Source organism: Nonlabens ulvanivorans, assembly GCF_000732625.1.
In the GTDB taxonomy this organism is placed as follows: Bacteria; Bacteroidota; Bacteroidia; order Flavobacteriales; family Flavobacteriaceae; genus Nonlabens; species Nonlabens ulvanivorans.
The window spans coordinates 116928-165815 of the sequence record NZ_JPJI01000012.1 but is presented as its reverse complement, the minus strand read 5'-3'; the positions used below and the strand labels follow the sequence as shown (position 1 = coordinate 165815).

52 protein-coding genes and 3 tRNA genes (1 of these 55 cut by a window edge) are annotated in these 48888 nt (G+C 34.3%); 26 read left to right on the top strand and 29 right to left on the bottom strand.

Translation table 11 applies throughout. From position 1 onward, the window contains the following. A partial coding sequence (locus tag IL45_RS02160; RefSeq protein WP_036579692.1) for a PfkB family carbohydrate kinase occupies positions 1–249 on the bottom strand: 249 nt, incomplete at its 3' end. Positions 250–465: 216 nt separating this feature from the next. Here IL45_RS02160 and IL45_RS02155 point away from each other — a divergent pair. Then, on the top strand, positions 466–924 hold the full coding sequence (locus IL45_RS02155) for a hypothetical protein (protein WP_036579689.1): 459 nt from the start codon (positions 466–468) through the stop codon (positions 922–924). Positions 925–984: 60 nt separating this feature from the next. Here IL45_RS02155 and IL45_RS02150 read toward each other — a convergent pair whose 3' ends face one another. Beyond that, positions 985–1947 carry a sodium-dependent bicarbonate transport family permease gene (locus tag IL45_RS02150; RefSeq protein ID WP_036579686.1) on the bottom strand — a complete coding sequence of 321 codons (963 nt, stop codon included), beginning with the start codon at positions 1945–1947 and terminating at the stop codon, positions 985–987. Positions 1948–1969: 22 nt separating this feature from the next. After that, positions 1970–2245 (bottom strand): hypothetical protein, encoded by a 276-nt coding sequence (locus IL45_RS02145; protein WP_051788614.1) that lies wholly within the window; start codon positions 2243–2245, stop codon positions 1970–1972. Between the two features lie 110 nt (positions 2246–2355). Here IL45_RS02145 and IL45_RS02140 point away from each other — a divergent pair, with 110 nt between their 5' ends. Then, complete coding sequence (locus tag IL45_RS02140) at positions 2356–3291, top strand: LysR substrate-binding domain-containing protein (protein ID WP_036579684.1); 936 nt, start codon at positions 2356–2358, stop codon at positions 3289–3291. A 3-nt stretch (positions 3292–3294) separates the two neighbouring features. On the opposite strand, the gene IL45_RS02135 is transcribed toward IL45_RS02140, so the two are convergent. Together IL45_RS02135 and IL45_RS02130 are read right to left on the bottom strand one after the other, a co-directional pair. Continuing rightward, a complete protein-coding gene (locus IL45_RS02135) occupies positions 3295–4848 on the bottom strand; it encodes an NAD(P)/FAD-dependent oxidoreductase (protein ID WP_036579681.1) in 1554 nt (517 codons plus the stop codon). A gap of 164 nt (positions 4849–5012) precedes the next feature. Further along, the gene (locus IL45_RS02130; RefSeq protein ID WP_036579679.1) at positions 5013–5981 is read right to left on the bottom strand and encodes an NAD(P)H-dependent flavin oxidoreductase; all 969 of its coding nucleotides are present in this window, start codon (positions 5979–5981) and stop codon (positions 5013–5015) included. A 170-nt stretch (positions 5982–6151) separates the two neighbouring features. Between IL45_RS02130 and IL45_RS02125 the strand changes: the two genes are divergently transcribed. Both IL45_RS02125 and IL45_RS02120 read left to right on the top strand, forming a co-directional pair. After that, positions 6152–8518: a TonB-dependent receptor gene (locus IL45_RS02125; RefSeq protein WP_036579676.1), complete on the top strand. Its 2367-nt coding sequence runs from the start codon at positions 6152–6154 to the stop codon at positions 8516–8518. Positions 8519–8522: 4 nt separating this feature from the next. Then, positions 8523–9332: a DUF4249 domain-containing protein gene (locus IL45_RS02120; protein WP_036579762.1), complete on the top strand. Its 810-nt coding sequence runs from the start codon at positions 8523–8525 to the stop codon at positions 9330–9332. An 11-nt stretch (positions 9333–9343) separates the two neighbouring features. Here IL45_RS02120 and IL45_RS02115 read toward each other — a convergent pair whose 3' ends face one another. Both IL45_RS02115 and IL45_RS02110 read right to left on the bottom strand, forming a co-directional pair. Then, positions 9344–9838, bottom strand: a complete 495-nt coding sequence (locus IL45_RS02115) for a thioredoxin family protein (protein ID WP_036579674.1) — start codon at positions 9836–9838, stop codon at positions 9344–9346. Positions 9839–9905: 67 nt separating this feature from the next. Beyond that, complete coding sequence (locus IL45_RS02110) at positions 9906–10532, bottom strand: NAD(P)H-dependent oxidoreductase (protein ID WP_036579672.1); 627 nt, start codon at positions 10530–10532, stop codon at positions 9906–9908. A 144-nt stretch (positions 10533–10676) separates the two neighbouring features. Between IL45_RS02110 and IL45_RS02105 the strand changes: the two genes are divergently transcribed. From IL45_RS02105 to IL45_RS02095, 4 genes are all read left to right on the top strand, one after another. Beyond that, complete coding sequence (locus IL45_RS02105; protein WP_036579670.1) at positions 10677–11063, top strand: acyl-CoA thioesterase; 387 nt, start codon at positions 10677–10679, stop codon at positions 11061–11063. Then, the gene (locus tag IL45_RS02100; RefSeq protein ID WP_036579669.1) at positions 11064–11729 is read left to right on the top strand and encodes a SanA/YdcF family protein; all 666 of its coding nucleotides are present in this window, start codon (positions 11064–11066) and stop codon (positions 11727–11729) included. 109 nt (positions 11730–11838) lie between these two features. Further along, on the top strand, positions 11839–11982 hold the full coding sequence (locus tag IL45_RS15225) for a hypothetical protein (protein WP_170062964.1): 144 nt from the start codon (positions 11839–11841) through the stop codon (positions 11980–11982). 112 nt (positions 11983–12094) lie between these two features. Further along, positions 12095–12179: transfer RNA gene (locus IL45_RS02095), tRNA-Ser, on the top strand. Between the two features lie 89 nt (positions 12180–12268). On the opposite strand, the gene IL45_RS02090 is transcribed toward IL45_RS02095, so the two are convergent. The 8 genes from IL45_RS02090 to IL45_RS02055 form a co-directional block, all read right to left on the bottom strand. Further along, positions 12269–12916, bottom strand: a complete 648-nt coding sequence (locus tag IL45_RS02090) for a hypothetical protein (RefSeq protein WP_036579666.1) — start codon at positions 12914–12916, stop codon at positions 12269–12271. A gap of 56 nt (positions 12917–12972) precedes the next feature. Further along, positions 12973–13824: a universal stress protein gene (locus IL45_RS02085; RefSeq protein WP_036579665.1), complete on the bottom strand. Its 852-nt coding sequence runs from the start codon at positions 13822–13824 to the stop codon at positions 12973–12975. 64 nt (positions 13825–13888) lie between these two features. Beyond that, positions 13889–14737: a universal stress protein gene (locus tag IL45_RS02080; protein ID WP_036579662.1), complete on the bottom strand. Its 849-nt coding sequence runs from the start codon at positions 14735–14737 to the stop codon at positions 13889–13891. A 64-nt stretch (positions 14738–14801) separates the two neighbouring features. Further along, positions 14802–15644 carry a universal stress protein gene (locus IL45_RS02075; RefSeq protein ID WP_036579659.1) on the bottom strand — a complete coding sequence of 281 codons (843 nt, stop codon included), beginning with the start codon at positions 15642–15644 and terminating at the stop codon, positions 14802–14804. 11 nt (positions 15645–15655) lie between these two features. Then, entirely contained in the window at positions 15656–16453 is a 798-nt protein-coding gene (locus IL45_RS02070) for a universal stress protein (RefSeq protein WP_036579658.1), read from the bottom strand. A gap of 73 nt (positions 16454–16526) precedes the next feature. Continuing rightward, positions 16527–17333, bottom strand: coding sequence for a universal stress protein (locus IL45_RS02065; RefSeq protein WP_036579656.1), 807 nt, complete (start codon positions 17331–17333; stop codon positions 16527–16529). Between the two features lie 75 nt (positions 17334–17408). Continuing rightward, positions 17409–18458, bottom strand: coding sequence for a response regulator (locus IL45_RS02060; RefSeq protein WP_036579653.1), 1050 nt, complete (start codon positions 18456–18458; stop codon positions 17409–17411). 7 nt (positions 18459–18465) lie between these two features. Next, positions 18466–19692 (bottom strand): PAS domain-containing sensor histidine kinase, encoded by a 1227-nt coding sequence (locus IL45_RS02055; RefSeq protein ID WP_036579651.1) that lies wholly within the window; start codon positions 19690–19692, stop codon positions 18466–18468. A gap of 175 nt (positions 19693–19867) precedes the next feature. On the opposite strand from IL45_RS02055, the gene IL45_RS02050 reads away from it, so the two are divergent. From IL45_RS02050 to deoD, 7 genes are read left to right on the top strand one after another with little or no spacing between them, the layout of a single operon-like run. Continuing rightward, positions 19868–20275: a hypothetical protein gene (locus IL45_RS02050; RefSeq protein ID WP_036579649.1), complete on the top strand. Its 408-nt coding sequence runs from the start codon at positions 19868–19870 to the stop codon at positions 20273–20275. Positions 20276–20285: 10 nt separating this feature from the next. Then, the gene (locus IL45_RS02045) at positions 20286–21164 is read left to right on the top strand and encodes a DnaJ C-terminal domain-containing protein (protein ID WP_036579647.1); all 879 of its coding nucleotides are present in this window, start codon (positions 20286–20288) and stop codon (positions 21162–21164) included. Next, positions 21164–21454, top strand: a complete 291-nt coding sequence (locus IL45_RS02040) for a chaperone modulator CbpM (RefSeq protein WP_036579645.1) — start codon at positions 21164–21166, stop codon at positions 21452–21454. The genes IL45_RS02045 and IL45_RS02040 overlap by 1 nt, the downstream gene beginning before the upstream one ends. Next, the gene (locus tag IL45_RS02035; RefSeq protein ID WP_036579643.1) at positions 21454–21918 is read left to right on the top strand and encodes a DinB family protein; all 465 of its coding nucleotides are present in this window, start codon (positions 21454–21456) and stop codon (positions 21916–21918) included. The genes IL45_RS02040 and IL45_RS02035 overlap by 1 nt, the downstream gene beginning before the upstream one ends. A gap of 3 nt (positions 21919–21921) precedes the next feature. Further along, the gene (locus IL45_RS02030) at positions 21922–22842 is read left to right on the top strand and encodes a mechanosensitive ion channel family protein (protein ID WP_036579761.1); all 921 of its coding nucleotides are present in this window, start codon (positions 21922–21924) and stop codon (positions 22840–22842) included. A 13-nt stretch (positions 22843–22855) separates the two neighbouring features. Next, a complete protein-coding gene (deoC, locus tag IL45_RS02025) occupies positions 22856–23500 on the top strand; it encodes a deoxyribose-phosphate aldolase (RefSeq protein ID WP_036579640.1) in 645 nt (214 codons plus the stop codon). An 18-nt stretch (positions 23501–23518) separates the two neighbouring features. Next, on the top strand, positions 23519–24217 hold the full coding sequence (gene deoD, locus IL45_RS02020; RefSeq protein WP_036579637.1) for a purine-nucleoside phosphorylase: 699 nt from the start codon (positions 23519–23521) through the stop codon (positions 24215–24217). A 4-nt stretch (positions 24218–24221) separates the two neighbouring features. Here the strand turns inward: deoD and IL45_RS02015 are convergent, their stop codons facing one another. The 3 genes from IL45_RS02015 to IL45_RS02005 all read right to left on the bottom strand — a co-directional run bounded on the left by IL45_RS02015 (position 24222) and on the right by IL45_RS02005 (position 28187). Next, positions 24222–24959 (bottom strand): sulfite exporter TauE/SafE family protein, encoded by a 738-nt coding sequence (locus tag IL45_RS02015; protein ID WP_036579634.1) that lies wholly within the window; start codon positions 24957–24959, stop codon positions 24222–24224. Continuing rightward, complete coding sequence (locus tag IL45_RS02010) at positions 24960–25808, bottom strand: universal stress protein (protein WP_036579631.1); 849 nt, start codon at positions 25806–25808, stop codon at positions 24960–24962. It abuts the gene before it with no gap. A gap of 108 nt (positions 25809–25916) precedes the next feature. Continuing rightward, on the bottom strand, positions 25917–28187 hold the full coding sequence (locus tag IL45_RS02005) for a hypothetical protein (protein ID WP_036579628.1): 2271 nt from the start codon (positions 28185–28187) through the stop codon (positions 25917–25919). A gap of 214 nt (positions 28188–28401) precedes the next feature. Between IL45_RS02005 and mqo the strand changes: the two genes are divergently transcribed. Beyond that, the gene (mqo, locus tag IL45_RS02000; protein ID WP_036579626.1) at positions 28402–29871 is read left to right on the top strand and encodes a malate dehydrogenase (quinone); all 1470 of its coding nucleotides are present in this window, start codon (positions 28402–28404) and stop codon (positions 29869–29871) included. Positions 29872–30539: 668 nt separating this feature from the next. Here the strand turns inward: mqo and IL45_RS01990 are convergent. The 8 genes from IL45_RS01990 to tgt all read right to left on the bottom strand — a co-directional run bounded on the left by IL45_RS01990 (position 30540) and on the right by tgt (position 39475). After that, positions 30540–31088 carry an REP-associated tyrosine transposase gene (locus tag IL45_RS01990; RefSeq protein ID WP_051788613.1) on the bottom strand — a complete coding sequence of 183 codons (549 nt, stop codon included), beginning with the start codon at positions 31086–31088 and terminating at the stop codon, positions 30540–30542. A gap of 408 nt (positions 31089–31496) precedes the next feature. Then, positions 31497–31889: a DUF3997 domain-containing protein gene (locus IL45_RS01985; protein WP_160165380.1), complete on the bottom strand. Its 393-nt coding sequence runs from the start codon at positions 31887–31889 to the stop codon at positions 31497–31499. A gap of 64 nt (positions 31890–31953) precedes the next feature. Next, entirely contained in the window at positions 31954–33168 is a 1215-nt protein-coding gene (locus IL45_RS01980) for an asparagine synthetase B (RefSeq protein WP_193742966.1), read from the bottom strand. A gap of 208 nt (positions 33169–33376) precedes the next feature. Then, positions 33377–34927 (bottom strand): replicative DNA helicase, encoded by a 1551-nt coding sequence (gene dnaB, locus IL45_RS01975; protein WP_036579617.1) that lies wholly within the window; start codon positions 34925–34927, stop codon positions 33377–33379. A 337-nt stretch (positions 34928–35264) separates the two neighbouring features. Continuing rightward, on the bottom strand, positions 35265–36218 hold the full coding sequence (locus IL45_RS01970) for an acetyl-CoA carboxylase carboxyltransferase subunit alpha (RefSeq protein ID WP_036579613.1): 954 nt from the start codon (positions 36216–36218) through the stop codon (positions 35265–35267). 167 nt (positions 36219–36385) lie between these two features. Further along, a complete protein-coding gene (locus IL45_RS01965) occupies positions 36386–37285 on the bottom strand; it encodes a DMT family transporter (RefSeq protein WP_036579611.1) in 900 nt (299 codons plus the stop codon). Further along, positions 37272–38345 (bottom strand): LptF/LptG family permease, encoded by a 1074-nt coding sequence (locus tag IL45_RS01960; RefSeq protein WP_036579610.1) that lies wholly within the window; start codon positions 38343–38345, stop codon positions 37272–37274. The genes IL45_RS01965 and IL45_RS01960 overlap by 14 nt, the downstream gene beginning before the upstream one ends. After that, on the bottom strand, positions 38345–39475 hold the full coding sequence (tgt, locus tag IL45_RS01955; protein ID WP_036579607.1) for a tRNA guanosine(34) transglycosylase Tgt: 1131 nt from the start codon (positions 39473–39475) through the stop codon (positions 38345–38347). Before tgt ends, IL45_RS01960 begins: the two co-directional genes overlap by 1 nt. A gap of 285 nt (positions 39476–39760) precedes the next feature. On the opposite strand from tgt, the gene IL45_RS01950 reads away from it, so the two are divergent. Next, the gene (locus IL45_RS01950) at positions 39761–40606 is read left to right on the top strand and encodes a transketolase (RefSeq protein ID WP_036579605.1); all 846 of its coding nucleotides are present in this window, start codon (positions 39761–39763) and stop codon (positions 40604–40606) included. A 31-nt stretch (positions 40607–40637) separates the two neighbouring features. Then, positions 40638–41591, top strand: coding sequence for a transketolase family protein (locus IL45_RS01945; protein ID WP_036579602.1), 954 nt, complete (start codon positions 40638–40640; stop codon positions 41589–41591). An 81-nt stretch (positions 41592–41672) separates the two neighbouring features. Here the strand turns inward: IL45_RS01945 and IL45_RS01940 are convergent, their stop codons facing one another. Together IL45_RS01940 and IL45_RS01935 are read right to left on the bottom strand one after the other, a co-directional pair. Then, a complete protein-coding gene (locus IL45_RS01940; RefSeq protein WP_036579599.1) occupies positions 41673–42308 on the bottom strand; it encodes a hypothetical protein in 636 nt (211 codons plus the stop codon). 163 nt (positions 42309–42471) lie between these two features. After that, positions 42472–43431, bottom strand: coding sequence for an FKBP-type peptidyl-prolyl cis-trans isomerase (locus IL45_RS01935; protein ID WP_200875665.1), 960 nt, complete (start codon positions 43429–43431; stop codon positions 42472–42474). 76 nt (positions 43432–43507) lie between these two features. On the opposite strand from IL45_RS01935, the gene IL45_RS01930 reads away from it, so the two are divergent. Genes IL45_RS01930 through IL45_RS01920 form a run of 3 tightly spaced genes read left to right on the top strand, consistent with a single transcriptional unit; the run spans position 43508 to position 44963 of the window. Continuing rightward, complete coding sequence (locus tag IL45_RS01930) at positions 43508–43888, top strand: RNA-binding S4 domain-containing protein (RefSeq protein ID WP_036579595.1); 381 nt, start codon at positions 43508–43510, stop codon at positions 43886–43888. Further along, entirely contained in the window at positions 43885–44469 is a 585-nt protein-coding gene (locus IL45_RS01925; protein ID WP_036579593.1) for a methyltransferase, read from the top strand. Before IL45_RS01930 ends, IL45_RS01925 begins: the two co-directional genes overlap by 4 nt. Continuing rightward, the gene (locus IL45_RS01920; protein ID WP_036579590.1) at positions 44469–44963 is read left to right on the top strand and encodes a phosphoribosyltransferase family protein; all 495 of its coding nucleotides are present in this window, start codon (positions 44469–44471) and stop codon (positions 44961–44963) included. The genes IL45_RS01925 and IL45_RS01920 overlap by 1 nt, the downstream gene beginning before the upstream one ends. Here IL45_RS01920 and IL45_RS01915 read toward each other — a convergent pair. After that, complete coding sequence (locus tag IL45_RS01915) at positions 44955–45473, bottom strand: shikimate kinase (RefSeq protein WP_036579588.1); 519 nt, start codon at positions 45471–45473, stop codon at positions 44955–44957. The two genes, IL45_RS01920 and IL45_RS01915, sit on opposite strands and share 9 nt — an antisense overlap. 117 nt (positions 45474–45590) lie before the next feature. Here IL45_RS01915 and IL45_RS01910 point away from each other — a divergent pair. The 5 genes from IL45_RS01910 to IL45_RS01890 form a co-directional block, all read left to right on the top strand. Beyond that, a tRNA-Lys gene (locus IL45_RS01910) sits at positions 45591–45663 on the top strand. 52 nt (positions 45664–45715) lie between these two features. Next, a tRNA-Leu gene (locus tag IL45_RS01905) sits at positions 45716–45798 on the top strand. A 167-nt stretch (positions 45799–45965) separates the two neighbouring features. Beyond that, positions 45966–46880, top strand: coding sequence for a MerR family transcriptional regulator (locus tag IL45_RS01900; protein WP_036579586.1), 915 nt, complete (start codon positions 45966–45968; stop codon positions 46878–46880). Beyond that, the gene (locus tag IL45_RS01895; protein ID WP_036579585.1) at positions 46877–48337 is read left to right on the top strand and encodes a phytoene desaturase family protein; all 1461 of its coding nucleotides are present in this window, start codon (positions 46877–46879) and stop codon (positions 48335–48337) included. Before IL45_RS01900 ends, IL45_RS01895 begins: the two co-directional genes overlap by 4 nt. A 2-nt stretch (positions 48338–48339) precedes the next feature. After that, positions 48340–48888 carry the 5' portion of a phytoene/squalene synthase family protein gene (locus IL45_RS01890; RefSeq protein ID WP_036579582.1) on the top strand. It continues 291 nt past the right edge of the window, so only the first 549 of its 840 coding nucleotides appear in the window; it begins with the start codon at positions 48340–48342; the stop codon falls past the right edge of the window.

Here is a 48888-nt window from a genome sequence, read left to right as displayed (position 1 = left end):
TTTGCGCACGATGCCTTCATCGCTCACGCCATTAAGTTTTAAAAAACGCTCTACACGTTCTCCTAAATTATGATCTGGCAAGGCCGTTATATGTGTACTATCCAAACCAAAATGCGCTAAAGAAACTCCAACATTTGCCTCTGAACCACCAAAAGTGACATCAAAATTAACTGTTTGAAATAATCTTTTATAATCTGGAACCGTAAGTCTCATCAAGACTTCTCCTATAGTAACTACCTTTTGCTTCATAATAATATAATGATAAACTTAATGAGGACAAACTTAAGTCTATACTAGTTATAATCTATACAATAGAACTATCGTTTACCCTTTTCAGAATGATATTGCCACCATAAACATACATAAACAGTGGCATTTTTGAAATTTTCAATAAAATAATACTAATGAATTATATTAGTAAGGTGAATGAAGAACATCCTACTTAATTTATATACTAAGTAAACTATGAGTATTAAAAACAGACTTGAAAGCAGCATCACTAAATTATATAAAGCTTTTCATGATGGAACCTTGCATCCAGAATGTGCATGTCATTGTGCAGTAGGTAATATTTGCGATAATAAGGATTTCTGGAAACATCTATCTGATGATCACGGTTCTGTAAAGCTTAATTATGTAGGCTTAGTCAATGAGAAACTAGGAAAACGTTTTAATGGTTACTTACCTTCGGAACTATTGCGTATTGAACACGCTTTTTTACAAGGTTGCGGCTATCAATTACCATTAAGACATCATCATTTTAAACCTAAGGACCCAAAAAGCCAAGTGATTCAGTTTGAAGGGTTGTGTGCCGCCATTACCATATTATGTAAATTAGAAGGTATCGACGATATATCAGATTATTCCAAACTTTTTGAGACTGATAACCATCAACCTATACACTCACTAGATCTAGTGTTTTAAAAACAAATCAAATAAGTAAAGAGATTAAAAAATCTCAATCTCTTTACTTATTTTGATAGGTTAAAATGACTGTATTACATTAAGGTATAATGGCATTCCCAAAGTAATGTTGAAAGGAAACGTTATAGCAAGTGCCATCGGTATATAAAGACTAGGATTAGCTTTAGGTGCAGCTAATTTCATAGCGGCTGGTACCGCAATGTACGATGCGCTAGCTGCTAGAATAGAAAACAATAATCGGTCTCCTGTTTCTGTTACAAAAAGCCCACTTACTACCGCCACGATAATCCCATTAACAATAGGTATAATAATTGCAAAAGCAACCGCAAACCATCCTTTCTTTAAAAAGGTTGACAATTTTCTTCCACTGGTGATTCCCATATCTAATAAGAATACTGCAAGAAATCCTTTAAACAAATCGGTTGTAAAGGGTTTAATTCCTTCGGCTTGAGCCTCACTTGCACACAGGCCTATTACTAAACTACCTATTATTAGGATTACACTACCATTAGTGAGTGCATGATGCAACACCGTTTTTGTAGAGACCTTATCTGATTTATCTTTATTAAATAGAGAAATTAATAAAAGGCCTACCATAATGGAAGGAGCTTCCATAAGTGCCATTACAGCAACCATATGCCCACTGAAATCCATTTGTTCCATCTCTAAAAAAGAGATAGCCGTAACAAAAGTAACTGCACTTACAGATCCATATGCTGCTGCAATTGCTCCAGAATTATAGACATTCATCTTACGACGCAAAATGAAATAAGCATAAATAGGAACAACAATAGCAAGTAAAACACCGAATAATAAAGACCAGACAATTTCCATATCAAATTCGCTATGTGACAATTCTTGTCCACCTTTAAATCCTATCGCTAACAGTAAATAAAGAGAAATAAATTTTGAGGAATTCTCGGGAATTTTAAGATCACTCTTAAGTTGAACCGCTATAATCCCTAAAAAGAAAAATAATAAAGCTGGGTTACTTAGGTTATCAATTAATAGATGTAAATCCATAATTATATTCTTAGAGAATTAATTAGTTTTTATTGATTTTAATCTCACTTTTGATTGATAAAGTTTCACTTCCTTTAATCATAGGTCCAAGAAAAGATATCGCCTTATCCTTTTCTGATTGTAAAGCTGCAATACGCTCGTTTTCAAATGTGCATGGATCTGCGTGATCTCTTTCTGTTTTTGCCAGTCGTTGTAATTTGTGAAAATTCATCTTCTTGTCTAGAACTGAAGTAATAATTTCCATAGCGTCTGATGCTGTAAAATTTCCGTCGATTAAGTCAATTTGTAATTCTTGCATTATAAAATATTTAAAGGTTAAATCACTTTTAATAAAAGCTGCTGCAAAGTTGAATTATCTTTTATATAAATTTATATTTATAATTTTTATCATATACATAAGTAATATTTATGCATTATACACTTCACCAACTAGAGATATTCTTTAAAATTTCCCAATTAAAAAGTATTACTAAAGCTGCCGAAGAATTAAACCTTACTCAACCTGCAGTTTCTATACAACTCAAAAAATTTCAAGATCAATTCCCATTACCGCTTACAGAATATTTAGGTCGTAAAATCCACATTACCGAATTTGGAAAAGAAATTGCTGATACCGCAGAGAATATCCTTGAGCAAGTAGCTACGATTACATATAAATCTGCAGCTTATGAAGGTAAAGTCGCTGGCAAACTTAACATATCAGTAGTGTCTACAGGTAAATATGTAATGCCTTATTTTCTCTCAGATTTTTTGAAAAAATATCCAGGGATTGACTTAACAATGAATGTTACTAATAAAAGTGAAGTAATCAAAAGTATTGAGGACAATACAGTTGATTTTGCCATGGTATCTGTACTTCCTGATCATTTGAAGATTAGCCGTATTGAGCTTATGCGTAATGAACTTTTTTTATTAGGAAAAGACAACCCTAGTAAGTCCGGCATGCAGATGAGTACTCAAGAATTTAAAAAGTTGAAACTTATCTATAGAGAAAAAGGATCTGCCACCAGACAGGCTATGGAAAGCTTCTTAGACCAACAAAAATTCACAAATCATAAAAAAATTGAACTAGTTTCTAACGAAGCTGTAAAACAAGCTGTTATAGCAGGACTAGGTTATTCTATAATGCCTATTATAGGAATTAAAAACGAACTCAAAAACAAAGAAGTACAAATTATACCTATTAAAAACCTACCAATAATAACTAACTGGAATTTGATCTGGTTATCATCAAAAAAACAGTCTCCGGCAGCACTTGCCTTAGCTCAATATGTTAAAGAAAACAAAATAGAAATTATTAAAAAACACTTCAGTTGGATGGAAAGTAAATCATTCCTCCCATAATTATTAGTTGTATTTTTCAATGATACGATCCATACAGTTAATTCCATCGATCGCCGCACTTATAATACCGCCGGCATATCCAGCACCTTCAGCACATGGATATATGCCTTTAATTTCAATATGCTCAAGGGAAAAATCATCCCTTGGTATTTTAACTGGTGATGATGTCCTACTTTCAGGCGCATGCAATACAGCTTCGGTAGTTAAATATCCTTTCATCTTATGACCAAAAGCTACAAAAGCTTTTCTTAATCTACTCGCCAGCATATCTGGCAAGACTTCATTTAAATCGACAGCCGTTAAACCTGGTTGATAAGATGTTTTAGGAAAATCAGTAGAAACCTTACCAACTATAAAATCGGTCATGCGTTGTGCTGGAACCTTTTGTGTTTTACCAGCAGCGACCCAGCAATCATATTCTACTTTCTTTTGAAATTCCAGACAGACAAAAGGATCGTTCTCTTTATAATTAGGTAAATCTTGAGGTGATACACTAACAACAATTCCACTATTAGAATATGGATTATTGCGTTTACTAGGACTCCAACCATTAGTAACAACCTCTTCAATATCAGTAGCACATGGCGCAATAATACCACCAGGACACATACAAAAAGAATACACACCTAATCCATCGACCTGTTCTACTAAACTATAACTGGCTGGCGGCAAATATGGATTTTGATCATCGCCATGATATTGGATCTGATCTATTAAGGATTGTGAGTGCTCAATACGCACACCTATTGCAAACGGCTTTGCTTCTACTTTAATACCACGATTATGTAATAAGTAAAAAATATCTCTAGCACTATGTCCAGTTGCTAGTATCACATGATTATAATCATACCAGACACTATCATTTATCTGAATTGAGGTAACCTGTCCGTTCTCATGTTTTATATCTGTGAGCTTCTCATTAAACCTCACTTCGCCACCTGCCTCTATAATAGCCTCGCGCATTGCGGTAATTATTTGTGGCAACTTATTAGTTCCTATATGTGGATGAGCATCAACTAAAATATCTGGTGTTGCACCAAAATCAACAAACCACTCCATCGCTTTCAATACATTACCACGTTTTTTAGATCGGGTATAAAGCTTTCCATCACTGTAAGTTCCTGCGCCGCCTTCACCAAAACAATAATTAGACTCTGGATTAACGATATGCTCTTTATTTATAGCTGCTAGATCTCGACGTCTAGAACGCACATCTTTACCTCTTTCATAAATAACAGGCTTTAAGCCACCTTCTATTGCTCGCAATGCGGCATATAATCCAGCAGGTCCAGCCCCTATAATGGCTACCGAAGGCTTATTACTTATATCACTTATTTTATATGGCTCGCGTACAGGTTTCTCGTCTCCATTCAACCATAATTCAATCTGTAGATTATAAAGGACACGGCGTTGTCTAGCATCAATGCTGCGCTTTCTAATGGACCATTGAGAGACATCATTCATAGAAAAATCAACCTTTTGGAAGACCTTTTCCAGTATGTGATCTTCATCCTCTAGATGATGTGGTAAAACTTGAATCTGAACCAGTGTACTCATAGGTGGCAAAGGTAATAGGTCTTTGAATAATATGCTTTAATTATACGTTCTTGTAGGATGATGTGGTTGACGCTTTCGCGAAAGCGAAATTTTAAACATCCTTATGATGTAAAAAGCCTCTTATCTTAACAATAAAAGGCTTTTAAAAAGAATTATAATCTCTATTAAGAGTATCGTTCTAGATTTTTCTTTTGCATCCCTATGGCATCTTTGAATTCAGTCTTCATACGATTAATCAAATCTGTAGCAGGTACGGTATCGTTAATTGTAGCAGATCCTTGTCCGGCACTCCATATAGTTTTCCAGGCTTTTGCCTCTGTATCCATTTCTTTACCAAAATCTATTTTACCAGTGGCTTTAAGTTGCTCTTCAGTAATACCTGCTGCATTTAAACTAGCTCCTAAAAAATTAGCACTTACACCAGATATAGCAGCTGTATAAACAATATCACTTGATCCAGCATCTATGATCATATCTCGATACTCATCTGTTGCTTTTGACTCATCTGTATTAATAAAACGGGTACCCATGTAAGCATAATCTGCACCCATTTGTAAGGCACTAGCCACATCTTGTCCACTACTCATCGCACCAGACAGTAAGATAGTTCCTTTAAAGAAACTGCGCACTTCTCTTATAAATGGCATAGGATTTAAAGTTCCTGCATGACCACCTGCACCAGCACAAACCAATATCAGTCCGTCCACACCAGCCTCTGCAGCTTTTTCTGCATGACGCTTTTTAATAACATCGTGAAACACTAAACCACCGTAAGAGTGCACCGCATCTACTAGATCCTTTACAGCACCTAAAGAGGTAATTATTAAAGGTACCTTATGCTTCATGCACACCATTAAATCTGCCTGTACACGAGGATTACTGCCATGAACAATGAGGTTAACTCCAAAAGGAGCCGCTTTCTTACCTGTTTCTTTCTCCCATTGATCGAGTTCTGTTTTAATTTGTACTACCCATTCTTCAAAACCTTCTGTCGTACGCTGATTTAGTGCGGGAAAAGTTCCTACGATACCATTTTTACAACAGGCTATTACTAGTTCAGGACCAGAGATTAAGAACATAGGTGCTGCTACTACCGGCAGCTTTATATTTTGAGAAAAGTCAGTATTATTCATTACTTGGGTTTACCACAAATTTACGATTATAGCACAAAATCACCGCATAAGAACTTAAATTAATATTGCAGTTAAGATGTCGTTAATTAAAGTCTTACAAGATGGTTTCCATTTAAATTTGTAACAAATTAATCTATTGTCCGTTACTTAGACAGACTAGAATATTTCTTATGATTAAACGATTATTAATTGCAATAATTTTATTGAATTTCGCTTTCGCGAAAGCGCAATCAGAAAAATTCACCCTATCAGGTACCATCAGTGAGGTAAGCAACGGCGAGACCATGATAGGTGTCAATATATTAATCCCAGAATTGAGCGCAGGAACCTCGAGTAATGAATATGGGTTTTATTCTATCACGCTACCGGCAGGAACTTATCAAGTAGTTTACAGTTTTATAGGTTATAAAAATATTTTAAAGGAAGTCGTTTTAAATAGTGATACACAAATCAATATTGAGATGGCAGACTCTGACGAGCAGCTAGACGCTATAGTTATTAAGGCTGATGTAGAAAGATTGAGTACTAAATCGCCACAAATGAGTACGAATGCACTTTCTATAGAAACTATTAAAAAAATACCTGTTGTACTGGGCGAGACAGATATTGTAAAGTCATTAGTTCTTTTACCTGGAGTGACTAATGCTGGCGAAGGTGCCTCTGGATTTAATGTACGTGGTGGTGCCGCAGATCAAAATTTAGTTTTACTAGATGAGGCAACATTATATGGTAGTGATCACTTGTTTGGCTTCTTTTCTGTTTTCAATCCAGATGCTATAAAAGACTTAAAATTATATAAAGGAGGAATACCTGCACGCTATGGTGGACGTGTATCTAGTGTACTAGACATCTATCAACGTGATGGTAATAAGAATAAACTGAGTGCCACTGGTGGTGTAGGTCTAGTGGCTAGTAGATTATTGCTTGAAGGTCCTATTGAGAAAGGCAAATCATCGTTTCTTATCGGTGGTCGCAGTAGTTATGCCCATCTATTCTTACCTTTATTTGATATAGATAACGTGGCTTACTTTTATGATTTAAATGCAAAATTAAGCTTCACATTAAACGACAATAATAGACTTTATGTGTCCTCTTACTTTGGTAGAGATGTATTTAAGGTGAACAATCTGTTCGGTAACACCTTTGGAAACTCTTTTGTTAACGCGAGATGGAATCATACCTTTAATAATAAATGGTTTGCAAATACGTCTTTGATTTATTCAGATTATAATTATGGCCTTGAATTAGATTTTGTAGAATTTGAATTCAGTAGTGGAATTACCAATCTTAATGCAAAATATGATTTGACACATTATGTCAATGATAAAACTAAAATGAGGTATGGGATTAATTCTATCTATTATGAATTTGATCCAGGACTTATCACACCTACAACAGCCACAAGCCCTATAAATGAGAGACAACTTACAAAAAAGTATGCTTGGGAAAATGGAGTTTATGTTGATGGAGAGTTTGAAATAACAGACAATATCAATATTAATGCTGGTTTAAGATTAAGCACCTTTAATCGTCTAGGTCAGAACAATATTAATATATATGAAAACAATCAACCTATAGTCTTTAATGAAGAATTACAAATCTATGAATCTGTAGACCCTATAGAAACTACAAATGCTAGTAGAGGCACGACTTTAAAAACATTTGCAAATCTTGAACCTCGATTCTCTATTGCCTACTCTTTAGATAACAATACTAGCTTTAAAGCGAGCTACCAGCGCATTAATCAATATATACATCTTATTTCTAATACTAATGCTCCTACTCCATTTGATCTCTATGCTCCTAGCGGCACTTTTATTGAACCGCAAAAAGGAGATCAAATTGCTGCTGGATTTTTTAAGAACATAGGTAACTATTCTTTAGAGACAGAAGTTTTTTATAAAACAGTTGATAATCGACTGGATTATATAGATGGTGCAGATCTTATAGCTAATGATGCCGTAGAACAAATATTATTAAAAGGTGAGGCTAGAGCTTACGGTCTAGAGCTTCTCTTTAGAAAAAACAAAGGTAAATTACAAGGTTGGATTGCTTATACTTTATCACGTAGTGAACAACGCACACCAGGCCGCACACCTGAAGAAACTGGAATTAATAATGGTGAATGGTACAACGCTGCCTGGGATAAAACACATGATTTAACCATAACGGGTAACTATGAATTAAATAACAAGTGGAGCTTTGGCGCTAATTTTACTCTACAAACAGGACAACCTATCACTTATCCTAATGGGCAATATGAATTCGATGGATTATTTATACCTACCTATGAGGCACGTAACAGCAGTCGACTGCCTATCGTGCATCGACTAGATTTAAGTGCTACATACATTCCTAAACCAGACAAAACAAAAGGATGGCAAGGCAGCTGGGTTTTCAGTATTTATAATGCTTATAATAGAAGAAATGCAGCCAGCATAAGCTTTGCACAAAATGAAGATACTAATCGCAATGAAGCAACGAGACTATCAATTTTTGGATTAGTACCTGCTATTACTTACAATTTCAAATTTTAAGATGATGAAAAAGATATTTACCTTATTAGTAGTTTCCATCTGCATAATTTCTTGTGAAGATGTTATTGAACTAGATCTCAATAATGCAGCGCCTAGATTAGTGATAGATGCAGCTCTTGAATTGCAAGAAGATGGATTTACTGAAGCTACTGTTCTACTAACTCGTAGTAGCGCATTTTATCAAGAAGAAATTCTTTTTGTAGACGATGCTAGTGTGATTGTTACTGATCCTTCTGGAACTGATCATACTTTCATATTGACTAATCCAGGATTATATAAAAATGTAACTTTAAATATACAAGATGGTGAATCTTACGTTTTAACCGTTATTGATGGAGATGACATCTACACGGCAACACAAGAGTTTATTAGCACCGTTCCATATTCTAGAGTAGAGCAGTCAGAAATTACAGGTTTTGGTGATTTTACTGAGATAACAGGCTTTTTTAACGATCCACCAGGTGAAGAAAACTATTATTTATTTGAATATATCGATGCGTATAATACTGAAGTTGACATATCAGATGATGAATTCTCTGACGGAAATGAAGCTCTGACAGCGTTTTTCATGGAAGATTTACCAACCGGCACTATAATTACCTTAACCATAAAAGGTATTGACCGCAGAGGTTTTACATTTTACGACACGCTTATTCAACAAACTGCAGATGGTGGCGGTGGTCCATTTGATACACAACCAGCAACCGTAAGAGGAAATATTATTAATACAGTAAACCCTGAAAATTTTCCTTACGGATATTTCAGGGTTTCAGAAAAATTTGAAATAGAATATACTGTTGTTGAGAATCCTTAAATAGGCATCTCTTAAAGGCCGAAAAGCCTCTCATTATTATCCATAAATTCCCAATAATATTGTGGATCTGGGAAGCTATAACGTTCCATTCTATTGCGTTCACGTCCATTATGATCTAAAGCAAGTAAGGTTGGGAATTTACTAACTCTCAACTTTTTTTGCATTTCCTTATTTATTTTCTTTTGCTCTAACGAGATTATATCATCACGATAAGGAATATCAAGCATTACAACTATATAATCCTCTGAAGCTTCAGCAAATTGGGGTGTATTAAAAAAATCCTTTTTAAGCTTTACACAAGGTTTGCACCAGTCGCTACCAGTAAAATAAACGAGCATAGGCTTTTTTTGCTTTTTTGCAGCAGCTTTAGCTGTTTTAAAATCTGTAAACCAGTTAATTTCTACTTCTTCAATAGATTCTACATCTTGAACATTTTCTTCAAAAGACTCTTGAGCATTCACTAATCCAGTAAAAAGAAGAATCAATAAAAAGGAATACATTTTCATAGTAACTAGGTTTATAGTATCAAAAATAATAAGATTATTTACACTAGGTCAACAATCTTGCCATAATCTAAACGTATTGTACCATTTCTTGTTGTGGGCGTCTTACTTTTTCCATTTTAGAAAACACGTCATCCTTTGCACGGTGTCCTACTGGCAGCAGTAATACAGATTTAAGACCTTGTTTTTGAAGATCTAGTAATTCATCGATTTGCTCTGGTAAAAAACCTTCCATAGGACATGAGTCTATACGTTCTTGCGCACAAACAGTCATTAAATTGCCTAATGCTATATAAGCTTGGTTTTTAGACCACTGTTCTACTTCAACCTTTTGTTTTTCTGAAAAAGATTGGGTGAGTTGATTCTTAAACGGTTTTAAAACTTCATCTGGTGTACTGCGTATCTTTTTTACAAGTTCAAAATATTCATTTACATATTCAACATCAACATGTTTAGTACATAAAACTAACACAGCACTACAATCAGCAACTTGTTTCTGACCAAAAGCTTTTTCAACCATCGCGTTTTTTATTTCTTGATTCTGTACTACAATCATTCTACAAGGCTGTAAACCATAAGAAGTTGCAGTTAAGTTAAATGCTTGAACTAATGTATCTATCTGATCCGTAGTTAATGTCTTTTGACAATCAAACTTCTTTGTGGCATAGCGCCATTGTAAATTATCTATACTTTTCATAGGTTGGAAACGTTATCTTTGTAAGGTAGTCGAGTTATTATATATTCGCTTTCGCGAAAGCGAAAAATCAAAGTTCAAAATAACTATAAACAAAGGTAAGACCTTCAATCTCTTAGCTCGTTAATTATTCAATAAAGGAAATTTATGACCGACACAGAAAAACGTATTAATGACTCTGAAACGAGAATTTTCAAAGCCGTTTTTCCAAATACTACAAATCACTACGACACTCTTTTTGGTGGAACTGCTTTACACATGATGGATGAAGCATCATTTATATGTGCTACTCGTTTTTCTAGAAAGAAAGTTGTTACCATAAGTACCGATCAAATTGACTTTAAAAAACCTATTCCTCAAGGCTCCATTGTTGAACTTGTAGCGCGTATAAGCCGCGTGGGTAATACTAGTTGTACTGTTGAGGTAAGCATGTTTATGGAGGATATGTATAGTTATAAACGTGAAAAAGTGGTTACAGGAAACTTTACCTTTGTCGCCATAGATGATGATAAGAATCCAACTCCTATTTGCTAAATGCGTAAATTTCTAAATCTTACCGTTTTTACAATTTTAGGGATAGTCCTACTTGTAATTATCTTACAGTTTCATGTAAACAGATCTAGTCGTGATTTGATTTTTGAAAACGCAAATGATTTAGAGCCTACTTATGTAGGCTTAGTACTAGGCGCTAGTGTACGACCTGATAAAAGTCTCTCTCCTATTCTACAAGACCGCGTTGACAAAGCATTTGAATTATATCACAATGGTATAATCAAAAAGTTTTTATTAAGCGGTGATCATGGGCAAAAAGAGTACGATGAGGTGAATGCTATGAGACGTTATTTAAACGATAAAGGTGTACCTAATGAGGATATATTTTTGGATCATGCCGGTTTTGACACTTACGACAGCATGTTTAGAGCACGAGAGGTATTTCAAGTAGAAAAAGCAATTGTGATAACTCAAAAATTTCATTTACCACGCGCCATATATGTAGGTAAAAAAATGGGATTAGAACTACAAGGATATATTGCCGACAATAGAGAGTATCCAGGAAACGCGCATTTCACCCGTAGAGAATGGCTAGCAAATATTAAAGCTTGGATTGAATTAAACATTGAGAAAAGCCCTACTTATAGTGGGAAATCTATTCCTATAACAGGAAGTAGCAGCCCTAGTCATGACAAACAATTAAACTAACGGACCATTTTTCTTAAAAATTAAATAAAAGGAAAATGATTCAGTTAAAGCTTGTTAAGTTATTTGTCAACGATTAGAATATTTTTTATCTTAAAATAAAAAATAAAAAATGAAAACATCGAAGACAGCAAAAACAAGCAAAAGAGAACAAGCCATTAACCTAGAACAAACCCATGGCAAAAAAATTAATCATCAGGTAAAAGATAAAAAAGAACATCATCAACCTAGAGATGAAATTAAAACACCTTCTTAATACATAAAAAATCTACAAAAAAAGTAGATTTTTTTTACTCCAAATTATAATTAAACAAAGAATAATTATATATTTGCAACCGCTTAAGCAAAAACATTTTTGTTTATCGACTGGAGAAGTGGCAGAGTGGTCGAATGCACTGGTCTTGAAAACCAGCGAGGGTCACACCTCCAGGGGTTCGAATCCCTTCTTCTCCGCAAAAACCCCAATAATCTTTGATTATTGGGGTTTTATTTTTTAATCAAAGTTCTTATTGTGTTCAACAAAAAAACAATTGAGTTCTCGATTAAGATTTTGAATTAGTGATTAACAATTCTTGATCTTCAAGAGACCACATCAACATTTTACAATAATCTTTAATGGCTTTCTTTTTGGAATCAAGTTTTGTAACGTCAATAGATGCTCGCCATATCACTTGTCGCTCTTTTTCTGGACAGATACAATATAGTACACTTTCAGCATGATAAACTACATAACTTTCTAATTGCTCGTTTTGATCAAATAAGCCTTGGTTTGAATAATAATCTTCATTAAAAGTCTCAAACGTTTTATTAAAATTCTGATAAGATTTAATCAACGTGACCTTATCCTCTGCTCCTATAACTTTAGAAACTAATATTGCATCATAACCATCATGTAACAATAAATCTTCCAGAGCCTTTACTTCATTCTCCGTTTGAGGTCTTTGGGTAAAATTATTGTCAAAAAAATTATCGCTATTTATAGCGTTTACTCCTTTATTTATGAGCTGTTGAACCACACGGTTTTCAAAATACTGTCTGTTTTCAACATCATTGGATATGGCAAGTACAAGTACTTTTTGCGCTTGAAAAGTTTCAACTTCAGGATTTTTCCAGTTTTCTACTAATTCAGAGTCAGAACAACTCACAAGTCCAAAGACTAAAATCGCTATAGCATATATTGAATTTCTCATGATTAGTTTTTAAATAGATACAAAAATGCTCTCGCAAATACATTTTATTCCACGATTTAGTACTTTGAATCATGCATTACCAATAAAGGCACTTTACTAAACATCCCTAATTCTTCTACCATTGGTGTAGAAAATATAGAATCTAAAAATGAATGTTTTCTATTGATAAAAGACACCATATCACTTCCACGACTTTCTACAAATCGTTTAACACTACTATTAACATCTGAACCGCCGATGTGATGTAGACTAAAAGAAGCATCCTCAAAACAATCTTCTAGCAATTGTTTATTCTCTTGTTGTTCAACGGTTAGTTCTGGATGATCATTAACGTGTAAAACGCAAATATTTGCATCTTGCAACTGCGCTATCTCGACAAGATGAACTAGTTCTCTTCTTTTGTAATGCGTTTTAAAACTAGTCGGAAACACAATTTCTTTAATATGTACTAATCTGGCGTCTAATGGAATTCCAAGAATAGGTGAACTACGCAAATTTTCCATCACATTTATAGTATTACTACCAAAGAGTTTATTCTCATAATTACTAGCACCTTTTGTCCCCATAACAACTAACTCAATATCTTTCTTTTCAATGGTTGATTGAATAGCACTTAATGGATCATCTTTTACAGATACTATATGATATTCATGCTTTTCATTAAGACCTCTAAAATCTAACATCTCTAATATATTTGCTAGACCACTAGCTGACTTATTTTTTTCTGTCTCAAAAGAAAGCATTTCTGCTTTATCCTTCATTAAATGTCCTCTACTATGCATTGTAGCATTGTAGGCATTGAGCAAGAAAAAACTGCACTCTTTATTTTTAAACAGGTCTGAAGCATAGGTTATGGCATTCCATGCGTTCTTTGAAAAATCGGTAGGTATTAAGATTTTCTTTTTCATAGCTTATTACTTTATATTACTTCATAAATCTAGATATTTGAGAGAAGAATAACTATGATTATTATCAGACCTCTTCCGGCAGAATAAGTAATGGAAGATCAGTATGGAAACTTATTTTTTCTACCGTTGAGGTTTTTAAAACACTCTTTAAAAAACTATACTTATGAAATAGTAATGTCAATAAATTAATATTTTGTGTTTTACAAAACTGATTAAGATCACTCTCAACAGATTGTTTACTAGAGACCCAGTGTGTTGTAAACTCAACATCATTTAATTGCTCTTTTAAAATATTGAATTGTGGCTCAACTTCTCTTTGTACATCTGACTCATTATGAAAATGAACTAATTGTAATTTTGAGTTATTTGCTTTTATTATCTTTTTTAAAAAATCAATGTTATTTTGCAGAGTATTCTTCTTAAAATCAGTAGCATAAGCTATATTTTTAGGATGAATATAGTTCGAATTTTCAGGAATTAAGAAAAGCGGAATAGGGCTGATATTCTTAATGGTATCTACCGCTTGACTTCCTATAAAAATTTCTTTTAATCCTGATGCTCCTTTAGTACCCATAACTACTAATTGAACATCTAGATTCTCAATTAAATCATTCATAATCTCATTAAGAGGTAATGCAGCGTACATCAATTCAACCTTTAAGTCGTATCCCGCACAGTCTAGTTGAACTCGATGAGACAATTGCTCTAGTTGACTTTGGACCGTTGATCTTAATTTTGCAGTAATTGCTTCATTTGCCACAGGATCCATTTTACTAATGCTATCATTTAAGGTCGCCTCATAAGAATGTACTAGATATATGGTACAATTTTCATCAGGAAATAATTGTGTCGCATAAAATAACGCATTATACGCATTTTCAGAAAAGTCAGTCGGTACGATAATAGATGCCATGGTCCTTATTTTAGTGGATAAAACTATCCCTTACTTATATATTTACCTATGATAAAAATCAGCTCTAGTTAGGTAAAATAAAGAAAGGCACACCTGAATGATGAACTACTTTTTTAACAACAGGTTTGAACAATAAATTCTCAAAAAAGTTGTGTTTATTGTGAACTAGAACTAATAGATCGATACCATGCCTAGATTGAAAATCTTCCATAGCCTCTAATACATCCATACCTTTTGCTATTTGAGTAAGATGTGCATCACGTTTAAAAAAAACGTCTAACGACTCCATATTTGCAACTTGTTGCTGTGTCAAACTACTACCTTCATAGGCATTTAAAAATATTAATCTGGAGATATTTTTATTGCAAATATCTTCAAGCAATTCCATACCTATGTGGTTTTCATTTGTTTGATAATCCGTGGTAAACAATATCTCCTTGGGCTGTTTAAAACAGTAACCTTGCGGCACACCTATTACGGGAACTTTGGCATTTTTTATAACATGCATGGTTTGCGAGCCTATAAATACTTCCTTAAGACCAGTAGCTCCATTTGTTCCCATAATAATGAGTTCGATATCATAATCTTTAACTAGTTGATTAACTTCAATACTCAACATATTAAATGTTGAAATCCCTTTATAGTGGTGATGTTCATCCTCATATTTTGAACTCACCTCATCGATGACCTTTTGCACCTGTTTTTTAGACTTCTTTTTAAATAGCTCTCCTATTTCTAAATCTAAACCAAGATCATTTCCATAAGTAGTAGAAGTATAAAGCGCTACCGGCTCATAAGTGTTAAGAACATAAAAAGTGCACTTTTCATTTTTAAACAACTGCACAGCATACTCCATGGCGTTAATGGATGCCTTGGAAAAATCTGTGGGTAAAAGAATCTTTTTCATAATTAATTATATTATCGTGATAGATTTTGAAGAATTAAAAAAGGAATTTTAAGATTTAATCCTAACGCATCGATAGTTGGTGTTTTTAAAAAGGACTCTAGGAAAGAATGTTTAGAATTTACAAGTACTAATAAATCAATCTCATGTTTGCTGATAAAATTATTAATCACTGTGGTTCCATCTCCTAAATCATGACGGGTATATTCTATCTCGCTTTCGCGAAAGCGTGATTCCCATATTTTTTTAATTTCAATCTGCCTTTGAGATAATTGATCAAACTGTGCTATATGTAAAAGATGCACTTTAGAACGATGACATAGTGCCAGCATGCTGATTAAGTCTAGTTCTCTATCTTTAAAAGGTACCTGCAGTCCAGATGGTAAAAGAATACTATCTGGACTCTTAAACTCTAACTCGAGTGGTATGGCTAGAACAGGACAGCTAACATTTTTAATGATCTGTAAGGTATTACTACCGAAATTTCTTTTGCGATCTGCAGTTTTCCCTTGCGTTCCCATAACAACTAAGTCTGCATTCAGTAAGTCTACCAGATTATTGAGTTGTGTCATAAAATTACCTGCAATTGCGCGAGTCTCAAAACTGTGATGCGGATTATAGGTTAAATACTCTACTCGCTCTAATAAGTGATCCAGCTTTTCTTCACACGCCAGCTGTACGTCTTGCATAGGCAGATCATAGGTATGTACAATTACAAACTTAGCTTCTTCCTTATCAAAATACTGTATAGCACACTGCAACGCGTTAAAAGCATTTTCTGAAAAATCTGTAGGAACGATTATAACCTTCATAGTATCGTGGTATTTATTTACGTAAACCTATGATTTACAACACTTAAAAACTATGATATTAATCAGTTAACCGTTATTCATGAATGATTAAAAAAGGAACTTTTTTACGATAATTGAGTTCATGGTAATGCTCGGACGAGAAAAGTATATTTTCAAGAAAATTGATGTTTTTAGCAAATAGTATAACTAATTCCACTTGGTGTATACTTACAAAAAGTTGTAATGCATCATCCATTGTTTTATTTATCACAGAATGGAAACTACAAGAAAACTGCTCTAAAGCAGTTTTGAGAAATGACTTATTTTCTACCTGACTTTGTGTTAAAATAGCATTACTGGTCTGTAATTGTAATATATTGAGATGAGTCTGTGAACGATCTACAAAATCTGTAATGGTGTTGGTTGCCTTGGACCGATGAGTAAAATTAAAATCGGACAGTAAGACGACTTGTTCTAGAGGTTTACATTTAAAATCATGCGGCACAATCAACACAGGACATTTTATGCGTGTGATAATAGCTTTAGTATGAATAGCATCTATCTGTCCATTGTGAGTTGCATGAAATACATCTGTACACACTATAAGGTCTATATCATTGTCATGCACAGCTTCTTTAACTTGAGTTATGAAACTACCTTCTAATGATAAACCAATAATCTTTTGATGTGGTGCTATTAATAATTCTAAAGCCTCTACTCTTTCTTTAAAATTATAATTGGTAGCTATTAGAGTTTTAGACGCATCATCATCAATAGGCTTTAAAGAGCTAGCTGGCAACAAATAAAAGCAAATTCCAGCATCACGATACATAGATATAGCGCAATGTGCAGCGGTCCATGATGGATCTGTATTATCTACCGGTATAAGAATGTGCTTCATTGCAAATTACTTTGAGCTCACAAATGTATCGGGCTAGAAACTATGAAATAATGATAAAAATCAGTTTTCGGATATTTATTCTACTTTTTCAAGTCCATTAATATCGATAATTCTAATACTGCGTCCTTCTATTTCAATAAGTCCATCTTTTTTAAATCCAGATAAAGTGCGTATTAAACTTTCTGTAGCTATACCTGCAACACTTGCTAGATCGTTACGAGTGATACAAATATCTTCTTGAGCTTGTTTATTGAAAGCACTAGCAAATTGTAGTATCGTCTGTGCTGTTTTTTTACGTACTGAACTATAAGCCATTTGTAAAAGTTGTGTTTTTACATGAGCTACATTATCAGATAACAATTGTAACAACTCCATTGATAAATTATTACTGTGATCTAGTATTTCCTTAAGGACAGATTTAGAGACACCAACTAGTGTCACGTCTTCAAGAGCCTCTGCAGATTCTTCATAAGCAACATTATCTAATATAGAGGTAAACCCTAAAAACTCATCTTCCTTAAATAAGGAAGTAATTAACTCCTTACCACTTTTATCGATTTGGTATGTTTTAACCACTCCTTTTGTAATCAAGTAAATTCTAAATGAACGTGAACCTTCTTGATAGATTACATCACCTTTTTTAAAATTAAGCTCTTCTCCATGATCATCAAAAAAATTTTTCAATTCATTTAGATTACGCAATTGACCTTCATCACTTGAAGGTTGTGGTAAATTATTTAATAAAGATTTAAAAACTTCAGCTTTGGCTAATCGAGTTTCTATAGCGTTTAATAATTCTTCTTCTTCAAATGGTTTTGTTAGATAATCATCTGCTCCTAGATCCATTCCTTTACGTACCTCTTTATGGTCTGTGCGAGCTGATAAGAATATAAAAGGGATTTGATTGGTACTCACGTCTAGTGATAAAGCCTCTAAAACACCATAACCATCTACTTCTGGCATCATGATATCACAAACGATAACATCGGGTTTGTTATTTTGAGCTTGTTCTATTCCTAAACGACCATTTGCGGCAGTAATAACCTCAAAGTCTGACAGCTCAAGCAATTCGGCTGTATTCTCCCTTAATGCGGCATCATCTTCTATAATTAAGATCTTTTTCATTATTATGTTATTTACTTGTAGGAATAGTTATTGCAAAGGTAGAACCTTCATTTTCTTTACTTTGAAAAGTGATGTTGCCACCTAAGTTTTTCAAATGATTTTTTACAATATTAAGACCTATACCGGTACCTGGATTAAGCAATACATTTTCTGCTCTGAAATATCTATCAAAAACAAAACGTTGTTCATGTTCTGGTATTCCTATCCCTTGATCTATGATTAATATTTCTATAAAATTTACTTTTTCTACAGCTTTTATATCTACTATAGTTCCTTCACCAGAATACTTTACGGCATTATGAATAAGATTACTTAATGATAGTTCTAGTATTTTCTCATCAAATTCTATTGTTATAGCATCTGCATTTTTGGGATAATTGATACTTTGTTCATCTTTTAAATGGACGTTTGCGTCATAGATCACCTCATTAAGCACCTTGCTTAAAGGAAATGATGTTATCTTATAATTAGTCTTACCAGTATCTAATCTTTCAATAGATAAAAAGTCATCTATAATTGTATTAAGATATTTCACCTTACTCTTAATAGTATTAAGGTGTTTAACTCTTTTTTCTTGATGTTCTTCTTTAGTATATTTTGATGCAAGTGTTGCCGAAGTTAAAATACCACTAATAGGTGTTTTAAACTCATGAGAAACCAGAGATAAAAATTTGGTTTTCAGTTCATTCAGCTCTTTTTCTTTTTGTAAGGCTTCATTTGCGCTTCTCTCTGCTTCTTTTCTTAAAACAATTTCATCTTGTAACGATTTAACAGCTTGATTTAAAGAATCGGTACGCTCTTCTATCTTCTCTTCTAAATGGTTATTAAGATCTTCAATATGTTTTTCTTGAGCTTTACGTACAGTAATATCAGTGACTAAAGCCATTACGTAGTGATGATCATGTAAAGAAAAAGGATTTAAACCAGCTTCTACTGGGAACTGAGAACCGTCTTTACGCATACCGTAGAGTACACGACCTTTACCCATTTCTCGCTTCTGACTGTGTTTCATAAAACCATTGAAGTGAGAATGATGTTCTTTATGGTATGAAGAAGGAATTAATTTATGAAGATGCTGTCCTTCTAGTTCATCCTTATCATATCCAAAAATTGCTCTTGCAGAAGAATTAGTTGCCACTATAAACTGTTCTGAATTTACTACAACAATACCTTCTGACGCACCTTCAAATAAGATACGAAAAGCCTCTTCTACACTCTCTTCAAAAAACTTCATATCTCAAAAATACAATTAAAAGAAATGTTTTATTTAATAAATTAATAAAGCTTTTACAGCACTAATAAATTGAATGAACTCATCATTATTAACGATATAAAAATCCATCAACTCTCATGATATAAATCATAGTTATCATCCTGAACAACTTTTAAATTTGAGAAAACAATTGATTATGAAACCAAATATTAAAACTACAGAATCATTTTATCATAATCTAGGTAAGCTATTTTATGCCGTGGCATTTTGTGATAAAAAAATAGCACCAGAAGAATTTAAAACTTTACAAGTTTATATCGAAAAATTCTGGTTACAATATGATGAATTGACAGATATTTTGGGTGGTGATGCGGCACATCTTATAGAGATTGTTTTTGAAGGTGTTCAATTCTTTAATGAAAGTGCAGACGATATGTATCAATCCTTTGTCAGCTATAAAAATGAACAGCCACAATTGTATAATGAGCAAGTGAGTCGTTTAATTCTAGAAACTGCAAAAGCAATTGCATACTCTTATTCAAAACTCAATAAATCTGAACTCATTATACTTCATAAATTAGAAATAGAATTAAACCAGCTATAGACTACCGCACATGAAATTTATAGATTACTACAAAATATTAGGTGTAGAAAAAAATGCTAGTGAAAATGATATTAAAAAGGCATACCGTAAAATGGCTCGTAAATATCATCCTGATCTTAACCCAAATGATAAAAAAGCCGAGACTAAATTTAAGCAATTAAATGAGGCTAATGAGGTTTTAAGCAATCCTGAGAATCGTAAAAAATATGATCAATATGGTGAAAACTGGGAAAACGCAGAAGCTTATGAACAAGCAAAAAAACAGCAAAGTAAACATAAACAAGCCCCATACTACAGACAACAAAGCTACAACCAAGAGGATTTCTCAGATTACTTTGAATCTATGTTCGGCAGTGGCAGACAACAACGACAGTCTTATAGAGGTCAGGACTTAAGAGCAGAGCTTCAACTCAATCTTATGGATATTTACAAAACCCATAAGAGAACGCTGACTATTAATGGTAAAAATATTAGAATCACTATTCCTGCAGGTGTAACAAATGGACAAAGTATTAAGATTAAAAATCATGGTGGCATAAGCCCTAGTAATGGCCCTAATGGAGATTTAATCATTACTTTTTCAATTGTTAACGACACACCATTTAAAAGAGAAAAAGGCGATTTATTTATAACTCAAGACATCCCTTTACTAACCGCAATTTTAGGAGGTTCTCAACTTATTAATACCTTAGATGGCAAGGTGAAATTAACCATTAAAGAAGGTACTCAAAACGGAACTAAAGTGAAGCTTAAAGGAAAAGGTTTCCCAATCTATAAAAAAGAAGGATCTTATGGTGATTTGTATGTTACATACTCAGTTGTAATACCTGAAAAACTGTCGCCTAAACAAAAAGAACTATATCAAGAACTTTTAAAATTAGAAGACTAATGGAAGATTATGAACTCATACCTGCGATAGACTTTTGTATTGGTCATCACATTGAACTAGAGATGGTTCAAATATTAGGTAAAGAAGGTCTCATTGAAATTATAGAACTCGAAGAAGCATATTTCATACCCGAGCATCAAATAAAAAAACTTGAAAAAATAATCGTTTTCCACAAAGATTTAAATATCAATCTAGAAGGTGTAGATACGATTATAGACTTACTAGAACGTATGGAGTCTATGCAACAACAGATTATTCAATTAGAAAACAAACTACAAAGATTCTTATAATGGCTACACAAACTGAACACCTTACTTCTTTATGGAAAGAATCTCGCACGAGATTAGAGAATCAATTAAGTTCTATAACCACTTTTGACCTCAAGAAAAAACTAGCGCCATCACCTAATAGTTTAGGTTTTTTGTTGCGCCACATTGTTGATGTTGAATTATTATTTGCAAAAAATGTTTTTGGCGCAAAAGGCACAAAAATAATTGCAAAAACCATTATTGCACAACACGACACCGGTGAATGGACTGATTTAGAAAAATTGATATTAATGCTTGATAACTCTAGAGATGTATTGATGGATATTATTCAAAAACAAGATGCCACCGACTGGGAAGTAGAAATAAAAACTAAAGAATTTGGTGTCAAGACTAAAGCACAAGCTCTAGGCCGTATCATCTCACACACAGCTTATCATGCAGGTCAGTTAGGTATTATACTTAAATATGGAACCGTATTTAATTAAATGATGGAACTAATCAATCAATTACAAACATGGATCTCGCAAAATCCTATCACGGCAAGTATCTTTAAATATTTAGTTTGGGTTATAGCTATATTAATTGCTGTACAAGTTTTTAGAAAATTATTAAAGAAAAAGTTACCTGATAGTGTCACTAGATATAAATCTCAAAAAGGCGTTGAAATCATAGGTTATATTTTTATCATCTTTTTATCCATTACTTACTTTACCGGTAATATAACAGACTTTACAATTGCTATCGGGCTACTATCTGCTGGTGTAGCCATCACTCTTCAAGAGCTTTTTTTGAGTATCGCAGGTTCATTATATATATTTTTTGTGAAGGTCTACAAACCTGGTGACCGTATAGAAATTAATGGTATTAAAGGCGATGTGATAGATATAGACAGTATCTACACTACAATGATGGAAATAGGCGAATGGGTAAGCACAGATAATTATAGTGGTCGTATTGTTAAATTAAGTAATGCCTTTGTTTTTAAAGGACCCATTTATAATTTTTCTCAAGATTTCCCTTTTATTTGGGATGAATTTAATTTACCAATTCATTATAAATCAGATGTGGCTCTCACTAAAAAAATTGTCATTGACATTGCTCAAGAAGTCTTATCTGACTATGTCAATCTCTCAAAAAGCCACTGGCAAAATGTAGTTTCAAAATACTACATTGAAAATGCTATGGTAGAACCTACTATAGCAATCACACTTACTGATAACTGGATACAACTTAACTTGAGATATATTGTAGACTATAAAAAAAGACGCATTACAAAACATGAGTTACAACAGCAAATTCAACAGGCTATACTAGAGACTGATGGACTGGTTTCATTAGCATCTACTACTTTTGAAATAATTAAAATGCCAACCACTAGCATTCAAGTGACAACTCCTACTCAAGATTAATATATTAAACAACATGACTTCCATCAACACTTATATAGACCATACACAACTTAAAGCGACGTCTACATTAAACGATATAGCCCTATTATGTAAAGAAGCTATGGAGCACCATTTTTATGCCGTATGTGTTAATGGCTGTTATACCGCTTTCGCGAAAGCGGAATTGAAAAACACCTCGATAAAAATAGCAACCGTTGTGGGATTTCCTTTAGGCGCTGTCAGTACTCAAACTAAAGTTTTTGAAACTAAAGAAGCTATAGCGCACGGTGCTGATGAAATCGACATGGTGCTTCAAATAGGAGCCTTAATAAATAATGATCTTGAAACAGTGAAAAAAGATATTCTTGCGGTGCGAGAAGCTTCAAAAGGTAAAGTCCTTAAAGTCATCTTTGAGAACTGTTACCTTAATGATAGCCAAATTAAAAATGCCTGTGACATATGCCTAGAGGCAAATGTAGATTTTATTAAAACATCAACTGGTTTTGGGACTGGAGGCGCAACCATTGAAAATGTAAGATTGATGAAAGAAACAGTAGGAAATCAAATTAAAATTAAAGCTTCTGGAGGCATTAGAGATAAAGAAACTGCTCTAAAATATATAGCGCTAGGTGTTTATAGAATCGGAACTTCATCTGGTATTAAAATAGTAGAAGCATAATTAAATAAGACCCATATTATGAGTACACATATAGAAGCCAAAAAAGGAGAAATTGCAGACACCGTTCTACTTCCTGGAGATCCTATGCGAGCAAAATGGATAGCTGAAACTTTTCTGGATAACGCAATTTGTTATAATGATGTACGAGGAATGCTGGGCTATACTGGAAACTATAAAGGTAAACCTGTATCTGTACAGGGAACTGGCATGGGAATACCATCTGCACTTATCTACTGTCATGAATTAATTAATGATTATGGAGTAAAGAATCTGATACGTGTAGGATCTGCTGGTTCTTATAAAAAAGATGTAGCGATAAGAGATATTGTGATTGCAATGGCGGCCAGTACGACATCTGGAATTAATAATTCAAGATTTAAGAATGCCGACTACTCGCCTACTGCAAATTTTGATTTGTTTTTAAAAGCGTGTCTTTATGCAAGAGAAAATAACATTGACATTAAAGCTGGTAACATTCTATCTGCAGATGAGTTCTATGAAGATGATTTTGAGAACTATAAACAATGGGCAGACTATGGTGTATTGTGTGTAGAAATGGAAACTGCTGGACTATATACTATCGCAGCAAAACACAATGTTAAGGCACTTTCTATACTAACCATATCAGATTCACTAGTTACTGGAGAACATACCACGTCTGAAGAAAGAGAGACCACATTTCAAAAAATGATTGAGATAGCACTAGCCACGTTATAGTAATTTACATTTTAATGTAATCAGAAAAAACACTAGCTATACCTATAATCAATATTAATACGAGTACTAAAGTTCTAAATTGTTCTTGAGAAAAATAAGCCAGTATTCGCTTACCGATCCATGTACCTACAATAGCAACTATTAACAATAATCCTGCAATATATAGATGATCCTGGTGCATGTAACCATTGTAGTAATAAATAACAACTCTACTGGCATCTACGCCAAAATCAATAGCTGCAGATGTCGCGATAAAGGTTGCTTTATCCATCTTAAATGCAGCCATAGTAATACCTCTTATCGCACCACCAGTTCCTAATAATCCAGCACTAAGGCCAGACAAAACACCACCAGCAATAGCATTTTTATTGCTGTCCTTAACCACTAGCTTTTTAAAAATTAAAAAAACAAGACTGAGAACAATCAAAAAAACACCTAATATCAAACCCAGCATACCTGGATTAACGTATTTACTTAAAAAAGCACCAATAGAAACAAATATTATAGCCGGTATACCTAGATATAATAACAGTCTTTTATCTAAACCTTTTCTGAAGAAGGCAATTTTAGTCACATTACTGGATAAATGGAATAATGCTGTAATTCCTAAAACAGATTGAAAGTCAAAATAAAAATTTGCAACTGGCACAAAGAATACAGACGAACCGAAACCACCGATAGTTCCCAGTACTTCTGCTAATAAAGCTAGTATTAAAAAGACAGGTAGGTATCTACTAAGCATCTAGGAATTACAATCTCTTAATACTAGTAGCGGTAAAGTAGCTGCATTCACTATCTCAGAAAGATGTGATTCTGATATCATGCGCTCTAGGAAAGATTGAGACTTTACAGATATTGCTTGTAGTTGATAATTTCTAGAGCTCAGAGATTTTTTAATAATAATTAATGGTTCTTGATCTTTATGAAGCTCATAAATTACAGGACTAGGCAAACAAAACTTAATAAAAGCTTCTCGTTCTTCTCTATAATTTATAGGATCTATTTGAAATCCATGACTGAAACGCATGACATTAATTGTAGATCTAAATTTTGAAACTAATTCAAGAAAAACAACTTTGCCACACTCGTCAAATATGTCATCATAATCTAAAATAAACTGAACAGCAGTTGGCTTTTCATAGCTATATTCTGTAGGTACAGCAAGAACGGGACAGTCTGTATTTCTTATAATCCTTAAGGTATGTGAGTTAAAGATGTATTCAATGATACCACTTTTACCATCTGTACCACAGATAATTAAATCTATGTGATATTTCTTTACGGCATCATTTACAGCACTAGTAAAGACATCATAATCTACCATAGTGTGAAAATTAAAATCTTCATCCTTAGATTTTAAAATCAGTGCTTCTTTCGTTTTTTGTAAATCACTTTTATTATCATTTAATAAAGCACTTGCAATGTCGTCTTTAGGGTTTGCAACCATCAGATCATCCATGGTGTACTCCCAAAACTTCTGCACGCTCAAAAGATGAAAATCACATGATTGCCCTGTAAAAAGCTGAAGTGCATAATCGTGTGCATTTTCAGATTTATCAGTAAAATCGGTAAGTAATAGAATGTTTTTCATGACGATTGCTTTTAGTCTAATCAAATGTAATTGTTAGATTAAGAGCAAACTATGATATAAATCACGGTAAATCAATAAGCCTCATAGGACTATATAATAAATACTAGATTAGTGAGAAATGACGATATATTCTGTTCCTGTACTTTGTATAGTATATCGATCAGAAGCCGTTAGAGTATTAAAAGTATTAGCTCCTGATATAGTGTCGTCTGTAATATTAAGCGCTGATCCACCACTTAAAATTGACACAGAACCTACGATATCGTTTTTACCTATGAGTATAAAAATCTTACCTTTATTTACTGCTGCTGGTGCTGGTAAATCAACACTAGTTGTACCATTTACTATTCTAATCGTATAATCTGCTAAAGTAGCAGTATAAGACGCTCCAGAAGTTGTTTCTTCAAATGAGCTCGTTTTATTTAAATCAGCACCTGTATTTGCTAGTTTAACGATTCCAGTATCCGTTATCATTAAAGTTCTATCTGTGCTCGATGTAGATGCTTGCAATCCTTCTATTCTTAGAGGATCATTATCTACATCTTTAATGTGTACTTTATTGGTTGCATCATCGTTATCGATGTCTTGCGAATTCTCTTTGAAAAGCGCTAAGTAACCACGGTTATTAATCATTAAACCCGATTGAAAACCACCTCTAGGACCTACTAAATTATAAGTGACAAAATCCATTTTTGAAGATCTAGTCGCATCATCATTATCAACTAATCGCGCTACAATTGCACCCATTTCACGTGTACCTGCAAAATTTTCTACCGCCATACGATACGTAAATTTAGGACCATAACCAGCTAGTTTTGATAAGTCTATCATGGTAAATGTGTTGGTACTTGAATTTACATTAGTGCGTACCACACGTAATGCACCTTCATTGATAGTGGTAGCTCCATTTACAAATAACTTATCATTGGTGTACACATCACCATTGGCTATCATCGGTTGATCTGTATTAGCATAAATAGCACCAGCATCTGTTACCACGACATTTTTACCAGCATCTGCAGGTCTGTTAGCGGTGGTTCTTGTATTAACAGGATCATACGTCCACTCTGACTCATCGGTGTTCACCGGTGACCAAACACTAGCTGTACTATTCCAATAATGAAAACCTTCTTTATAGCTGATGTCATCTGTTGTAGCTGGTGTACCTAATGTATTAACCCAATCAGCATTAAGGAATACTAACTGTCCATTCTCAGAACCGTTTATCGTTAAATCAATAACTCTAGGTACTAAAACACCATCAGTAGCTGTAACAGCTCCTAAATGATTGGCTGCCCTTACGTCTAAAGATGATTTTGGTGATGAAGTGTTGATACCAGTATTGGAGTTCTTAAGAATCGTAAAGGCATTACTAAAGGTTGTAGTTCCACTTACTCTAGATCCATTACCGACACTAAATAACCTATCTGCTGCATCAAATCCAGCTGCATTAACAGGTGTATATCGCTCATTATAAGTCCCTACTACCATCTCACTTCCCGATGGACTAGAAAGGTTATTACCTAATGTAAAACTACCTAAACCTGTACTTGAATTATTATTACCCAATGAAAAGCTATTTTCACCAGATGCAACATTTGAAAAACCTATTGCAGCTGCATTAATTGCTGTGGCATCATTTAATCTTCCTAATGCAATAGCATTTTCTGCAATCGCATCACTTGTATTTCCTATGGATATACTATTTAAACCCGTTGCCTTTGATGCAATACCAGCAGATACGGAATGATTTCCACTTGCAGTCGTTCCTCTACCCATAGCAACAGAATAATCTCCTGTAGAATTATTAATATATCCTAAAGCCGTTGCTGCAGTTCCAGATACTAGATTATCGTATCCTAGTGCTATAGCATAAGAAGAGGTTGCTAGGTTATCTCGACCCATCGCCATACTGAAAGAACCCAAATTAGTATTATCCCAATCTGAGTTATCATTGTATCCAACTCTAAAAGCTCCTTTTCCTTTATCAAAAAACATTCTGTAATCATCACTTGCACCACTCATATTATTTAATTGTGTGCTTCCAAAAACAAAATCGTCTCGTGCAATATCAGTTGTATTATGTACAACACCGCTTTCACTGATAAATTCACTACTAGAGATTAATCTAATCCAGATGGTACCATTAAAGTAATAAAAGCCATCTTCATTATTTGTTTGATAAACTAAAAGGCCTTGAACAGGACTTGCTATTGCCGTTCTGTCAGATTCTTCCATACGCGGAATTAAAATTCCACCGTCAGTAGATTCAATATCTAAAATACTTGATGGATCAGGAGTGTCTGTTCCGATACCAACTTGTGCCTGTACACTTAAAGCTGATAGTAGTATGATAATTAAAATATACAAATTCTTCATAGACTACAAAGATATTATCATTTCCAGTCAATGATCATATTAAAGATAAAAACAAACATCTTATCGACGTAACAGCAGCAATAACCGACAAATACTCACTTTAACAGACTCATTATCGACTAATTACTTTATCCTATGTTTAATTAAATGATGTATGCAATATCATTTAACTCGTTTTTCTTACTCATTAATTTAATAATCCTTAAAATTGAGAATGGAAAATAAAGACTACGACCTTATATGTGTTGGCGCTGGAATCATGACCGCTACTCTAGCCCTTATTACTAAAATACTTCAACCAGAAATGCGCATTCTAATTTTAGAACGATTAGATAAAGTTGCTCAAGAAAGTAGTGCTGCATGGAATAATGCTGGTACTGGTCATAGTGCTTTGTGTGAACTTAATTATTGCCCTCAAAAAAATGATCAGGTTGATATTAGTAAGGCAATAGACATTTGTACACAGTTTGAAATGTCTAAACAATTCTGGAGGAACCTGGTAGCTCAAAATCTGATCAAAGAACCTAACTCTTTTATCAATCCAGTGCCTCATAATAGCTGGGTTTATGGAGCAGATAATGTTGATTATCTAGAGCGACGCTTTCACGCTATGAAAGAACATTTCATGTTTGATTCTATAGAATTCACAAGATCTATAGAGAAAATGAAAGAATGGTTTCCGTTAATCATGGAAGATCGTGATGAGAGCGATCATATGGCTGGCTCTAGAATCAATCGTGGTGCCGAAATGAACTTCGGGTCTCTAACAGAACAGCTATTCCATATCCTAAAAAAAGAATATAACGTCACCGTTTCATTTAATGAAGAGGTTCAAGATGTAGATCCAGATAAAGATATAGAATGGGACGTCATTACAAAAAATAAGATCAGTGGTGATACTAGAACTTTAAGTGCACACCATGTTTTTATAGGTGCCGGTGGCGGTAGTTTGTTACTATTACAAAAGGTAGAAATAGACGAAAAAGAAGGTTATGGCGGATTTCCAGTAAGTGGCGCATGGCTGGTTTGTAAAAACCAAGAGATCATTAACCAGCATTACGGCAAGGTTTATTCTAAAGCTGGACCTAATGATCCACCGATGAGCACGCCACATCTAGATACGAGATTTATTAATGGGAAACGCGAATTACTATTTGGTCCTTTTGCCGGTTTTAGCCCTAAGTTTTTAAAAGAAGGTTCTTACCTCGATCTTTTTAAATCCATAAAGAGCGATAACATCAAACCCATGCTGGAGACCTTTTGGGATAATCTACCATTAACACAATACTTAGTAAATCAAGTCACTATGTCCTTTGATGACCGCATGGATGACTTGCGCAAGTTCTATAAAAATGCCAAAAACGAAGATTGGGAATACCTAGTTGCTGGACAGCGCGTTCAAATCATTAAAATAGATGAGTTTGAAGGCGGACAGTTACAGTTTGGTACTGAAGTCATTGCCAGTAAAGATGGAAGCATTACTTGCCTTCTAGGCGCTTCTCCTGGAGCTTCTACAGCGGTAAAGATTATGCTAGACGTGATTGAAAAAGCTTTTCCTGAACTCATAGAAAATCCTGAAATCTTAAATAAACTGCAAGAAATGATTCCTTTTTATAAGACTGAGGTTACTAAAGAATTGTTTGAAAAGGAATTGAAGAAATCTAAAGAATTGTTGGAGTTGTAGTATTATAAATAAAAAATCTCTTATTGAATGTCGCTGATTGTCGCGCGCGTTTGCAACGCGAGCAACTTGGTTCGTAATTTACCAGTGCTATCACATTTTTCCTCTCCAAATTTCCAACACTTCTGAAGTATTCTTGTTCAATACTACATTGTAAGTTTTACAACGCGCGCGTTTTTCGTTTTTATTACAAGTTGAAAGTTGAACTAACCAAACTCGATTCTCGTTTAGTGATTTTATTGTGAAATTCTCAAATTCAGACAAATCATATTTATAACCAATCTCCCAAATTAATAAGGCCATTTTTTTAGCACTTTCTTCAGTCGGGAGAATATCAGTATTATACCTAGTAATTATCTCAACTTTTTCGTCAAATCGGTTTATATGATGGAACAAATTTTGAGAACTACAAGCAAAAAAAATGTAACAAATTGAACATACGATAATCACAAATCTTAATCTCAACACTTTTGACTGTTTTATTGTTTTTGAATTTTAAAAAAAGTTAACACCACTATAGCAAAAACACTAACCAATATAAAATCAAACACTTGTAAATATAGAATTAAGAACAAACCAGATATAATAAATATGATAATGTAATTACAAATGTCGCGCGCGTTTATAACGCGTGATGCTCTATAATTGCATTTATAATGCAAACACTTCACTTAATACCATTTTGAAATTTCTATCGGACATTTACCATTTTCTAAATATGCAGTTGCACTACTATGAACCCAATCTTCTTCATTTTTAACATAACCAGCAGCTATCGGGTTATAATGAATATAATTGAATGCTGCTTCTAGCTTTTTAGTCCGATCCATAATCTTTGGATGAAAACCATCCTTCCATACTTTATAATTTGAATGTCTTTTTGATTTCTTTGCATGAAAAGCAAATTTATTCAATAACCATTCAGATCGACTTTCTCCAACTTCATTAATTGCTTCAATAAAAGCTTTTGAAGTAAATTTCTTTAAATCTCTAATAATATCATTTAAATCAATCTTTTGAGTACCTACTATCATATGGACATGACTAGGCATTATTACATAAGCAAATACGATTAATCCTTTTTCCTTAACACAATAGTTTATAGAATCTTCCAGAATATGAATATATCGATCTCTTGTAAACAAATCAATCCAATCCACAACAGTCATTGTAATGAAATAATTTTCTTCTTGATCTTTTACCTTGTATCGCTCAGACATAAATGCAAGATATAAAATATGTTTATCGCATTGCAAATGCTAAATTAAAGCGAACGCGTTACAAACGCGCGCGACGTGGGAATATCCGATTCTTTTAGGGTATTTATAAAAGTTAAGACTTTTGCTTTTACATTATCTTCCAATGAAGCTCCTGTTTTATTATTTTTAATGGAACATGAAAAAGAGGTGATTATTAAAAAAATTAAAATGAATATTTTCATAGTCTTGCCCATTTTTTTTATATAAGAACTTAGCGTACATTTTGAGTCAAAAACATTATGGAATTCACCACGTGGCGCTCGTTTTTAACGCGTGCGCTGCTAATTTAATAAATTATTTAAACTGATATCGCGTACTACAGATTCACTATTAAAAGATTAACATCGTAAATGCGAGCGATATCTAATATTAAGGAAGTTGAAAATTACTAGGTATTTTAAACTTTGATCTTAAACCTTCGTATTCTAAACTGTCTAATGGACCAAATAATACATTTTCTTTCTTGTAAAGAATCCAATAATAAGTATTAGTTTGATTGATGTTGTATAGATAATTTTTAGAATACATGGCATCCTGAGGTAATTTAGGTTTTTGTTTTGCAATTATTAAATCATTATTGTAATTATAGCTTAATATTTCCGCAGGAACTTCAACGCCTTCTTTCTTTTCACAAAGAATATCTTTTATTTTGCCTCCTTCATTCCTATAGAAATATCCATCACCTAAATCTTTTGTGTAATCCGAAGTACAACTTAGAGTAGTATAAGGCACAGATATTAAGAACAGATAAAAAAGCCTCATAAAGTTTTTTTTTACAATTTTAAAGAAGAGCATATAAATATAAAAACAACATACCTCATAAAAATCAAGTCTTCTGCTTCTTCTTCCTAGCCGCTGGGAATAATACGTTATTTAATATCAAGCGATATCCTGGCGAGTTGGGATGCAGGCTCAATTCTGTAGGTGGATCTCCTACTCTATGCTGGTAATCTTCTGGATCGTGTCCTCCGTAAAAGGTGAAGAATCCTTTACCACGTATACCATGAATATATTTTGCTTCCTTGTTAGATCTATTTTCCCCTAGTACCAATACGTTTTTCTTCACTTCATCACGATCGTAACTAGTCGTTTGTCCCATAAATCCTTTTACGAGACTGGTGTGATTTTGATTCAACATTGTTGGGATAGGATCCCATTTTGCGCTGAAATCCATTAAAGAAAAGTAATCCAATTCTTTTTTAATACCACGCTTCTGCGTCATGTCTATAGAGCTGAATTCATACACATTAGGTGATCGTTCTAAGGTAAAATCTGTAAAGGCAAAGGTCTTTGTGTAATCAATTTTAGTTTGATAGGCAGCTTCACTAGCATCACCGTCAAACATAGGCTCAGCGATATCAACACCTTCGGCGGCAAGGGCAATGTCAAAGCTGTCTGTAGCGCTACACATCGCAAACATAAAGCCACCACCGACTACATAATCACGTATTTTAAGTGCTACGTCGCGTTTTGCCTCACTTACTTTATCGTATCCTAGTTTAGCAGCACGTTCTTCGGCTTCCTTTTTTTCTTGAATGTACCAGGCTGCTGTTTTAAAGCTTCTGTAAAATTTACCATATTGACCTGTAAAATCTTCATGGTGCAAGTGCAGCCAGTCATAGAGTAATAACTCGTCTGCAAGAACTTCTTCATCATAGACCTTAGTATAAGGAATCTCTGCATAGGTAAGTACCATCGTTACCGCATCGTCCCACGGCAACTTTCCTGTAGGTGTATACACGGCTATTTTAGGTGCTTTTTCTAGCAATACTTCTTGCATGTTTTGAGATGGACTAGCAATAAGAGCAAGTATATCGCTCACTTCACTTTCTGTCATTTCCTCATAACTCACGCCGCGTACGATTAATTCCTTCTTTATTTCATCGACATCGGGCATTAAAAAAGAGCCACCACGATAGTTCAATAACCATTTTACTTTGGTCCCTTTACTGAGTACCCAATAGGAAACTCCATAGGCTTTTAAGTGATCGTTTTGCGTGTCTGCATCCATAGGAACAAATAAGTATTGTCCCATTGCCATAGGCGCCCATAGTGCTAGAAAGGCGTATAATAGAAATTTCTTAAACATAAACATGTGTACTTTTGAGCTGTGAGATGGTTCATTACGCTTTCGCGAAAGCGTAAACCCAATCATCTACATCATAAAAAATGCCATACTATGGCTCGATGGCTAAGATAGCAAAGAACGCAGTAGTTATAGAAAAAAGTATATGCTTTTTAAAGATGACCTAGAAAGGCACCTCATCATCTGGACTCGCAGGGAAATCACCAAATGCGTCTTGAGCGCTAGGTAAACTTCTAGGATCAAGTCCATCTGGCCTGTTAGTATCATCGTTTGCCGCATTCATTTTTGAACCAAATTCATATGGCGTCGAGAAATCATCAAGATTATCAAACTTACCAAACTGCCCAAGGAATTTAAGACGTATCGCATCTGTCGCACCATTACGGTGTTTTGCAACGATAAATTCGGCTTGATTTGCGGTTGGGCTGCGATCATCATCATCCCATTCTTCAAGGTTATAATACTCTGGTCTATAGATAAAGGATACAATATCTGCATCTTGCTCGATTGCTCCAGATTCACGCAGGTCAGATAGTAAAGGTCTTTTACTACCACCACGAGTCTCTACCGCACGCGATAGCTGTGATAGTGCTATTACAGGAACACTCAGTTCTTTTGCCAGTGCTTTAAGATTACGAGAAATGGTTGATATTTCCTGTTCACGGTTACCACCTTTTGCACCTGTCTGTGCGGTCATTAACTGTAAGTAATCAATCATGATTAACTTGATACCATGTTGTGAGGCCAGACGTCTACACTTTGCACGCAAGTCAAAAATGGATAATGATGGTGTATCATCTATGAAAATAGGTGCTCGCTCTAGATCTTTTACTTTAACGTTAAGCTGTTCCCATTCAAAGGGCTCAAGCTTACCGGTTCTTAACTTTTCACTGCTTAATCCAGTTTCTGAAGATATCAAACGAGTAATCAATTGTACAGAACTCATCTCTAGTGAGAAGAATGCTACTGGTATATTAGATCCTACCGCCACGTTACGTGCCATAGAAAGTGTAAAGGCCGTTTTTCCCATACCAGGACGTGCCGCGATAATAATTAAATCACTAGGCTGCCATCCAGATGTTAAACGATCTAGATCTGTAAATCCAGTAGGGATACCACTTAATCCATCACGGTTTGCGATATCTTCAATACGCTGCTTTGCCTGTTTTACCAGATCCATTGCAGACTCTGTACTTTTTCTAATATTACCTTGAGTTACCTCATACAGTTTAGATTCTGCCTTATCTAGTAGGTCAAAAACGTCTGTAGACTCTTCATAAGAGTCTGAAATAATCTCTGTAGATAGTTTAATCAAACTACGCTGAATAAACTTTTGCTGTATAATTCTAGCGTGAAATTCAATGTGTGCCGTTGAACTTACTAGCTGTGACAATTGCACAAGATAATGGTCACCACCAGCGGCTTCACTTTTCTCATCTTTACGCAATTGAGCACTAACGGTTAATAAGTCGACCGGACTACCGCTTTTAAACAGTTTATCAATAGCGTCAAAGATGTATTGATGGGATTTTTGATAGAAAACCTCAGGTGTTAACAGGTCAATAACCTCATCCACACCTTTACCATCAATCATCAACGCTCCTAGAACAACTTTCTCTAAATCAACAGCTTGCGGTGGTATCTTTCCTCTCTCAAGAGGAACGACCATACTATTGTCTGTTTTAGATACGGCTAATGATTGAATTTTTTCCATAGGTTCAAAAGTAGTGCTTTAAAGGTGTTTATTAAGTATAGGGATGTCACACGGTAGTTAACAAATTAACTATTTATTATGATGACAACCTGTTGATAACTGCAGTTTTTTTTTGATTGTATTGTAAATCAATAGGCGACAAAAATCGCGCCTAAATTTGAAACAAAAATAAGGTCGTTGATAAGTTTTACACCACGATTTCTCCTACTTTTTAAAGAAAATACTTTGTTGCTTGAGGATAAACAAGATGCAAAATGATCGCTAGGTATTTTATCGACGATAAAAAAATCCCTAGACCTATCGGTCTAGGGATTTTATATATAAGATGGTAATAGGCTTACTCTTTGTAAACACCCATATTACAATATTTATCCATACGTTGTTCAACAAGCTCTGGAGCTTTTAGAACTTTCAATTCTTCATAATGGCGTAATATGCATGCACTTACTGCTTTAAAAGTATCAGGTCTATTAGTATGCGCGCCACCTACTGGTTCTTTGAGGATCTCATCAACCAGTTTCATTTTTTTCATATCAGTTGCAGTTAGCTTTAACGCATCTGCAGCTTGCTCTTTAAATTCCCAGCTGCGCCATAAAATGGAAGAACAAGACTCTGGTGAGATGACAGAGTACCAAGTGTTTTCAAGCATTATTACTCGATCACCTACTCCTATACCTAGCGCTCCACCACTTGCTCCTTCACCTATGATCATTACAATGATAGGTACTTTTAAACGAGTCATTTCAAGAATATTGCGAGCAATTGCTTCACCTTGTCCACGTTCCTCAGCTTCTAGTCCTGGATATGCACCTGGTGTGTCAATAAGACATACTACAGGAACACCAAATTTCTCGGCACTTTTCATAAGACGTAAGGCCTTACGATATCCCTCAGGATTTGCCATACCGAAATTGCGATACTGACGTGTCTTGGTATTAAAACCTTTTTGCTGACCGATGAACATAAAGCTCTGGTCGCCTATCTTACCTAGTCCACCTATCATCGCTTTATCATCCTTTACTCCACGATCACCGTGCAGCTCTAGCCATGTGTCACCACAAATTGCTTTGATATAATCTAGTGTATAAGGACGAGCAGGATGACGTGACATTTGCACACGTTGCCATGGCGTTAAATTGCCATAAATCTCTTTGCGAGTCGCTTTTAATTTTTTCTCTATTTGTTTACAGGTTGCGGTAACGTCTACTTCGCTATCACTTCCTATGGCCAGCGTTTGCTGGTATTTTTCTTCAAGTTCCTTGATAGGTAATTCAAAATCAAGATATTCCATAAACTTAGGGTTGTTCTTGTTAGGAAGACAAATATAATAGATTCTTTTAAGCGATAGCACCTCAATAGTATAAGATATTAAGAGGTTTTATTTTATTCGCTTTCGCGAAAGCGACATGAAACAGCTCTTTAACTTTTAAAATAATTATAGAGCTATTAATGCTTCTACTATTTGCGTTGTAAACGTGTCTTTATAAAACCATTGAGGACAATAACCACTAGAATAACAATGGCACCAATGTAGAACTGTGGTGTCATTTGCTCTGCATCGCCCAATATGAAAAACGCTAGTAGAATCCCATAAACTGGCTCGAGGTTTGTGGTAAGCATGACCGTATAAGCACTTAAATACTTCATTACTTTTACACTAGCGATAAACGCATAAGCAGTACATACAGATGCTAATATTCCCATCCACAACCAGTCATCACTAGACAATTGTTGTGGTCCAACAAAGTCAAATTGTGGGAGCGCAAAAAATAAGGATAGCAATAATACACCACTTAATAATTCATAAAACGATATCATTGACGGAGGATGCTCTTTTGCAAAAGTCACATTCATAATCGAGAATGTAGCGCTCAAAAAAGCACTTATTATTCCCAGCACCATTCCCATAATATACTCTGTCTCTACTTGAAAAATATAATACAAAGCACCTATAATCACCATCCCAAATACTAGTTCATACCATACCAATTTTTTAGGCGTAAACAGCGGTTCTAGCAAGGCTGTAAAAAAAGCTCCTGTACTCATCATCGCAAGAGTAACAGATACATTAGACGCTTTAATGGCACCAAAAAATGTAATCCAGTGCAAGGCGATGACCATACCTGCTAGACAAATGGATAGCAAACGCTTGCGCGGTACTTTATGAACTCCCGTAAATTGAAACGGAATCTTTTTCACCTTCATGTAGATCACAATCATAATGACGGCTAGCACCATGCGCCACCAGACTAGAGGCACAGATTCTATCGAAATAAGTGCACCTAATACTGCGGTAAAACCCCAAATAAAAACTATAAAATGAAGATGGAGATAATTAAATAATCTATCGTCGCGCATTTCTTATCAGGAATAAAGCTACTATACCAAAGAATATATTAGGAGCCCAAACGGCGATCCATGGTTCAAACGATGTGCTTTTCTCTGCAATAGTTCCGAATACTTTATCCAAGAACATATAACTCATTGCTATGGCTAGACCTATCGCAAGATTCACACCCATTCCACCTCGCTTTTTAACAGACGATACTGCAACAGCTATAATGGTAAATATTAAAGCACTTACAGGTATGGATGTACGCTTATGTTTCTCAACATAATATACGTTCATATTTCCATTACCACGACTTTCTTCCGTCTCTATAAAATCAAGAAGCTTTTGATAAGATAAAGTCTCTGCCACATAAGATGATGGAGTTAACTCATCTATATCAAAATTAAGAATGGTGTCTAATTTTGCTTTAGTAGTTAATATTTCTCCATTTTCCTGCAGTACACGTTTTTTATAACGACTGAGTGTGTAAATGCTGTCTTTAAAAGCAATACGTTCTGCGTATAATTTATACTCTAGTTCATTGCCGTTAAAATGCTCTAAGGTAAAATCGTATCCTGTTTTTCTTCCAGAATTGTAATTACTTACATACACATAATCGTCATCCGATATACGCCGGAAAACATTATTGGTCTGCCGTTCTTTTTCTGACTTAAAGTATTTGAACTGAAACTCATTAAATCCTGCTGCTGCATCTGGAACAAACACGGTACTAAATACTAAAGCGGTAACACAAACTAATACCGCACCTATTATGTAAGGACGCAAAAATCTATTGTAAGACACTCCAGAACTTAGAAAGGCGACAATCTCTGTATTATTAGCCAGTTTAGAAGTGAAAAACATGGTAGAAATAAAGAGAAAAATAGGAAATAAGAAATTTGAAAAATAGATGGTAAAGTCTAGAAGGTACATCATCACCTCGGCAAAAGGGATGTTTTTACTTAAGATCTTCCCTATCTTTTCTGCAATATGCACGGTAATCATAATAGGTATGAAAAGGCACAAGAGCAGTAGAAAAGCTCCTAAGTATTGTTTTAATATGTATCTATCTAGAATTTTAAGCACTAAAGTCTATTATCCATTTGTTTAACCATCTTATCCTTCCATGTTCTAAAGTCACCTGCTATTATATGCTTGCGAGCTTCTCTCATTAACCATAAATAGAAGGATAAATTGTGTATGGTACAAATTTGTCTACCCAACATCTCGTTTACAGTAAATAAGTGACGTACATAAGCTTTAGAATAAGCAGTATCTACCCAAGCATAATCTCCCGGATCTAATGGTGAGAAATCTGTTTCCCATTTCTTATTCTTCATGTTCATGGTACCATGAGCTGTAAAAATCATCCCATTACGCCCATTACGTGTAGGCATCACACAGTCAAACATGTCGACACCTAACGCTACATTTTCTAATAGATTAATAGGCGTTCCCACACCCATAAGATATCGAGGTTTATCCTTAGGCAATACAGCTGTAACGACATCTGTCATAGCATACATTTCCTCAGCCGGCTCACCTACTGACAGTCCACCTATCGCATTTGCAGGCATATCACAATTTGCGATAAACTCAGCACTTTGTTCTCTTAAATCCTTGTATGTACTTCCTTGAATGATCGGAAATAAAGTTTGATTAAAACCATATTTATTAGGAGTATTGTTAAAGTGCTCTATACACCTTTTTAACCATCGGTGAGTCATGTGCATACTGCGACGCGCATAATTATATTCACATGGATATGGAGTACACTCATCAAATGCCATAATAATATCTGCACCTATACTGCGCTGTATATCCATAGCACGTTCTGGAGTAAAAAAGTGGTATGAACCATCTATATGTGATTTAAATTTCACACCTTCTTCTTTAATCTTACGATTTGCACTAAGAGAATACACTTGATATCCACCTGAGTCCGTAAGAATAGGACGATCCCAGTTCATAAATTTATGTAATCCACCAGCTTTTTCTAGCACATCTATACCAGGTCGTAAGTATAGGTGATAGGTGTTTGCTAGTATAATGTCAGGATTGACATCGTTTTCTAGCTCGCGTTGGTGAACGCCTTTAACAGTACCTACAGTACCTACAGGCATAAATATAGGAGTCTCAATCGCTCCATGGTCCGTGTGCACAACTCCAGCTCTCGCTTGGCTTTGTGAATCAGTTTGTAATAAATCAAATTTCATGCGGCGCAAAGATACTTTAATGAACTTGAATTTGTACTTCATTTTAATATCTCAAAATGAATTAGGAACCAATTGAAGTAGATAATTATAAATATAGACATTGTTATTATGCTTTCGCGAAAGCGTAATTATGACAACTCTAACGGCACTTATAAATAAACTAGTTCTCCACTATTTTTTAATTTGTTTACAAAACATGGTTTTTAGTTAATAAGTGGTAGGTAATTGACCCTTTAAAAAAATGAGAATCGTTCTAACTTTGAACCATCATCAAAAAAAACCAAAATGGCTGATACACAGCACTTAAAAGATTTAGTAACGCAAGTACGTCGCGATATCGTAAGACAAGTACACGCGGTTAGTAGTGGACATCCTGGAGGCTCTCTAGGTTGCACAGAATTTCTTGTTACCTTATATAATGAAGTAATGGATCATGATCCTAGCTTTAACATGGACGGAATAAATGAAGATTTATTCTTTTTATCTAATGGTCACATCTCACCTGTTTTTTATAGTGTTCTTGCTCGTGCTGGATATTTCCCGGTATCTGAGTTAAGTACTTTTAGAAAACTAAACACCAGACTACAAGGTCACCCAACAACTCATGAAGGCTTACCAGGTGTGCGTATTGCAAGTGGTTCATTAGGTCAAGGAATGAGTGTTGCTATAGGTGCTGCACAAGTTAAAAAGTTAAACGGAGATGATAAAACGGTTTTCACACTTCATGGAGATGGTGAATTACAAGAAGGACAGATCTGGGAAGCTGCTATGTATGCGTCTGCAAATAAGGTTGATAATTTAATATCAACAATTGATGTGAATGGGCAACAGATTGACGGTAGTACAGAACAGGTACTTGCATTAGGTGATTTACGTAATAAATTTGAAGCTTTTGGCTGGGATGTTATTACGGTTCAGAAAGGAAATGATGTAGATGCAATTATCACTGGAATGAAAGAAGCAATGAATCTTACTAGAAAAGGTAAGCCCGTTTGTATCCTGCTTCATACTGAAATGGGTAATGGTATCGACTTTATGATGGGATCTCATGCATGGCATGGTATTGCTCCTAATGATGAGCAACTTGCTGAAGCATTAAGACAGAATCCAGAAACCTTAGGTGATTATTAATTAAAACACGCTGTATTAACAGCATGAGTATATGAAAATTTACGAAAATACAGGAAGTAAGGATACGAGATCAGGTTTTGGTGACGGACTTACGGAACTAGGAAAAAAGAATGAGAACGTTGTAGCGCTATGTGCTGATTTAACGGGTTCTCTAAAAATGAATGCTTTTGCAGATAATCATCCAGAGCGTTTCTTTCAAGTTGGTATTGCAGAGGCAAACATGATGGGAATCGCGGCAGGTATGACTATAGGTGGTAAAATTCCATTTACGGGAACTTTTGCTAACTTTTCTACAGGTCGTGTTTATGACCAGATCAGACAAAGCATCGCATATTCTGATAAGAATGTAAAGATTTGTGCTTCTCACTCAGGTCTTACTCTAGGAGAAGATGGTGCAACACACCAAATTTTAGAAGACATAGGATTAATGAAAATGTTGCCTGGCATGACTGTAATCAACACGTGTGACTACAATCAAACTAAAGCAGCTACACTAGCTATAGCGGAGCATCACGGACCTGTTTATTTAAGATTCGGTCGTCCTAAAGTAGCTAACTTCACTCCAGAAAATGGAACGTTTGAAATAGGAAAAGCAGTGATGCTACAGGAAGGTACTGACGTTACTATCATAGCTACTGGTCATTTAGTTTGGGAAGCTTTAGAAGCGGCTAAAACTCTTAATGAAAAAGGAATCAGCGCAGAGGTCATTAATATTCACACTATTAAGCCTCTTGATGAAGCTGCTATCATCGCATCAGCTAAAAAAACTGGTTGTGTCGTTACTGCCGAAGAGCACAATTATCTAGGCGGATTAGGAGAAAGTGTTGCTCGCACATTAGCGATGCACCATCCAACGGCACAAGAATTTGTTGCTACCCAGGATACCTTTGGTGAAAGTGGAACACCAGCTCAATTATTAGAAAAATATGGCTTAAACGCAGAGAATATTGCATTAAAAGCTGAAAAAGTAATAAGCAGAAAGTAATCTTTCATCTTATTCAAATTAAAAAATCCTTTAAGCTGAGCTTAAAGGATTTTTTTTGTTTTCTAATTGTCCAGCAACCGTCTAAAAGCGATAAGCTATCTTAGGAAGCATGGAAAAAGAGTTCAAATCTTTAGTCGTGCCTCGCTCCATTTTAAATGGTGTATACTGCATATCAAATGATATTTGAACTATCGATTTATCCTTAAAACTAAAGGTATATGATAACCCAGGTGCTACTAGAAAAGAGTTTATATTATCATAATCCAAAACAGCATCTCCTGCCCTAGTTACCGGATCAAGAAATATTGATGACATCCCTAATCCAAAAGTTAGTTCTAAGCGATTTCTATCTTTTTCCCATATGTATTTATTAAGCTTTAAATAAGCATTTAATATAGTAGTCGCCTCAATTTCATAATCCTCATTATTATCTCTTAATAGAAAGAAATTTTCTTGTTGAGGAATAACAAGTTGAACTCCTAACTCAAAACTCCTACTATAAGAATCATCTGGTATTACAATTCCTAATTCAAAAAAAGGTGCATTATTTAAAAAATACGATAGTTTGCTGGTAGGAATCCAATAACCTGCACCTATTTTTACATAAGGTATATTTTGGTTAATGTCTAATTCTGCAGATGATGTAGCCCCATTACTTTGTGCTACACAATTTAGTGATAAGACTAAAGTGATGATACAAATTACAATTGATTTCATGATCTTGTTTTTTAAATTCAAGACAATAATATTGTGAATACTACAATTTTATTTGCGTAATTACCTAATAATCATTCAATTATTTGCAATAATCGCAAAGAGATGTTAATAATAAAAGCCTCGATTGAGGCTCATATTATTATCTATATATGGAGTAAAGATCCTAGGTTGTTACTGCAATAGCCGTATCAGCATCTAAGTAATCTGGCACACCATCACCATCTGTATCTAAAGCATCACTTGGATCTCCATCCCCATTAGGATCTGCATTTTCATCGATGGTATCAACACCATCATTATCATCATCAGCATCTATATAGTTAAAAGCACCTATCGTATCTTCATCGGTATTATCTGCATTATCAGATGACCTTAAATTACGATCTCCATCCAAATCTTCAAATTTAGAAAACACTCCATCACCATCGTGATCAGTGATTTTCACAGCTCTAAGCTGAAAAGTAAAAACCAAAGGCGAATATGCTGGAATACCAGATACCGAACTAGAAAAATAGCCTAAACCAGATGGCATGAATACAGCACCAATTCCACCATCATCATATGATAATGTACCATCGGGTTGCGGTGTAATGGTGGTAGCTTCATTAAATTGAGTCACACCTTCCATAAAACCACTCACAACTTGAGGCAAATCAAACCAAATTGCGTTTGTTGAAGAATCAAAAACAATCTGTTGATAAGAACCATCATCATTCATTTCCTTATTTAATTGATAACCTTTATAACTCACTAAAGTACTATCTGCAAATGATGGAGACTTTGCACCACCACCTTGTCTAACATTTAGTGTGTAAACCGTATAATCAATATCCTCTCTTCTTAAAATAGAAGTAGTCACCTGTTGAGATAATGGGATTTTATTTGCATTCACACCTACTAAAGAATCAAATTTTATCTCAAAATCACTACCTGCAGGATTTGTTGCAAAATCTTCATAGTTCCAAAAATGGGTATCTAAGTAATTCTGTAGCTCTAATTGATCTTCAAGATCAACTTCTTGTCGATCTCTAATTGCAACCGTTGTTGAATCATCATCTGGACTACAGGCGATTGCTATAATTATAAACAGACAACTAGTCACAATGTATTTAAGGTTTCTCATCTTCATTTTTTTAAGCGCTCAAAGATAGTATTTTCTAGTACTTTTGTTGAGATAACGCTTAATTAAAGCTTCTGTTATGCGAGTGGATAAATATTTATGGGCTACTAGATACTTCAAAACTAGAAGCAAGGCTACCGATGCCGCAAAAAAAGGACGAATCAGAGTTGGCGATTCAATTATCAAACCATCTAGAGATGTATATCCTGGAGATATAATAAAATTACGTAAAGACCAAATCAACTATGTAATTGAAGTAATAGACCTGCCAGATAGTCGAGTAGGTAATAAACTAGTCAATTTATATAGGTTAGATCGTACTCCACAGGAAAATTTTGAAGCTCGAAAAATGATAGAACTGAATCAAGATTATTATAGACGCAAAGGTGAAGGAAGACCCACTAAAAAAGATCGTAGAGACTTAAACGATTTACTAGGCCAACAAGATGAGGAAGAATGATTAAATTAGATCAACAATACTGGCAAGAGAGATATACCAACAACTCAATTGGATGGGATTTAGGAAAAGTATCTACACCTTTAAAGAATTACATTGATCAATTAACAGATAAAGACATATCTATTTTGATCCCAGGTGCTGGTAACGCATATGAAGCAGAATATCTCTTTAACAGCGGTTTTAAGAACATTACTATTTTAGATATTGCATCATCACCTATTAAATATGCCAAAGAAAAGATAGCCCTACCCTGCTGTAATTTTGTACAACAGGATTTTTTTGATCATAATGGCAAGTATGATTTAATATTAGAACAAACATTTTTTTGTGCTTTAGAACCACGCTTTCGCGAAAGCTACATTAAAAAGACACATCAACTATTAAAAGACAACGGTAGATTAGTTGGTGTTTTATTTAACTTTGAAAACAAATTGAACGGACCTCCATTTGGAGGCATTATTACAGAATATATTAAGCTTTTCGAGTCACACTTCAAAATTATTATAATGGAGTCATGTTACAATTCTGTAAAGGAAAGACAGGATAAAGAGATATTTATTAAACTAATGAAAAAAATATAATGGAAACTCGAATTTTAGATCATGATCAAGTAAAAAATAAAATTAGACGTATCGCTTATCAAATAGCTGAAGTTTATCTAAACCACGATGAGATAATTTTAGCTGGCATAAGTGACGGTGGTTATGTATTTGCTAAAAAACTTAAATCTTCTCTATCTAAAATTGTTTCTAGTGACATAATTCTTTGTAAAGTAGAAATTGACAAAACAAACCCATTAAACAATATCAAGACATCTTTAAAAGCCGAAGAATATACCAATAAAGGTGTGGTTCTATGCGATGACGTGCTTAATAGCGGCACCACTCTTATATATGGAGTAAAACATTTTTTAGATGTACCATTAGATCGCCTTAAAACCGCTGTTTTAGTTAATCGTAATCATAAAAAATATCCAGTAAAGGCGGATTTTAAAGGAATTTCTCTATCTACAACCATGCAAGAACACATAGAGGTTCATATTAAAGCCGAACCATACAGTGTTATCTTAAAATAGTGTACTTATTATTTCTTTTGAAATTTGACTAAGACTTTTATCATCAACAGTAATTTGATGATGTGCACGTTGATAATATGGACGACGTTCAAAAAGATGCTTGCCAATAAATTCTAATAACTCATCTTCACCTGTAATTCCTGAAATTATGGGACGATTAATTTTATCATCATTTAATCTATTCAATAGTGTTTTTATTCCCGCGCTTAGATAAAATGTATGGATATAGCTTTTATTTAATAATAATTCCATGTTATTGTAATAGCATGGAGTACCACCTCCTAGACTTAAAATAACTTTACGATCTTCTTTTATTAACTCTTTCAGATATTTATTTTCTATTTTTCTAAAATAAATAGCACCATTTCTCTCAAATATTTCAGAAATTTTTTTTCCTTCTTTAAATTCAATATAATGATCCAAATCGATGAACTCGAACCCTATCAAACCACTAATCACCTGTCCTACAACAGTTTTACCACTACCCATATAACCTAATAAAACAATCATTTAATTACATTTTTTAGCCTTCAAAAAGCACAGATTAAAAAAAACGAAATTAATTTAAAAAAACTTGTTGAGATTTAAAAAGAGGTTATATATTTGCACCCGCAATTAAGCAATACCGATCTGGTAGCTCAGTTGGCAGAGCATCTCCCTTTTAAGGAGAGGGTCCTGGGTTCGAGCCCCAGCCAGATCACAAGATTATAGTAATCTCTAAAAAGTCCTTAAATTTTAAGGACTTTTTTTATACCCGAGTGCTGGAATTGGTAGACAGGCACGGTTGAGGGCCGTGTGTGCTAGTCACGTGTGGGTTCAAGTCCCATCTCGGGTACTATAAAAATCAGGTTTTACCTGATTTTTTTTATCCTATATCGAAATTCTCGCAAATAACATCTCAATTGTTAAATAAAATCCAAATTGTAGAACTTTTTTTATAAAAACTCAAACACTTTCCAATTTTGTTTAACTTTACCCATGTAAAAGTAAAACAGAGATATTTTGATTAAAAGCAAGTTTAGTATTAAGGATTTAGAAAACCTTAGTGGCATTAAAGCGCATACCATAAGAATTTGGGAAAAGAGGTATGGCTTACTAACGCCAGATAGAACAGATACCAATATAAGAACGTATGACTTAGAAGCTCTACAGAAAATATTGAACATCTCCTATTTACGTAATGCTGGTATAAAGATATCAGCTATTGCTGAACTGAGTTCAGAAGATATTGAAATTCAGGTTAGAAATTTTGCTGAACGTAATAATAAGAATGATCACGCCATACAGGAATTAAAACTAGCTATGGTCAACTTTGACCAGCAAATGTTTCAAAGAATATATCAAAGCTCTTTAGACGAGTTCGGTTTTTCAGGCGTATTCTATAATCTATTCGTACCTTTTTTAGAGGAACTAGGTTATTTATGGCAATCAAAAACAATCAATCTAGCACATGAGCATTTTATTAGTCACTTGATTAAACAAAAGGTTTTAATAAACCTAGAGAAATTACAGTATCAAAAGCCTCATAATCAAGAACAAGTTTACATATTGTTTCTTCCAGAAAATGAAATGCATGACTTAGGATTACTTTTTCTAAACTATGAGTTATTAAAAAAAGGATGTAACACAATATATCTAGGAGCGAGTATGATGTTAGAATCTCTACCATTCTTTAAAAATAAAGAAGCTAAGCCTACTTTTATAACCTACATAACCGTTCAACCAACCGAAAAACAGCTTCCCTCCTTCTTAAAACAGTTTGACAAGAAAGTTTCCAATGGTGACGACGTTGAGTTATGGGTTTTAGGACATTTAGCTCAGAAAATAAAAGACAAAGACCTTAAACCTAATCAACTTGTATTTAGAGGTATATCTGATGTGATAGGTAAAATTCCTGATTTAGTAATAAAAGCATGAGCAAAAAAATAGCAATAATAGGTTCTGGTTTCGCTTCTCTTTCTGCTGCTAGCTATTTAGCTCGAGCAGGTAATGATGTCACGATATACGAAAAAAACAATACCGTTGGTGGACGAGCTAGAAGATTAGTTAAAAATGGTTTTACATTTGACATAGGACCTTCTTGGTACTGGATGCCAGATATATTTGAACGTTTTTTTGCTGATTTTGGTAAAATGCCTTCTGATTATTATGAATTAGATAAATTAAGCCCTGCATATACAGTCGTATTTAAAGATGAATCAATTGTTATAGGAGATAACTTAAGTACTATTAAAAATACATTTGAACGCATAGAGAGAGGAAGTTCTGTTTACCTTCAAGACTTCATAGATAATGCAAAAGAAAACTATGACATAGCCATTAAAAAGCTTGTCTACAGGCCAGGAGAATCTCCACTAGAGTTAGTAACACCTCAGACCGTAAAAAAGCTAGGAGCATTTGTAAGTAATGTATCAAGAGATGTTCGTAAAAAATTTACCAATCCTAAACTAATATCTATTCTAGAATTCCCGGTATTATTTTTAGGCGCTACTCCAGGTAACACACCTAGTTTTTATAATTTTATGAATTATGCTGATTTTGGACTAGGCACATGGCATCCCAAAGGAGGAATGTATGAAGTTATACTAGCAATGGAACAGCTGGCAAAAGAACAAGGAGTAACCATTCACACCAACTCAGCTGTTTCTAAAATATTAGTGGATGATAAGAATCATGCTATAGGTATTGAAGTAAATGATGAGAGGTTAACATTTGATATCATTCTTTCTGGCGCAGATTATCATCATTCAGAAACCCTATTACCTCAAAAAAACAGGCAATATTCTGAAGCTTATTGGGAAAAGAAGACTTTTGCACCCAGCTCATTAATCTTCTATGTTGGTTTTGACAAAAAACTAAAAAATATTGAACATCACAATTTATTCTTTGATACTGATTTTGAAAAACACGCGCACGAAATCTACGAAGATGCCCAATGGCCTGAAGACCCATTGTTTTATGCAAACTTTACATCAGTAACAGATAGTAGCACGGCACCAGATGGCTGTGAAAATGGTTTTTTTCTAATACCGCTAGCACCTGGTTTAGAGGACACGCCTGAACTTAGAGAAAAATATTTCAATATTATTATCAAACGTTTCGAAGAAAGAACACAGCAAAACGTCACAAATCATATTATATTTAAAGAATCGTTCTGTGTAAATGATTTTAAATCAGAATACAATAGCTATAAAGGAAATGCTTATGGTATGGCAAACACTTTATTACAAACTGCTTTCTTACGACCTAATCTTAAAAGTAAAAAAGTAAAAAATCTATATTTCACTGGTCAACTTACCGTTCCGGGACCTGGGGTACCGCCTTCTCTTATTTCTGGAAAATTAGCAGCAGACCTAATTAAAAAATATTCATAATTATGAAAAGCCTATTCGATAAAGTATCCCGTCAGTGTAGTAAGGCCGTAACTAACAATTATAGTACTTCTTTCTCTTTAGCTAGTAAAATGTTAGGTCCCACGATTAGACAAGACATACATAATATATATGGATTTGTAAGATTTGCAGATGAGATTGTAGATTCATTTCATGATTATGATAAAAGAACCTTACTGGATCGATTTGAACTGGATCTTAAGCATGCGATTGATGAAAAAATAAGCCTCAATCCAATATTAAATTCATTTCAAGAAACCGTAAACAAATACAATATCACCCCAGATATGTATGGAGCCTTTATCAATAGTATGAGACTGGATCTTGATAAGTCTGTTTATCTAACTGATGAGGAATACAAAAATTACATTTATGGCAGCGCAGATGTGGTAGGCCTTATGTCTTTAAAAGTATTTGTAAAAGGTGATAAAGCAAAATATGAAGAACTTAAAGATGACGCTATGAGACTAGGTAGCGCTTTTCAAAAAGTTAATTTCCTGCGTGACCTAAAAGCAGATCTTGATGTACTAGAA

What these genes read in the sequence shown, in the direction of transcription:
- IL45_RS02040 (WP_036579645.1), top strand. Translation starts at nt 21,164, where the DNA reads ATGGAAGATTATGAACTCATACCTGCGATAGACTTTTGTATTGGTCAT.
- IL45_RS01915 (WP_036579588.1), bottom strand. Translation starts at nt 45,473, where the DNA reads ATGATTGTTTTATTAGGTTATATGGGTAGTGGTAAAACTGTTGTAGGA.
- IL45_RS01935 (WP_200875665.1), bottom strand. Translation starts at nt 43,431, where the DNA reads ATGAGAAACCTTAAATACATTGTGACTAGTTGTCTGTTTATAATTATA.
- IL45_RS02130 (WP_036579679.1), bottom strand. Translation starts at nt 5,981, where the DNA reads ATGAATAATACTGACTTTTCTCAAAATATAAAGCTGCCGGTAGTAGCA.
- IL45_RS02050 (WP_036579649.1), top strand. Translation starts at nt 19,868, where the DNA reads ATGAAACCAAATATTAAAACTACAGAATCATTTTATCATAATCTAGGT.
- IL45_RS02155 (WP_036579689.1), top strand. Translation starts at nt 466, where the DNA reads ATGAGTATTAAAAACAGACTTGAAAGCAGCATCACTAAATTATATAAA.
- IL45_RS01945 (WP_036579602.1), top strand. Translation starts at nt 40,638, where the DNA reads ATGAAAATTTACGAAAATACAGGAAGTAAGGATACGAGATCAGGTTTT.
- deoC (WP_036579640.1), top strand. Translation starts at nt 22,856, where the DNA reads ATGACTTCCATCAACACTTATATAGACCATACACAACTTAAAGCGACG.
- IL45_RS02090 (WP_036579666.1), bottom strand. Translation starts at nt 12,916, where the DNA reads ATGAGAAATTCAATATATGCTATAGCGATTTTAGTCTTTGGACTTGTG.
- IL45_RS02150 (WP_036579686.1), bottom strand. Translation starts at nt 1,947, where the DNA reads ATGGATTTACATCTATTAATTGATAACCTAAGTAACCCAGCTTTATTA.
- IL45_RS02100 (WP_036579669.1), top strand. Translation starts at nt 11,064, where the DNA reads ATGCGTAAATTTCTAAATCTTACCGTTTTTACAATTTTAGGGATAGTC.
- IL45_RS02070 (WP_036579658.1), bottom strand. Translation starts at nt 16,453, where the DNA reads ATGAAGGTTATAATCGTTCCTACAGATTTTTCAGAAAATGCTTTTAAC.
- IL45_RS15225 (WP_170062964.1), top strand. Translation starts at nt 11,839, where the DNA reads ATGAAAACATCGAAGACAGCAAAAACAAGCAAAAGAGAACAAGCCATT.
- IL45_RS01925 (WP_036579593.1), top strand. Translation starts at nt 43,885, where the DNA reads ATGATTAAATTAGATCAACAATACTGGCAAGAGAGATATACCAACAAC.
- IL45_RS01920 (WP_036579590.1), top strand. Translation starts at nt 44,469, where the DNA reads ATGGAAACTCGAATTTTAGATCATGATCAAGTAAAAAATAAAATTAGA.
- IL45_RS01930 (WP_036579595.1), top strand. Translation starts at nt 43,508, where the DNA reads ATGCGAGTGGATAAATATTTATGGGCTACTAGATACTTCAAAACTAGA.
- tgt (WP_036579607.1), bottom strand. Translation starts at nt 39,475, where the DNA reads ATGAAATTTGATTTATTACAAACTGATTCACAAAGCCAAGCGAGAGCT.
- IL45_RS01990 (WP_051788613.1), bottom strand. Translation starts at nt 31,088, where the DNA reads ATGTCTGAGCGATACAAGGTAAAAGATCAAGAAGAAAATTATTTCATT.
- dnaB (WP_036579617.1), bottom strand. Translation starts at nt 34,927, where the DNA reads ATGGAAAAAATTCAATCATTAGCCGTATCTAAAACAGACAATAGTATG.
- IL45_RS02145 (WP_051788614.1), bottom strand. Translation starts at nt 2,245, where the DNA reads ATGCAAGAATTACAAATTGACTTAATCGACGGAAATTTTACAGCATCA.
- deoD (WP_036579637.1), top strand. Translation starts at nt 23,519, where the DNA reads ATGAGTACACATATAGAAGCCAAAAAAGGAGAAATTGCAGACACCGTT.
- IL45_RS01980 (WP_193742966.1), bottom strand. Translation starts at nt 33,168, where the DNA reads ATGGCAATGGGACAATACTTATTTGTTCCTATGGATGCAGACACGCAA.
- IL45_RS02010 (WP_036579631.1), bottom strand. Translation starts at nt 25,808, where the DNA reads ATGAAAAACATTCTATTACTTACCGATTTTACTGATAAATCTGAAAAT.
- IL45_RS01950 (WP_036579605.1), top strand. Translation starts at nt 39,761, where the DNA reads ATGGCTGATACACAGCACTTAAAAGATTTAGTAACGCAAGTACGTCGC.
- IL45_RS01895 (WP_036579585.1), top strand. Translation starts at nt 46,877, where the DNA reads ATGAGCAAAAAAATAGCAATAATAGGTTCTGGTTTCGCTTCTCTTTCT.
- IL45_RS01940 (WP_036579599.1), bottom strand. Translation starts at nt 42,308, where the DNA reads ATGAAATCAATTGTAATTTGTATCATCACTTTAGTCTTATCACTAAAT.
- IL45_RS02085 (WP_036579665.1), bottom strand. Translation starts at nt 13,824, where the DNA reads ATGAAAAAGAAAATCTTAATACCTACCGATTTTTCAAAGAACGCATGG.
- IL45_RS02045 (WP_036579647.1), top strand. Translation starts at nt 20,286, where the DNA reads ATGAAATTTATAGATTACTACAAAATATTAGGTGTAGAAAAAAATGCT.
- IL45_RS02140 (WP_036579684.1), top strand. Translation starts at nt 2,356, where the DNA reads ATGCATTATACACTTCACCAACTAGAGATATTCTTTAAAATTTCCCAA.
- IL45_RS02125 (WP_036579676.1), top strand. Translation starts at nt 6,152, where the DNA reads ATGATTAAACGATTATTAATTGCAATAATTTTATTGAATTTCGCTTTC.
- IL45_RS02035 (WP_036579643.1), top strand. Translation starts at nt 21,454, where the DNA reads ATGGCTACACAAACTGAACACCTTACTTCTTTATGGAAAGAATCTCGC.
- IL45_RS02115 (WP_036579674.1), bottom strand. Translation starts at nt 9,838, where the DNA reads ATGAAAATGTATTCCTTTTTATTGATTCTTCTTTTTACTGGATTAGTG.
- IL45_RS02105 (WP_036579670.1), top strand. Translation starts at nt 10,677, where the DNA reads ATGACCGACACAGAAAAACGTATTAATGACTCTGAAACGAGAATTTTC.
- IL45_RS02005 (WP_036579628.1), bottom strand. Translation starts at nt 28,187, where the DNA reads ATGAAGAATTTGTATATTTTAATTATCATACTACTATCAGCTTTAAGT.
- IL45_RS02120 (WP_036579762.1), top strand. Translation starts at nt 8,523, where the DNA reads ATGAAAAAGATATTTACCTTATTAGTAGTTTCCATCTGCATAATTTCT.
- IL45_RS01985 (WP_160165380.1), bottom strand. Translation starts at nt 31,889, where the DNA reads ATGAGGCTTTTTTATCTGTTCTTAATATCTGTGCCTTATACTACTCTA.
- IL45_RS02075 (WP_036579659.1), bottom strand. Translation starts at nt 15,644, where the DNA reads ATGAAAAAGATTCTTTTACCCACAGATTTTTCCAAGGCATCCATTAAC.
- IL45_RS02030 (WP_036579761.1), top strand. Translation starts at nt 21,922, where the DNA reads ATGGAACTAATCAATCAATTACAAACATGGATCTCGCAAAATCCTATC.
- IL45_RS02080 (WP_036579662.1), bottom strand. Translation starts at nt 14,737, where the DNA reads ATGGCATCTATTATCGTACCGACTGACTTTTCTGAAAATGCGTATAAT.
- IL45_RS01970 (WP_036579613.1), bottom strand. Translation starts at nt 36,218, where the DNA reads ATGGAATATCTTGATTTTGAATTACCTATCAAGGAACTTGAAGAAAAA.
- IL45_RS02065 (WP_036579656.1), bottom strand. Translation starts at nt 17,333, where the DNA reads ATGAAGCACATTCTTATACCGGTAGATAATACAGATCCATCATGGACC.
- mqo (WP_036579626.1), top strand. Translation starts at nt 28,402, where the DNA reads ATGGAAAATAAAGACTACGACCTTATATGTGTTGGCGCTGGAATCATG.
- IL45_RS02060 (WP_036579653.1), bottom strand. Translation starts at nt 18,458, where the DNA reads ATGAAAAAGATCTTAATTATAGAAGATGATGCCGCATTAAGGGAGAAT.
- IL45_RS02135 (WP_036579681.1), bottom strand. Translation starts at nt 4,848, where the DNA reads ATGAGTACACTGGTTCAGATTCAAGTTTTACCACATCATCTAGAGGAT.
- IL45_RS02015 (WP_036579634.1), bottom strand. Translation starts at nt 24,959, where the DNA reads ATGCTTAGTAGATACCTACCTGTCTTTTTAATACTAGCTTTATTAGCA.
- IL45_RS01965 (WP_036579611.1), bottom strand. Translation starts at nt 37,285, where the DNA reads ATGCGCGACGATAGATTATTTAATTATCTCCATCTTCATTTTATAGTT.
- IL45_RS02055 (WP_036579651.1), bottom strand. Translation starts at nt 19,692, where the DNA reads ATGAAGTTTTTTGAAGAGAGTGTAGAAGAGGCTTTTCGTATCTTATTT.
- IL45_RS02110 (WP_036579672.1), bottom strand. Translation starts at nt 10,532, where the DNA reads ATGAAAAGTATAGATAATTTACAATGGCGCTATGCCACAAAGAAGTTT.